Genomic DNA, 57671 nt, shown 5'->3' on the forward strand with positions numbered 1-57671 from the left:
TTTTAATAAAAACCGCAGGTCTTTCAACCTGCGGTTTGCTTTTACGATTTGTTTTCTTCGCTGTCGAGGAAGCTGCGGAGGCGGTCGCTGCGGGTAGGATGGCGCAGCTTGCGCAGGGCTTTGGCTTCGATTTGACGGATACGTTCGCGGGTTACGTCAAATTGTTTGCCGACTTCTTCCAAAGTGTGGTCGGTATTCATATCGATACCGAAACGCATACGCAACACTTTGGCTTCGCGCGGGGTCAGGCTTTCGAGGATTTCTTTGGTTACTTCGTGCAGGCTGGTGTACATCGCAGCTTCTGCCGGCGCAACGTTGTTGGCATCCTCGATGAAGTCGCCCAAGTGCGAATCGTCGTCGTCGCCAATCGGTGTTTCCATGGAAATCGGCTCTTTGGCGATTTTCATGATTTTGCGGATTTTGTCCTCCGGCATTTCCATCAACTCGGCCAGTTTGGCGGAATCAGGTTCTTCACCGGTTTCTTGCAGGTATTGGCGCGAGATACGGTTCATTTTGTTGATGGTTTCAATCATGTGAACCGGAATGCGGATGGTACGCGCTTGGTCGGCGATGGAACGGGTAATCGCTTGACGGATCCACCATGTGGCGTAAGTCGAGAACTTGTAGCCGCGACGGTATTCGAATTTGTCCACCGCTTTCATCAGACCGATATTGCCCTCTTGAATCAAATCAAGGAACTGCAAGCCGCGGTTGGTGTATTTTTTGGCAATGGAAATAACCAAACGCAAGTTGGCCTGAATCATTTCCTGTTTGGCTGCTGAGGTTTCTTTCTCGCTCAGTACCATGTTTTTGTTGATTTCTTTCAACTCTTCGATGGAAATGCGGGTTTCGGTTTCCATATTGGCCAGCTCGGCTTGTTTTTCTAGGATGGCGTGGCGGAAACGATCCAATGCGTTTGCCCATACACGGCCTTTGGCTACTTCTTTTTCAACCCATTCCAAATCGGTAATAGCAGGCAGGAAGTTTTCGATGAAGTAGTCGCGTTCCATACGTACGCGGTCGATACAGATATCGCGGATTTCGCGTTCGAGTTTGCGGATGTTTTCAACGCGACTGCGTAGGTTGCTGCTCAAATTTTCGATTTGACGTGTGGCAAAACGGACTTCTAACAGTTTGTTGGCAATGGCATCGCGGTGTTTCAGGTAGTTGGCGTGCTGACTGCCGTGTTTTTCCAACTGCTTGATCATTTTGCCGTATTCGCTCTCGATAAAGGCGAAGTGTTCCAAAACTTTTTGTTTCAGTTCGGCTAAATGGGCGGCGGATATGGCTTCAGAGTCGTTACCTGAATCGTCTTCATCTTCCTCGTCGCCATCTTCATCATCGCTATCGGTTTCACCTTCTTCATCATCAGGTTTGGCATTTTCCAAATGACCTAAGCCCAATTCGTTCAACAAAACTTCATTAGGGTCGATGATGGCTTCAACGACCTCATCCACACGGATTTCGTCGTTGCGGACTTGCTCGATCAACGCCAGAATTTCGGCAATCGAACCCGGGCAGGCGGAGATTGCCTGCACCATGTTTTTCAGTGCATTTTCGATTTTTTTGGCGATGATGATTTCGTCTTCACGCGTCAACAGATCGACTTGCCCCATTTCACGCATATACATACGCACAGGGTCGGTTGTGCGGCCGAATTCTGAATCTGCGCTGGAGAGTGCTGCTTCGGCTTCTTCAACAGCATCGTCGTCGGTCATGGCGGCGGCGTTGTCGCTCAAGAGGATGTCTTCAGCATCGGGGGCTTGCTCGGTTACTTGGATGCCCAAGCCGGAAATCATGCTGACGATGTTGTCGATTTGTTCGGCATCGGACATATCGTCGGGCAGAGCGTCGTTAATTTCAGAATAAGTGATGTAGCCGCGTTCTTTACCCATGATAATGAGTTGGCGCAGACGCGCGCGCTGCTCTTCGATACTCAAGGGACGGTTGTCATCTTGGTCTTGGTATTCTTCGTAGTTTTGGTTTTTAGACATGGATTGCTCTCTAGGTTGATAGGATGCCGACGGTTTACGGTGATGTGGCCGTACCTGAAGGCGGAGCAGAGCTTTTTGTTGTGAAATCAGATTTCACTTTAATACTCTGAGGCTGTCTGAAAATATTACAGATGGAGTGTTCTGCGTGTCATGTTTCGCAGCGTGTGTTTAGATTGTTCAGACGGCCTGAGGGGTTAGTTTTGCTTTGCCGTCAAAAGCGACAGCAATAGTCTTTTTTCATTTTCAGTCAAACCAGTTTGAATACTTTTTTGCTTTAAAGTTTCGATTTGACTGTATTTTAATTCATTTAACAACTTTTTCATGCCGATTTGGAAACTTTCGCAATCTTCTTCGTTATCCCCTTCCATTTCTTCAGAGTGAAGGGTCGATAAAAAGATTTGATTGACGGTTTCCTCATAGGGCGAACCGCGCATATATTCAAACACTTGTGCAGTTGCAGGAGTCGTGTCGTGATGCTTGATGGTTTCGGCCAAATTGGCAAGGCAGGCAAAATCGCCGCTTAACGCCAGATAATCGGGCAGGTCTATATATGAAGCCCAAGCCGGATTTATCAAGAGGCTTCGTATCTGTCTTTGAACCAGTGTCAGCATGGTTGGCTGTTTGACAGAAATAGGCGGCAGTTTGTAACTTTTTTGTTTGACGTGCCGCTTGGGCGCTTCTTGTCCGAGTAACTGGGCGAGGTTGTCAGGATCAATACCCACCAACTCACTAAGTTTTTGTTTCAGGAGATAGCCCAATGCCGGCGCGGTAATTTGCGCTAAAAGCGGAGAACTGGTTTTGACCAATTCTGCTTTGCCTTCTTGCGTATTGAGGTTGAGGCCGTCTGAAAGATGTTCCCAAAAGTATTCCGATAGGGGCTTGCTTTGGTTTAACAAGGCATCTTCAAATTGAGCCTTGCCATAGGCACGGATGTAGCTGTCTGGGTCGTGTTCTTCGGGTAGGAATAGAAAATGCAGCGATTTATCGTCTTTTAATTGCGGTAACGCATTTTCCAGCGCGCGCCAAGCCGCTTTACGTCCCGCGCTGTCGCCATCAAAACAAAAATAAATACTGTCGGCCTGACGCATCAGGATTTTGACGTGTTCCGCCGTGGTTGCCGTACCCAAAGCCGCTACGCCGTAGCCGACGCCGAACTGCGCCAATGCGACCACGTCCATGTAGCCTTCGACCACCAAAATCCGTCCTGCCTCTTTTACGGCAGCACGCCCTTCATATAGCCCGTAAAGGTTTTTCCCTTTATCGAACAAAGGGGTATCGGGAGAATTCAGGTATTTGGGTTTGGAGTCATCCAATACGCGGCCACCAAAGCCGATGACCTGTCCGCGAGGATTGCGGATGGGGAACATAACCCGATGGCGAAAGCGGTCATAATGTTTGCCTTCGTTATCAATGACCATACCCGTATCCACTAACGCAGTATTCGGATAGGGTTGGAATACTTGCGCCAAAGGTTGCCAACCGTCAGGCGCATAGCCCAAACCATAATGCGCGATGACTTCCGCACTCAAGCCGCGCTTATCCAAATAAGCCTTCGCCACCGGATTGAATTTCAACTGTTGCGCATAAAAATCCGCCGCCGCCGCCGTCGTTTCTTCCAAAGTTTGTTGCTTTTTTTTACGTTCGGCACGGATTTCGGGGTTGTCTTCCTGCCCGCGAACTTTAGGCACTGTCATACCGACGCGATCAGCCAAAAACTGCACCGCCTCCGGAAACGACAGCCCCTGATGTTCCATCACAAAACCAATCGCCGAACCATGAGCCCCGCAACTGAAGCAATGGTAAAACTGCTTGGTCGGGCTGACCGAAAACGATGGCGTCTTTTCCTTATGAAACGGACAGCAGGCCATATAGTTCGCCCCGCCTTTCTTCAGCGGAACCTGTTCGTCGATAATATCGACAATATCGACTTTGGACAAAAGCTCGTCAATGAAATCAGATGGAATCATGGTTCGGCAGAAGAGGATGGACGGAAAATATTTCAGACGGCCTTATAAACAGACAAAGGCCGTCTGAAAATGGAATTTTAGATGAGGGTCGAGATGAGTTTTGTATTATAGCAAATAGTTGTAATACATGTGTCTTATCCTTTTGAGGTAGGGTATTAATAATCGTATTTCATTCGTTATTAAGATAGATATGATGTCGTTAAAGCAAAGGCCGGCTATAAGATATTCAGACGACCTTTGCTGTTGTCTTATTTTGCGATTCAGTTGCGCTTTCATGGTATGAATATGATAATGAACGTATATCCTCGGTTTTAGAAAGGTCGTTTCTCATGAAAGATTTTGCACGTTTGCTCAATCATCCCGATATTTCCTTTTCTCCGATTCCAGATGCCATTAAAGTTGATAACCCTGCAACAGGTGAGGCTTTGGCGTTTGTCCGTAAGACTGATTCAGACGGCCTGAAGCTTTTGATTCAAAAGGCAGAGGCGGCACAAAAATTATGGGCGGCAAAAACTGCGTTGGAGCGGGCCGATGTGTTGTGGCGCTGGTATTTTTTGATTAAAGAAAACAAAGAAGAACTCGCGCGTATCATGACGATGGAGCAGGGCAAAAGCCTGACTGAGGCGCGTGGTGAAATTGATTATGCGGCTTCGTTTGTGCGCTGGTTTGCGGAAGAGGCGCGGCGGATTGACGGCGATGTGCTGACAAGTGTGAAAGCGTCGCAAAAACTGGTTGTACTGAAACAGCCTGTCGGCGTTACCGCTGCGATTACGCCGTGGAACTTCCCGTCTGCGATGATTGCGCGCAAGGCTGCGCCTGCTTTGGCGGTGGGCTGTGCGATGATAGTTAAACCTGCATCGCTCACGCCTTTGAGTGCGTATGCATTGGTCGTTTTGGCTTATGAAGCCGGCGTGCCGCAGGATTTGTTGCCTGTTGTCAGCGGTAGTGCTTCGGAAATCAGCCATGAATTTGCCACGAATCCGACTGTGCGCAAAATCAGCTTTACTGGCTCAACCGAAGTCGGCGCGAAGATTTTTGCCGACAGCGCGGCAGACATTAAAAAACTCAGTTTGGAACTGGGCGGCAATGCGCCGTTTATCGTGTTTGACGATGCCAATTTGGACAAAGCCGTTGAAGGCGCTCTGGCCAGCAAGTTCCGCAACAGCGGTCAGACCTGCGTCTGCACCAACCGCGTTTACGCTCAATCCGGCATTTACGACGAATTTTGCAGCAAATTAAGTGAAAAAGTGGCTGCGCTCAAATTGGGCAACGGCTTGGATGAAGGCGTCAACCAAGGGCCATTGATTGAGGAAAAAGCGGTGGAGAAAGTCGAGCAGCACATCGCCGACGCGCTCTCCAAAGGCGCGGTTTGCCTGACTGGCGGCAAACGCAGCGCGTTGGGCGGAACATTTTTTGAGCCGACTGTTTTAAGCGGCGTTACGGCGCAAATGGCGGTAGCTCGCGAGGAAACCTTCGGACCTTTGTGTCCGGTGTTCCGTTTTGAAACCGAAGCCGAAGTTATCGAGGCTGCGAACAATACGGAATACGGTTTGGCAGCTTACCTTTTTACCTCTGACACCGCCCGTCAATGGCGCGTCGGCGAAGCCTTGGAATACGGCATGGTCGGCATCAATACGGGCTTAATCAGTAATGAAGTAGCACCGTTTGGCGGCGTAAAACGCAGCGGTTTGGGACGTGAAGGCAGTAAATATGGTGTGGACGAATATTTGGAATTGAAATATTTGTGTATTGATATGGCGGAATAAGGCTGTACAGTAAAGGCCGTCTGAAATTTGGTTTTCAGACGGCCTTTGTTTTAGAGTAGATCCTGGATGGCTGAACGCTCTTCTTCCAATTCGGCCAGCGTAGCGGCGATACGTTTTTGGCTGAATTCATCCGACAAGTCCAAGCCTTGGACGATGCGGTAGCTGCCTTCGTCACAAATGACGGGGAAGCCAAAAATCAAACCTTCGGGAATGCCGTAAGAGCCGTCGGATGGAACGCCCATGGTTATCCATTTACCACTGCTGCCGAGCAACCAGTCGCGCAGGTGGTAGATGGCGGCATTGGCGGCAGAGGCAGCGGATGATGAACCGCGTGCGGCAATAATGGCGGCACCGCGTCCGGCAATTTTCGGCATGAAGACTTCGGTGTTCCAGTCGGGTTCGGTAATCATGTCTTGGACGGACTCGCCGTTGCTGGTGGCGTAGCGGTAGTCGGCGTACATAGTCGGGCTGTGGTTGCCCCAGACACACATTTGCTCGATGGAAGTAATCGGGCGGTTGATTTTTTCGGCAATTTGGCTGACGGCGCGGTGATGGTCGAGACGCATCAGGGCGGTAAAATTTTCCGGAGGGATGTCGGGTGCAGATTTCATGGCGATGTAGGCGTTGGTATTGGCCGGGTTGCCGACAACGAGGACTTTAACGTTGCGATTGGCAACTTTGTTCAACGCCGCGCCTTGTACTTTGAAAATTTCGCCATTGGCGTGCAGCAAGTCGGCGCGCTCCATGCCTTGCGTACGCGGGCGCGCTCCAATCAAGAGGGCGATGTCGGCATCTTTGAAGGCGACTTCGGGGTCGTCTGTGGCGAAGATGTCGGCAAGGAGCGGGAAGGCGCAATCCTGCATTTCCATAATCACGCCGCGCAATGCCTGTTGTGCCTGCGGCAGGTCGAGCAGCTGTAGGATAACGGGTTGGTCGCGTCCGAGCATGATGCCGCCGGCGATACGGAAGAGGGTGGCGTAGGCGATTTGGCCTGCCGCGCCGGTAACGGCAATTCGGACGGGTGGCTTGAGGGTCATATTTTTCCTTTTGAAGTCGTTGTTTTACTTGATTTTCGGATTATAGCAGTATTATGGGGAGAATGATGTAGTAAGGCCGTCTGAAATTTGATTTTCAGACGGCCTTAAGTGTTTGAAAAGATTATTCGCCGTTTTTCTTTTCGGCTTGTTCTTCGGCAGCTTCATAGGCTTCGACGATTTTTTGCACCAAAGGATGGCGGACGACGTCTTCGCTGGTGAAGGTGTGGAAATACAGGCCTTCTACATCGCGCAGTTTTTCGCGTGCATCTTTCAAGCCGGATTTGATGTTGCGCGGCAGGTCGATTTGGCTGATGTCGCCGGTAATGACTGCTTTGGCACCGAAGCCGATACGGGTCAGGAACATTTTCATTTGTTCGGGCGTAGTGTTTTGCGCTTCGTCCAAAATGACATACGCGCCATTTAAGGTGCGGCCGCGCATATAGGCCAGCGGCGCAATTTCAATCAAACCTTTTTCCATCAGTTTGGTTACACGGTCGAAACCCATCAAATCGTAAAGCGCATCGTAAAGCGGTCGCAGGTAGGGATCGACTTTTTGCGCCAAATCGCCCGGCAGGAAGCCTAATTTTTCGCCTGCTTCGACTGCTGGGCGCACCAAAACGATGCGTTCGATTTGATGTTTTTCCATGGCATCGACGGCGGCGGCAACGGCAAGATAGGTCTTACCCGTACCGGCAGGGCCTAAGCCGAACACGACATCGTGGTTGAGCAAGGCGCGGATATAGCCGTTTTGGCGCGGGGTGCGGCCGCCGATGCTGCCGCGTTTGGTGCGGAAATAGTATTGTTGGTCGTGGTGTTTCTCTTCGTGTTTTTCATCTGCGGTTTTGGCTTCAACGGCCGCTAGGCTGATGGCGTTGTCGTCTAAGTCGCCTTTTTCTGCGGCTTCGGCAAGCGACAGCAAGGCACGGCGGCCGGCGTGTGCCAGTTCGCCCATGAAGGTGAAATGTTCGAAGCGGCGGCTGATTTGGATATCAAGGGCTTTACCTAAGGCTTCGAGATTGCTGTCGAGCGCGCCGCACAGGCGTTGCAACACGGTATTGTCAATTTCTTCAAACTGCAGATGGACGGTGTGGGTCATATTGGTTTCCGTAAATAAATCTAATTTTTCCGTATTATACCCTTGTTCAGACGGCCTGCTTTATAATACGTCGCTTCTTTTTAATAAACCGTTTCAATCAAAATGAATCACACTGCTTCTCCTCAATCGGAATTTCTGCGCGGTATCAAAGAATGTTCCCCCATGCTGATCGGCTTGTTGCCGTGGGCGCTGATTTTGGGCATGCAGGGCGGGCAAAAGGGCATGAGCTGGCTGGAAATGCTGTTGATGACGGGCATGAACTTTGCCGGAGGTTCGGAATTTGCCGCAGTCAATTTGTGGGCAAATCCTTTGCCAATTATGCTGATTGCAACAGTTACGTTTATGATTAATTCGCGCCATATCCTGATGGGTGCGGCGATTGCGCCGTATATGAGGGATATGCCGCTGAAAAAGGCGATGCCCGCGCTGTTTTTTATGTGTGATGAAAGCTGGGCAATGGCATTTGCTGAAATTCAAAAGCGTAAGGCGGCAGGTTTGCCTGCATTCAATATGCCGTTTTATGCCGGCGTGTGTTTTATTTTGTATGTAACGTGGATTGGTTTTGCGGCGTTTGGCGCGGCAGTCGGCCCGATGTTCGGCGATGTGGCGGCTTGGGGCTTCGGCATGGCGTTTCCTGCGGTGTTTTTAGTGTTGCTGCGCGGTATGTGGAAGAGCTTTGCGGCTTCACGCCCTTGGTTTGTCAGCTTGATTGTGGCGTGCGCAACTTATTTGACCGTGGATGGCGCATGGTATGTTCCGGCCGGGACGTTGTCGGGCTTGTTGGCGGCGTATGTGTGGGGAGAGCAAAAATGAAGGATTTGTTGTCGCTGCAATCGTTTTTGCTGTTTTTAAGCATGTTGGCCGTTACTTATTCAACCCGATTAATCGGCTTTTTTGCATTGCGCAACCGTATGTTGAGCCGTCGCGCGCAAGTGGTGATGGAGGCTGCGCCGGGCTGCGTGTTGATTTCTGTAATTGCGCCTTATTTTGTGTCGGACAAACCGCATGAGTTGATTGCCATTGCTTTGACGGTATTGGTGGCCAGCCGGTTTTCGATGTTGGTGACGGTATTAATCGGCGTTGGCACTTCGGGCATACTCGGTTATTTGATGAAATAAAAAATTTTCAGACGGCCTTACTTGTTATAATGGCCATCTAAATTTTTTGATAAAGCAAAAACATGGCAAACCAACGACTCATCTATGGCTTTCACGCCGTCAATGCCCGTTTGTGGCAAAACCCGAAATCGATTACCGAACTCTATATCCAAGAGGGCAAATCTGATGCGCGCACCCGCGATGTATTGGATAAAGCGGCCTCTGAAAACGTACGCGTGCATTTTGCTGATGCCGACCGCCTGAATGCCATCAGCAAAGGGGCGCGTCATCAGGGCGTGGTCGGATTTATCGATGCTTCCAAAAACCATGTTCATTTGGAAGATGTGTTGGAAAACCTGAGCGAACCGCCGTTTTTGCTGGTATTAGACGGTATTACCGACCCGCACAACCTTGGCGCGTGCCTGCGTACTGCCGATGCGATGGGTGTACATGCCGTGATTGCGCCCAAAGACAAAAGCGCCGGCCTGAATGCGACCGTCAGCAAAGTTGCCTGTGGCGCGGCGGAAACTGTGCCGTATATTACCGTAACCAATCTTGCCCGTACTTTGCGTGAATTGAAAGAATACGGCATTTGGATTGTCGGCACAGACATGGGCGGCGACTCCGACCTTTACCACTGCGACCTGCCTGACAGCGTGGCTTGGGTAATGGGCAATGAAGGCGAAGGCATGCGCCGCCTGACGCGCGAGCATTGCGATATGCTGGTATCGATTCCGATGTTTGGCACGGTAGAAAGCATGAACGTTTCCGTCAGCGCGGGCATGGTATTGAGTGAAACCCGCCGTCAACGGGTGTTGAAATCGGAAAAATAAAAAGTTTAATTAAAAGGCCGTCTGAATATTTTTCAGACGGCCTTTTTCAGGTTTTATTCTTTAACCAAAGGACCTGATTTCTTTTCGCTACCGGCGGCAATGCGTACCAATTGGAGAAATTCCGATTTCAGTTCAAACGGATCGTTGCCTTGGACTTGCTGCGCCATTTTTTCGATGTCGCTCCAGCCCAGTTTGCCGTTGTATTCACCGCCGCGCAGGGCTTGGGCATAGGAAGCTGCGGCAAGGGCAAGTAGGGTGTCTTTATCGGCTTGCTCCAGCAGTTTGCTGCCAACGGGAATTGCTTGTTCCATCAACTTGCTGTCTTTTTCTCCGGGCAGTTTGTAGCGTACTTTGACAAAGGCGTATTCGTTTTTACTGCCTTTGACGGCAGGGGCTTTTTGATAGCGTGATTCGTTCAGCCAGCCGTTTTTGCCTGCCGGAATGATTTCATAGATGGCGGTCACGCTGTGGCCTGAGCCGATATCGCCCGCATCTACTTTGTCATTGTTGAAGTCTTCATTGCGCAAGGTGCGGTTGGTGTAGCCGACCAAGCGGTATTCTTTGACAGTGGCAGGATTAAATTCGACTTGGATTTTGACATCTTGCGCAACGGTGGCAAGCGTGGAAGTCAGTTGCTGCTGCAGAACTTTTTTCGCTTCTTTTTCATTGTCGATATAGCTGTAATTGCCGTCGCCTGCATCGGCAATTTGTTCCATCATGTCTTCGTTGTAATTGTCTGTACCGAAGCCTAGCGTGCTGAGTGAAACGCCGGTTTTACGTTTTTCGGCAACTATGGATTTGAGCGTCTCGGTATCAGATACGCCAACGTTAAAGTCGCCATCGGTTGCCAGCAGGATACGGTTGATGCCGTTGGGTACAAAGGCTTTTTGCGCTTCTTCGTAGGCCATGCGTAAAGCGGATTCGCCCGAAGTCGAGCCTTCGGCTTTCAGTTTGTCGATGGCCTTCAGGATGGTTTCTTTATCTGAACCTGATGTAGGCGGAAGTACCAGCTCTTCGCCTGATGAATAGGTAATCAGGGTAACTTTGTCCTGAGGACGTAATTGTTGGGTCAAGATCTGCAGCGTTTTTTGAACCAACGGAAGTTTATTTTTTTCATCCATGCTGCTGGATACGTCCACGAGGAACACAAGATTGGCAGGCGGAAGATCTTTCTTTGCCGTGTCTTGTGCTTGGATACCGATTTTGATCAGCTTGGCTTCCGGTTGCCATGGAGAATCAATGGTTTCAGTGTGAACGGCAAATGGACGGCCGTCAGTAGGCAGTGGATAGTTATAAGGGAAGTAATTGATGATTTCCTCAATTCGTACAGCATCTGTAGGCGGCTGTTCGCCGCTGTTCAGAAATCGGCGGACGTTGGCGTAGCTGCCGGTATCGACATCGATGCTGAATGTGGAAACAGGTTCTTGAGCAACGGATTTAACCGGTTGGTCAGGTTGTTCTTGGTAGCGTTCAGTGTTTTCTGTAAGAGACAGATTTTCTTCAGCAACGGCAGCAGCAGGCAATGTTGAGTCCGGTGCGCCCTGAAGATTTTCGGTTGACGAGTCTGATCGGTCGAGTGGACCGGAACACGCAGTCAAAGCCGCTAAAGTGAGTATGGAAATGGTTTTCAGGAAGAAACGGGGCATGATTTAAGCTCCTGGGAAATATCACATGCTGATTGTTAAAAGTGTTGATGGCAGTGTATTGGCAGAGTTAACGCTGGCGCTGAGTTACTTTTTTTGAATTTTAATGTGTGAATAGTGGGTTAAGTTTAAATCAGGACAAGGCGGAGTAATGCGGTACTGGTTTAAACTTAACCCACTATGTTTATGACTTGGGCAAGATTTTGTCGGGCTGAGACGATTTTGTAAAGGCCTCAGCCCCGAATTATCTTACATTAACTTTTCTTCCGGCGACGTTCGCCTGGCAGCAGCATATCTGCCCATTTGATGATGTTGGCGACTTCTGCCGGATTGAGTTCGTAGAACTGGCCGCGTTTTAGGCGGTTTGGCAGGCCGATGGGGCCGAAGCCTACGCGGACAAGGCGGCTGACGGTCAGGCCTTGGCTTTCAAAAATGCGACGTACTTCGCGGTTTCGGCCTTCTTTGATGACGACGTTATACCATTTGTTTGCCCCTTCGCCGCCTTGTTCGTAGATGCGTTCGACTTTTGCCAAACCGTCTTCGAGCATCACGCCTTCTTCGGTCAGGACGCGCATTTGTTCGGTGGTCAACTCGCCCAATACGCGTACGGCGTATTCGCGTTCGACTTCAAAGCTGGGGTGGGCAAAGCGTTGAACAAGTTCGCCTGAGGTGGTCAGGATCAAAAGGCCGCTGGTATTGATGTCCAAACGGCCGATGGCTACCCAGCGGCTGCTGGCTGCTTGCGGCAGGCGATCGAAAATGCTGACACGGCCTTGCGGGTCGTCGCGGGAAACAATTTCGCCTTCTTGTTTGTAGTAGAGGATGATGCGTGGCAGGCGGTCTGCCCATTTGAGTTTGATGATGCTGCCTTTGACGGTAACATGATCGTCGGGCGTGACTTTTTCACCCAGTTGGGCTACGCGGCCGTTGACCGTTACCCAGCCGTTGCTAATCCATTCTTCCATTTCACGACGTGAGCCGACGCCGGAAGCGGCCAGGACTTTTTGCAGGCGCTCGGGTTCGAAGCGGGAAAGGTCGCTGCGGCGTTCTTTCAAATCGCGGGCGTGCTCCATGATTTTTTGGTTTGGGTTGCGGACCACCAGTTTTTTGGCTTTGGCAGCACGTTGTTTAGGTGCGGTATTTTGAGCTTTGGGGCCGTCTGAAACTTTTTGGCCGTAAGGTTTGCCTGATGTTTTGCGCTCGTCGTCTGGACGTTTTTTATTGGCAAAGGATTTGACCGGTTTGGAAGGTTTTTTGGCGGTAGATGATACGCCGTCGCGCCATTGGCGTTTGCTGGAAGGCTGTTTGGACATGATTTTTCCTAACTCGCTTGAAAAAGCGGTTCTTCTGCGGCAGTTGCGGCAGGGGTTGGATTGGGGGAAAAGGCCGTCTGAAAATCAGATTCAGACGGCCTGCCGATGAAAGGCTGTATTGTAACTCAACCAGTAAATTTTTGTTTGAAAATCCGAAAATTATGGCGAAAGGCGTTCGCGTATCCAGTTGCCGTCAACCAGGCGGTATTGGATGCGGTCGTGCAGGCGGCTGGGGCGGCCTTGCCAGAATTCGATACGGTCGGGAATAACGAGGTATCCGCCCCAATGCGGCGGGCGGGGAACATGCAGGGGATGTTTGACACCGACGGCCGCGGCCTTGGCCACCAATACGGTTTTGCTGGAAATCACTTCGCTTTGCGCGCTTGCCCATGCGCCGATACGGCTGGTATACGGGCGGCTTTCAAAATATTCGTCCGAAGCGGCGGCATCGAGTTTTTCAATGCGTCCTTCAATGCGCACTTGGCGTTCGAGTTCCGGCCAGAAAAAAGTCATGGCGGCAAAAGGGTGTGCCGTATAGGAGCGTCCTTTACGGCTGTGGTAATTGGTAAAGAAAACAAAGCCTTTGGGGTTGACTTCTTTCAGCAGTACCATACGGCTGTTGGGCCTGCCGTCTTCGCCTACGGCGGCAACATTGACCGCTGTCGGCTCGTTGACTTCGGCGTGAATCGCTTCGTTCAGCCATTGCTCGAATTGGACAATCGGGTCGGCGTGGCATTCGGCTTCCGACAGCTCGCGTTTGCTGTAATCTTCGCGGATATTGTGCAGTTCCATGATTTTTCTCCTTAGGTTTGACTGAATCATACCCCGTTTTTTCAGACGGCCTCAAGGGCATTTGTGTATAATCGTAGCCCTTTCCAATATAGAACAATACGGAGTCCTGTCATGCAAACCGAAGTCGAACTGAAAATCTTAAATCCGAAAATGGCCGATTCCCTGCCTGCTTATGCAACGCCCGGTTCTGCCGGTTTGGACTTGCGTGCCTGCCTGGATGAAGCTGTTGTATTGCAGCCGGGCGATGTGTATCTCGTGCCGACCGGTTTGGCGGTGCATTTGGCCAACCCTGCGTATGCAGCCGTTTTGTTGCCGCGTTCCGGCTTGGGTCATAAGCACGGTATTGTTTTGGGCAATTTGGTCGGTTTGATTGACTCGGATTATCAAGGCGAATTGAAGGTTTCTCTGTGGAACCGTGGTAAAGAAGCGTTTACCATCGAGCCGATGGAGCGCATCGCGCAAATGGTGATTGTGCCAGTTGTCCAAGCCGCGTTTAAAGTCGTGGACGAGTTTGCCGCCAGCGAGCGCGGTGAAGGCGGATTCGGCAGCACCGGCAAAGCCTGATGATTTGAAAGGCCATCTGGAACGGGATAAATTGAAATATTTGATTTCGGTTTGCCGCTGTTCAGACGGCCTTTTGGTTGAGCCAACCTTTGCATAATTACACACAAGATTGCATTTTTATATCTTGCCTGCATGGCCGACGCACCCAATAATACAGGCCGTCTGAAACCTTTACGGAGCGTTATTATGTCCCGCCCCTCACTTTTTCTGCCTCTGTTTTTGATTATCTTTGGCGCGATTTGGTTTTTACGCGCTACGGATATTTTGCCTGCGACATCGACAATGATTGCCGGCGCATTAATTATTTTAGGCCTTGCCGTGTTGATTATGGACGGCATCAACAAACAGTCCATCGTTTCCGGCCCGATGCTGGTTTATATCGGTACAGCCATTTATCTGCACATGAGCTACTGGATTTACCTCTCGCCGTTGCTGGCCATCGGCATGGTCGTGTTGGGTTGCCTGCTGTTGCTCTCGCGCAGCGACATGATTCCTGAGAAACACACAAAATAGAAAGATGAGAGATTTGGGTTTTGCCCTATAAAGGCCGTCTGAACAATGGTATAATCTCGCCGTTTCAGACGGCCTTTTTTATTGTGGTTTAAATTTGAAATTTATCCTCCCGGCCGCACCGTTTTCTTACATTTTGCAAAGTTTCCGCCATGACTCAAGACAAAATCCTTATTCTCGACTTCGGCTCGCAAGTTACCCAGCTGATCGCCCGCCGCGTGCGCGAAGCCCACGTTTACTGCGAACTGCATTCTTTTGACATGCCTTTGGAAGAAATCAAAGCTTTCAATCCGAAAGGCATCATCCTCTCCGGCGGCCCTAATTCCGTTTACGAATCCGATTATCAAGCCGATACCGGCATTTTTGATTTGGGCATTCCGGTCTTGGGCATTTGCTATGGCATGCAATTTATGGCGCACCACTTGGGCGGCGAAGTTACCCCGGGCAACCAACGCGAATTCGGTTATGCACAAGTTAAAACCATCGACAGCGAGCTGACACGCGGCATTCAAGACGATGCGCCAAACACGCTCGACGTATGGATGAGCCATGGCGATAAAGTTTCCAAACTGCCTACCGGCTTCTCTGTTATCGGCGATACCCCGTCTTGCCCGATTGCCATGATGGAAAACGCTGAGAAACAATTCTACGGCATCCAATTCCACCCTGAAGTGACCCACACTAAGCAAGGTCGCGCGTTGTTGAACCGCTTTGTCTTGGATATTTGCGGCGCACAACCAAGCTGGACCATGCCGAACTACATCGAGGAAGCCGTTGCCAAAATCCGCGAACAAGTTGGCAGTGACGAAGTGATTTTGGGTTTGTCCGGCGGCGTGGACTCTTCCGTAGCGGCCGCACTGATTCACCGCGCTATCGGCGACCAACTGACCTGCGTGTTTGTTGACCACGGTCTGTTGCGTTTGAACGAAGGCAAAATGGTGATGGATATGTTTGCCCGCAACTTGGGCGTACGCGTGATTCACGTTGATGCAGAAGAGCAGTTTTTGGCGAAACTTGCCGGCGTGACCGATCCGGAGAAAAAACGCAAAATCATCGGTGCGGAATTTATCGAAGTATTCGATGCTGAAGAGAAAAAACTCACTAACGCCAAATGGTTGGCGCAAGGTACGATTTACCCTGACGTAATCGAATCCGCAGGCGCAAAAACCAAAAAAGCCCACGCCATCAAATCCCACCACAACGTCGGCGGCCTGCCTGAAAACATGAAGCTCAAGCTGCTTGAGCCTTTGCGTGATTTGTTCAAAGACGAAGTGCGCGAATTGGGCGTCGCTTTGGGTCTGCCGCGTGAAATGGTGTACCGTCATCCGTTCCCGGGCCCCGGTTTGGGCGTGCGTATCTTGGGCGAAGTGAAAAAAGAATACGCCGACTTGCTCCGTCAAGCAGACGATATTTTCATTCAAGAATTGCGCAATACTACCGATGAAAACGGCACATCTTGGTATGACCTGACCAGCCAAGCCTTTGCCGTATTCCTGCCTGTGAAATCCGTCGGCGTGATGGGTGATGGCCGTACTTACGATTACGTCGTTGCCTTGCGTGCCGTGATTACCAGCGACTTTATGACTGCGCACTGGGCAGAGCTGCCTTACTCGCTGCTCGGCCGCGTTTCCAACCGCATCATTAACGAAGTCAAAGGCATCAACCGCGTGGTTTATGATGTCAGCGGTAAACCGCCTGCCACAATTGAGTGGGAATAATCCCTAAATAATAAAGGCCGTCTGAACAGATATTGTTCAGACGGCCTTATTTATTAGGGACTAAGCCCAATTAAAATTGATTTTTCAATTCACGCAAAGCGGCGAAGACTTCGAGTTCGCTGTTTAATTTTCGTCCGCTCAATTCTTCGGCACGTGCTTGAACTTGTGGCAGGTATATGCGGAAAAATGGGTTGACTTTGCGCTCGTGCGCCAGGCTGACAGGCAGTGTCGGCGTGTGTTCGGCTGCGGTCAAGGCCGTCTGAATGTCGGCATTGTCCGGTTCGATATGCTGGGCAAAACGCAGGTTGGAGGCGGTGTATTCGTGCGCCGGATAAAACAGCGTTTCTTCGGGCAGCTGGTTGAATCGGTGGAAACTGTCGTAAAGCTGCTCGATTGTGCCGGTAAATACGCGGCCGCAACCGGCGGAGAACAAGGTATCGCCGCAGAAAACGTGCAGGCCGTCTGAATTTTCCAGTAGATAGCTGATGTGGCGGTCGGTATGGCCGGGGGTCGCCCAAACGGTAACCAAGCCTTCGCCAAACGGGAACTGCGTACCTGCGGTGACGGTATGCGTCGCCACGTCGATGTCGCTTTCGCCATAGATTGGGGATTCTAAGAAGCCGTTGTGCAGCGCTTTTGCGCCACCGGTATGGTCTGGGTGCGGGTGGGTAATCCATGTTTGCGCCAGCATCAAGTGGTTGTGCACAAGGAATTTTAAGACCGGCGTGGCATCGGACGGATCGACGCAGACGGCATGGTTGCCTTCTTGAATCATCCAGATGTAGTTGTCGTTTAGGGCTTGGATTGGTGTGATTTTCATATGCTTTCTTCTGGTTTGGGGTTTCAGACGGCCTCTAAATAATCTTTGATATTCGGGCTTTGGCCGAACACGGCTTCATGGGCTTGCTGGATGCACAGTCGGTTGAACAGCAATCTTTGGGTTTGGTCGCCGTCGACAATCCGCACTTGGCCTTGCAGTTTGGGCGCGTCGTGATGAAAGGTGTTTTTAAACGCGTGCCAACGGTCAGCTTGCAGATGAACGATGGCAAACATATCGTGCGAGATATTAACGCCGATGCTGAATAGCTTGGATGAGGCTTGCAGGCAGAAACTGCTGTCGCCAAACAGGCACAGCCCCGTGTTTTCCAGATAGCGGAACAATTCGATTTTCACGGCTTCGGGTTCGGCAAAGATATTGCAAAACAGCCGTTCAAACAACGACGGCTGCGCCACGCCTTCGCTCAACATACCGTAAAGACCGCCCAGCCAATCGACATAGCCGAGAAAGGAAAAACGGTAGTCCTGCATAATGGCTTCGATGCGCTTGGGGTCGCGTTTGCTGATCAAGCGGACAAATTCAAAACCGACTTCCGGCAGCCGCGCCCGAAGCGTTTGGTGCAGGCGGTGGGCAAACAGGTTTTTATGGTTGTGCGGATTGCGCAGAATGCCGAGGAATTTCAGCCGCAATATCCGCCACAAGGCATCCGGTACTTTGACGGTATCGGCATTTGCCGTAGGTATTTTCAGACGGCCTGCAGGCAGGGTGCGCAGATGGTTGCAGGCATCTTCGTAGCCGCTTTCATGACGGTTGAACCAGCTTTCCAGATTGTATTGGTTGGCGGAGTCTTCGACAAAGGTCAGCGTATAGAGGTTTTTCGCCGCCAAGTTGCCGATGATGTTGACGCTTATCGCTTCGCTGCGGTTTTGTTCTTTGCTGCGGGCTTTTTCGCCAGGATGGAACATGGATAAGGGTAGCTTGTAAACATTCTGATTCTGCGGGCTGACCTGCGGATTATGCGCGTGCTGTCGCTGCTCGGTCTGGGCGACGAAGTGGTGCTCCTTAGTCGGATTCGCGGTCAATAGGGCGTAAGGCTTTTCGCCGCATTCGGAAAATTCGCAATCGCTGAGGATAAAGGCTTGTCGAGTCATAATGTCGGGAAAGGCCGTCTGAATATGTTGATTATAGTTTAAAAGAGGGAAATACAGAATGACGGCAGCCGGTTTCTATAAATAAAGTAAACTTAAAGGCCGTCTGAAAACAGGAGGCGGAAAATTTTGCCTTTCCTGTTTCAGACGGCCTTGCTTAAAGCCTGATCAAATCAAGCTTTTCATTAGCCCAAAGCTTTTCTTGCGCCGGCAAAGAGGCGATACCAGCCAGACAGTTCCGTCCAGTCTTCCGGTTTCCAGCTCATTTGCGCGGCACGGTACACGCGTTCCGGATGCGGCATCATGATGGTAACGCGGCCGTCGGTGTTGGTCACGCCGGCAATGCCTTGTGGCGAGCCGTTGGGGTTGAGCGGATAAGTTTGGGTCACTTGGTTTTGACCGTCCACATATTGCAGCGCAATGCCCAAATCGGTGGAAATATTGCCGCCGTGAAGCGCGAAGTCAGCGCGGCCTTCGCCGTGGCTGACCACGACAGGCAGGCTGGAGCCTTGCATTTCGTTCAGAATCAGCGACGCGGATTTCGGAACATGAACCATGCTCAGGCGCGCTTCAAACTGTTCGCTCAGGTTGCGCTTGAACTTCGGCCATGTTTCTGCGCCCGGGATAATCTCGGCAAGGTTGCTGACCATTTGACAACCGTTGCACACGCCCAATGTAAGCGTGTTCGGATCGGCAAAGAAGGCGGCAAATTGGTCGCGCAGAGCAGGGTGGAACAGAATCGATTTCGCCCAGCCTTCGCCCGCACCGAGTACGTCGCCGTAGCTGAAGCCGCCGCACGCCGCCAGCATTTTGAAGTCGGCAAGGTTAACGCGGCCTGCCATCAGGTCGGACATATGCACGTCGTAGGCATCGAAACCGGCGCGGGTGAAGGCGGCGGCCATTTCGATTTGCCCGTTCACGCCCTGTTCGCGCAGGATGGCGATTTTGGGTTTCGCGCCGCTGTTGACGAAAGGCGCGGCGATGTCTTCGTTCACGTCGAACTTCACGTCGGCAAACAATGCGCTGCATTCATTGTCGCCAATCAGGGCGAACTCGCTGTCTGCGCAGGCGGGGTTATCGCGCAGGCGTTGGATGGCGTGGCTGGTTTCCTGCCATGCGCGTTGCAGGTCGGTAAGGGATTGATTGAAAATTTCTTCTCCTGCATTGATGACCATATGGCCGCTGTCGGCAAACTCTCCCAAATGGTGAAGCGTGAGATTCAGTTTCTCGCACAAATTGAAAATATATTCGTGGTCGGCAGCGTGAACAGCAATAACGGCTCCTAATTCTTCGTTAAACAGGGTAGTTAGGACAAATTTTTGCCATTCTTGAGGCGAGTAATACTCGTTTTGAACGTTAATATTTTTACTTACCATTGTCAGCAGGTCGAGATTCATGCCACGGCGAGAAGCAAATGCCATTTCTGCCAGAGTCACAAACAAACCGCCGTCGCTGCGGTCGTGGTAGGCCAGCAACTTATCTTCTTGAACGAGTTGCTGAATTAACTGATAAAACGCTTTCAGATGGCCTGCATTAATATCAGGTGCTTCGCCGCCGCTTCGGTTATACACTTGAGCCAGTGCAGAACCACCCATACGGCACTTGTTGTTGCCTAAGTCAATCATCAGCAGAATAACGGACGAATTGGCATTGTCTTTTAATACGGGCGTAACAGTCTTGCGCACGTCTTGAACTGGCGCGAACGCGGAGATAATCAGGCTCAACGGCGAGACGACGGATTTTTTCTCTTCGCCGTCCTGCCAAACGGTTTTCATCGACAGGCTGTCTTTACCTACCGGAATGCTCAAATCCAATGCCTGACAGGCTTGGGAGACGGCTTCGACGGTGCGGTAGAGTTTTTCGTCTTCGCCCTCGTTGCCGCACGCCGCCATCCAGTTGGCGGAAAGTTTGATGTTGCCGATGTCGCCGATGTTGACCGCCGCGATGTTGGTGATGGCTTCGCCGACGCACATTCTGCCCGAAGCAGGCGCGTCAAACAGGGCGACGGTCGGTTTTTCGCCCATAGACATTGCTTCGCCGCGATAGGTGTTGAAGCCCATCATGGTAACGGCGCAATCGGCTACGGGGGTTTGGTATTTGCCGACCATTTGGTCGCGGTGGGTCATGCCGCCGACGCTGCGGTCGCCGATGGTAATCAGGAAGTTTTTGGCGGCTACGGTAGGCAGGCGCAAAACGCGGTAGGCGGCTTCGGTAATGTCGATATCGCCGGCGTTAAACGGTTTTTCAGACGGCGTAACTGTTTTGTCGCTGCGCGTGGTTTTGGGCGGTTTGCCGAGCAAAACGTTTAACGGCAAATCGACAGGGTTGTTGGAGAACAAGTCGTCGCGCACTTTCAAATGGCCGTCGTCAGTCGCTGTACCGACTACCGCAAACGGGCAGCGTTCGCGTTCGCAGATGGCGCGGAAGGTGTCCAAATCTTTTTCCAAAATGGACAACACATAACGCTCTTGCGATTCGTTGCACCAGATTTGCAGCGGGTTGAGGCCGTGTTCTTCCAGCGGCACTTCGCGCAACTTGAATACCGCGCCGCGTCCGGCATCGTTGACGAGTTCGGGGAAGGCGTTGGACAGACCGCCCGCACCGACGTCGTGGATGGAGATAATCGGGTTTTTGTCGCCAAGCTGCCAGCAGCGGTCGATCACTTCTTGCGCACGGCGTTCGATTTCAGGGTTGCCGCGTTGTACGGAGTTGAAGTCCAAAGACGCGTCGTTTGTTCCGGTATTCATCGAAGAAGCCGCGCCGCCGCCCAAGCCGATGAGCATGCCCGGGCCGCCCAGTTGGATCAGCAAGGCGCCTTCGGGGATTTCGTCTTTGTGTGTTTGTTGTGCCTGAATGCTGCCCAAACCGCCGGCAATCATAATCGGTTTGTGATAGCCGCGAACCTGACCGTCAAATTTTTCTTCAAAAGTGCGGAAGTAGCCCAAGAGGTTCGGGCGGCCGAATTCGTTGTTGAACGCTGCGCCACCGATCGGGCCTTCGATCATGATGTCTAAAGGGGAAGCAATATGGCCGGGTTTGCCGTAGGCTTGTTCCCAAGGCTGCTCCAGGCCCGGGATATTCAGGTTGGAGACGGTAAATCCGGTCAAGCCCGCTTTCGGACGCGAACCTTTGCCTGTTGCGCCTTCATCACGGATTTCGCCGCCCGCACCCGTTGCCGCGCCCGCAAACGGAGCGATGGCGGTCGGGTGGTTGTGCGTTTCCACTTTCATGATGATATGGGTATCTTCTTCGTGGAAACGATAGCCTTGATTTTCCGCCGCATTCGGATAGAAACGCTCGATTTTTGCGCCTTCGATCACGGACGAATTGTCTTTATAGGCAACGACTGTGCCTTCGGGATGCGCGTTGTGCGTGTCGCGAATCATGCCGAAAAGGGATTTCGGTTGTTTTTCGCCGTTGAGGATGAAATCGGCGTTGAAGATTTTGTGGCGGCAGTGTTCGCTGTTTGCCTGAGCGAACATCATCAATTCAACATCGGACGGATTGCGGTTTAAAGCCTGATAGTTTTCAACCAGATAATCGATTTCGTCGGCTGAAAGCGCCAAGCCCATTTCGGTATTGGCTTTGACCAAAGCCTCTTTACCGCCGCCCAAAACATCTACGCTGGAGAAGGTTTCCGATTGGATGTGGTGGAACAGTTGCGCCGCTGCATCGATGTCGGTCAACACGCTTTCGGTCATGCGGTCGTGCAACAGGGCTGCCCATTGTTGTTTTTGCCCGTCGGTAAGCGCACCTTCCAACCATACGGCCATGCCGCGTTCAATACGCTCAATGCCTTCCAGACCGCAGTTTTCGGCGATATTGGTTGCTTTGGAAGCCCAAGGCGAAATGGTGCCCAAACGGGGCGTTACCAAAAATAAATGCAAGCCCTCGCGCGCTTTGGGCGTTTGTTCAACGCTTTGCGCCGCCAGTAAGGCTTGCAGTTTTTCGACTGTCGCGGCATCAAGTGCTTTTTCGCTACCGACAAAATACCAAAATTCGCTGCTTAATTTGACTTCGGGCAGGCCGAGTGCGGCTGCTTTTTGAAAGAGTTTTTCAACACGGAAATCGGAAAGGGCGGTTACACCGCGCAAGGGCAGAACAACAGACATGGATTCAGCTCACAAAATGCAGTTGGGGAATCCATTATTATACCTGAAAAATGCAATTTTGCTTGTGAATTTATACTTGAAATGTTGACAATTTTTACTTGTGAACAGAAGACGGAAGAAGCCGTCTTTCCGTCCTTTTGTTTATTTTATATCTGATTATTCAGCTATTTTTATTTATTTTTGAAGGATTGGGCGAAATGGCGTTGGATAGGTGCGTCGACGTAAAGTGAGGATTATTGGATGGTTGTTTGTGATTTTTTGCTGACAATAAGGCCGTCTGAAACCTTGTTTTCAGACGGCCTTGCGTTATCCTTTCTTTTTATTCCCCAGCATATCCAGCAAGCCTGCTAAATGACTTTTGCCTTCTTCCTTGCTCACAATCGGATCGCCGCCTTTGCGTCCTAAAATCTTGATGTCTTCCTGCGGCATTTCGTCTATGAAGCGGCTGGGCTCGGGGAATTGCCATGTGCCTTGTTTTTTGCGTTTGAGGCAGTGGGTCAGTGTAAGCTGGCGTTTGGCGCGGGTGATGCCGACGTACATCAGACGACGTTCTTCTTCGACATTGTCTTCTTCGATGCTGTCGTTGTGTGGCAAGATGCCTTCTTCGCAACCGACAAGGAAAACGTAGGGGTATTCCAAACCTTTGGAAGCGTGCAGTGTCGAGAGTTTGACGGCATCGACTTCTTCTTCGCCTTTACCTTCTAAAAGCGTCATTAAGGCGATGGTTTGGGCAAGTTCGATGATGTTTTTGCCGTCCTGCTCGCCTTTGCGTTCCAGCCAGCCGGTCAGGTCGGTAACGTTGCGCCATTTGATTTCGCCTGCTTTGCCTTCTTCACTGGCAAGCAGGTGGTTTTCGTAGTCGATTTCTTTCAGTAGGTTATGAATAAGCTCGCCTGCTTCGCTGGTTTCGGCTTTGGCGCGGTAACTTTCCATCATATCCATGAAGGCTTGCAGGTGTTGGCGGTTGGTGTTGTTCAGCAAAGCAAGGGCTTCTACAGTTTGCGCGGCTTCATACAGGCTGCATTCGTGTTCGTGCGCGTAGGTGTTGAGCTTGCCCAGCGTTACATCGCCGATGCCGCGTTTGGGCGTGGTCACGGCGCGCAAGAAGGCAGGATCGTCGTTGGGGTTGGCAAGCAGGCGCAAATAGGACAAAACGTCTTTGATTTCGGCTTTGTCGAAAAAACTTTGTCCGCCGGAGAGCTGGTAGGGAACGCGTGCGCTGCGCAGGGCTTCTTCAAAAATCCGCGCCTGATGGTTGCCGCGGTATAACACGGCGAAATCGGCGTATTGGGTTTTGTCGCCGCCGACCAGCTTCTGCTTGACGATTTGGCTGACAACCCAGTCGGCTTCGTGCTGCTCACTTTGACAGGCAACGACTTTGACGATTTCGCCTTCGCCGAACTGCGACCAAAGTTTTTTGGTAAAGAGTTTGGGATTGTTTTCAATGACTTTGTTGGCGATTTTGAGAATCCGCGCGGTGGAGCGGTAGTTTTGCTCCAGCTTGATAACCTTCATCTGCGGATAGTCTTCCTGCATTTTACGCAGGTTTTCCATGTTCGCGCCGCGCCAAGCGTAGATGGACTGGTCGTCATCGCCGACGGCAGTAAACATGCCTTCCGCGCCGGTCAAGAGCTTCATCAGGGTGAATTGGCAGGTGTTGGTGTCTTGGCATTCATCAACCAGTAGATACCGCAGCCGTCGCTGCCATTTGTTGCGCACTTCACTGTTTTGCTGCAACAGCACGGCGGGCAGACGGATTAAGTCGTCGAAGTCCACCGCCTGATAGCTTTGCAGGGTTTCCTGATAGCTCGCATACACGCGCGCTGTTTGCTGTTCCCACACATTGGAGGCCGTCTGAAGCAAGTCTTTGGGCGTTTTTAAATCGTTTTTCCACAGGGAAATCTGGTGCTGCGCTTTGAATACAGCTTCTTTGCCCGTGCCGCCTAAAAGTTCGCTGATGATTTTCGCGCTGTCGGTAGAGTCGAGGATGGAGAAGTTTTTTTTGTAACCGATTTGGTTCGCCTCTTCGCGCAGAATCTTCATGCCCAAAGAGTGGAAGGTACAAATTGTCAGCCCGCGCATTTGCGATTTGGGCAGCATTTTGGCAACGCGTTCCTGCATTTCCGTAGCGGCTTTGTTGGTGAAGGTAATCGCGGCGACGGTATGCGGCAGATAGCCGACGTTGACAATCAAATGCTTTATTTTTTGCGTAATCACGCCGGTTTTACCGCTGCCTGCACCGGCAAGGACGAGCAGGGGGCCGCCAAGATATTGGACTGCGGCTTGCTGTTGGGGGTTGAGTTTCATTGAAGGGGGAAGACGGGTAATGTGGGGAACAATTATACAACAAGGCCGTCTGAAATTTTCAGACGGCCTTGGGCGTTTTTTAGCGTAAACCTTATGCTAAATATTTCAATTTGCCTTTGAAGTCTTCCAGTTTTTCGTAGCCTTTTTGCGCCATGATGGCTTTTAATTCAAGGGAAACCCGTTCAAAAATATCTACGCCTTGCTGGTGTAGCGCCGTGCCGATCTGCACCATGCTTGCGCCGCACAAGATGTGTTCAAACGCATCCCGGCCGCTGTAAACGCCGCCTGTTCCAATGACTTGAATAGACGGATCCAGTCTTTGATAGAACGCGTGGACATTGGCAAGCGCAGTCGGTTTGATGTATTGGCCGCCTATGCCGCCGAAGCCGTTTTTCGGGCGGATGACGACGGATTCGTCTTCGATATATATGCCGTTGCCGATGGAGTTGACACAGTTGACGAATTTTAGGGGATGATGGTTGAACACTTCTGCCGCTTGATCGAAATGGACGATATCGAAATATGGTGGTAATTTGATGCCTAAAGGTTTATCGAAGTAGCTGAAGGCTTCGCTCAAAATCTGCTCGGTGGTTTCAAAATCATAGGCGATTTGCGGCTTACCGGGGACGTTTGGGCAGGAAAGATTGAGTTCGGTAATGCCGTTGAATCCACTGTTTTGCACTTTTTTTAACAACATATGCGTTTCATCGGGCGACATACCGACCAGTGAGAGGAAAAATGTCCGTTCTGGCTGAGTCTCTTGGAGTGAAAGCAGGTAATCCAGATAGTAATCAATGCCTTGGTTTGGCAAGCCCATCGAATTGATGCTGCCGAGAGGAACATCGTGATAACGTGGCTCAGGGTTACCTTGACGCGGGGTAAGCGTTGCAGTCTTGGTAACGAAAGTGCCTGCTGAAGACTGTCTGACCGCTTCCAATTCCTCAACAGTCATACATGACACCCCAGCGGCATTCATCAGGCAGTTGTCAAAGGAAAAACCGGCGATTTGGGTTTTCAACGATACCATCTCCTGCTCCTTTTCTCTGTAAAATCAAAATGTTTGACAAGCGTAACATGAAGAGGCGGTACGATTTTTAACAAACATCAAATGACAGGGAATATAGGCGGATGTTGTTTTCAATATTGAAAAAAGGCCGTCTGAAAAACTTAAACGGTCTTTCAGACGGCCTTCACTAAGCTGTCGGCTGATTTAGCTATTGGGCTTTGAAAATCAGGCCAACCATTCGTTCAAAGCCGCTTCAAAACGTTTCAAGCCTTCGGCCATGTCCTCATCGTTCAGCAACAGGCTGGGGGCGAAACGCACCACATTGGCTCCGGCAACCAGTACCATCAGGCCGTGTTTCAAAGCAGCGGCGGTAATTTCCGATGCCTTGCCTGCGTATTCGTCTGCCAACACGCAGCCGAGCAGCAAGCCCATGCCGCGGACTTCTTTAAATACGCCGGTTTTCACGCCTAATTCACGCAAGGCCGTCTGAAGTTTTTGGCCTTGTTGCTCAACGTGTGCCAATGTTTCGGGCGCATTGATGATGTCAAACGCACGGCTGCCGACCGCGCATGCCATCGGATTGCCGCCGAAGGTTGAACCATGTGTTCCGGGGCCGAAGGTTGGGGCGATTTTATCGGTGGTCAGTATCGCGCCAATCGGGAAACCGCAACCCAAGGCTTTGGCGGAGCTGATGATGTCGGGTGTTACGCCGTAATGCTCGTAGGCAAACAGTTTGCCCGTATGACCCATGCCGGTTTGCACTTCGTCCAAAATCAGCAAAGTGCCGTGTTTGTCGCATAAACGGCGTGCGGCTTGCAGATATTCTTGGGTGGCAGGCAGAATGCCGCTTTCGCCTTGAATCGGCTCGATAATTACGGCGCAGGTTTTGTCGCCGACGGCGGCTTCCAATGCGGCAATATCATTAAATGGAACATGGGTAATATCTGACGGCAGCGGCGCGTAGTCTTTGCTGTATTTGGGCTGGCCGCCGACGGATACGGTAAACAGGGTGCGGCCGTGGAAGCTGTTGAGGCAGGAGATGATTTCGGTTTTGTGTTCGCCAAAATGATCGCGGCCGTATTTGCGCGCCAGTTTCAACGCGGCTTCATTGGCTTCTGCGCCGGAATTGCAGAAAAACACTTTGTCGGCAAAGGTGTTTTCGACCAGTTTTTTGGCTAATTCTTGCGCCGGTTGGGTAGTGTAAATATTAGAAATGTGCCAGAGTTTTTGAGACTGCTCGGCCAAGGCTGCGACCAAATCGGGATGGCAATGGCCCAGCGCGTTCACAGCAATACCGCCTGACAGGTCAATGTATTCTCGTCCTTCAGTATCCCAAACCCGGCTGCCGAGTGCGCGTTCCGGAATCATGGGGGCGAATGAGAAATTGGGCGTCAGGTAGTTTTGCATGTTATTTTCCTTTTAATATTGTCAACAATTTCTTCAATTATGCGCCTATTGATTCAGAGATTCAATATGGCAATCAGGCCGTCTGAAAACTGGCTTTCAGACGGCCTGATGCTTATTTATGCTTGATTTCCCAGCATTGATGGATTTTTTTGTTGCGGAAATCGTCGGGAACGGATTGTTTGGAAATGTCTTTGACTGCGTATTGTTCTGCGACCGAATCGTCCAACACAAAGCTGCGCAGGTTGTTGGAGAAATACAGAATGCCGTCTGAAGCGAGCAGGCTCATTGCGCCGTCAATCAGCTTTTTATGGTCGCGCTGGATGTCGAGGATGTCGAGCATCTTTTTGCTGTTGGAAAAGCTGGGCGGGTCCATGACGATCAGGTCGAACTTTTTGCCTTCGTCTGCGGCGTTTTGCAGATATTGGAACACGTCGGCGCGGACGATTTTGTGTTGTTTGGTATCGATGCCGTTGAGTTCGAAATTGCGTTTCGCCCAATCGAGATAAGTGTTGGACAAATCGACGGTTTCGCTGGATGCCGCGCCGCCGGTGGCGGCATAGACGGTGAAGCTGCCGGTGTAGGAAAACAGGTTGAGGAAGCGTTTGCCCGCCGTGGTGTCGCCGACTTTTTTGCGCGTGTTGCGGTGGTCGAGAAAGAGGCCAGTGTCGAGGTATTTGTCGAGGTTGACCCAAAACTTGCAGCCGTTTTCCGTGATGATGAAATCGTCGCCGGTTTTGCCGGTTTTCTCGTATTGTTGCAAACCTTTTTGGCGTTCGCGACGTTTGAGGTGGATTTGTTCGGGCGCAAAACCGGTCACAAAACCGATGGCTTCCAATACATCGGCAAGCCATGCTTCGTATTCTTCAGGCTGCATCAGCCAGCCGGTATCGTATTCCTGAAGGTGGATTTGGTTGCCGTAAACATCGACGGCAAAGGGAAATTGGGGAATATCGCGGTCGTAAATGCGCCAGGCTTCGATATTGTTGCGTTTGGCCCATTTCATAAGATGTTTGATGTTTTTGCCCAAGCGGTTGGCAAAGGGGGTAATGTCGGTCATGGTTTTCAGACGGCCTGAATAAGTATTGGGAAGGGGTTGGATTTTAACGCACTTGATGCCTTTTTGCTTGACTGTTATCCATAAAATCTATATTATCCGCCGTTCGCCTTTTGATACGAAGCCATCGTCATCCAACCTAAACCGCCGTTTCGGGCGCGTTTCTTTTATTGCTTGCTTATTGGCAAAGCCTTTTCTGTGCAGGTTGTCGTCGATGTTAACCACAAGCAAGATGCTTGCGACAACCCTGTAACTTCACATTTCCCGTATCGTTACTTTCCTTTGCTTCAGGTCGTCTGAAATTGTTCAGGCGTGCGCGTTGTTGTCTCTTAGGATAGATATGTCTATTAAATTTGCCGATTTGAACCTTGATAAAAACATTTTGTCCGCCGTGCGCAGCGAGGGTTACGAAAACCCGACGCCGATTCAGGCGCAAGCGATTCCGTTTGCTTTGGACGGCCGCGACATTATGGCTTCGGCACAAACCGGCTCCGGTAAAACCGCAGCCTTCCTGCTGCCGACTTTGCAAAAACTGACCAAGCGCAGCGAAAAACCGGGGAAAGGCCCGCGCGCGTTGGTGTTGACGCCGACCCGTGAATTGGCGGCTCAAGTGGAAAAAAATGCGCTGGTGTATGCTAAAAATATGCGCTGGTTCCGTACTGTCAGCATTGTCGGCGGCGCATCTTTCGGCTACCAAACCCGTGCTCTGAGCAAACCGGTTGACCTGATTGTCGCCACTCCGGGCCGTCTGATGGACTTGATGCAAAGCGGCAAAGTTGATTTCGCCCGTTTGGAAGTGCTGATTTTGGACGAAGCCGACCGTATGCTGGACATGGGCTTTATCGATGACATCGAAACCATCGTCGAAGCCACTCCGACCGACCGTCAGACTTTGTTGTTCTCCGCCACTTGGGACGGCGCAGTGGGCAAACTGGCGCGCAAACTAACCAAAGACCCTGAAATCATCGAAGTCGAGCGCGTGGACGACCAAGGCAAAATCGAAGAGCAGTTGTTGTACTGTGATGATATGCGCCACAAAAACCGCCTGCTCGACCACATCCTGCGCGACGCCAACATCGACCAATGCGTGATTTTCACGTCCACCAAAGCCATGACCGAAGTCATCGCGGATGAATTGTACGAAAAAGGTTTTGCCGCCAATTGCCTGCACGGCGATATGCCGCAAGGCTGGCGTAACCGTACGCTGATGGACTTGCGAAAAGGCCGCTGCAAAATTTTGGTTGCCACCGACGTTGCCGCTCGCGGTATCGACGTGCCAACCATTACCCACGTTATCAACTACGACTTACCAAAACAGGCTGAAGACTACGTTCACCGTATCGGCCGTACCGGTCGCGCTGGCCGTACCGGTATTGCGATTACTTTTGCCGAAGTGAATGAATACGTCAAAGTACACAAAATTGAAAAATACATCGGCCGCAAATTGCCTGAGCTGACCATCGAAGGCATGGAGCCGACACGCAAACGTAAATCTGCCGGCGGCAAACCGAAAGGCAAAGGCGGCTGGGGCGATCGTAAATCCGGCGGCTGGCGTGGCGATAAGAAACCGGGCAAAGAAGGCTTCGGTGGCAAATCACGCAGCGAAGGCCATAAAAAAGACGGTTTCAAAAAAGATGGCTTTAAGAAAGACGGTTTCAAGAAGTCTGACGGTTTCAAAAAAGGCGGCGAAGGCTTTAAAGGCAAACGTAAGTCTAACGACGGCTTTGCCGGTAAACATAAAAAAGGTTGATTGCTTCAATCTTAAGGCCGTCTGAAATAAGACGAAAGGGCGTGTGAAGATACGCCCTTTTTTATGCTTTCGAGTTTTTACATATAAAAAAGCGTGGAATTGGCCCCACGCTTTTTCAGACGGCCTCTTACAAAGCGGCCAATACGGCATCGCCCATTTCGGAGCAGGAAACCAGTTTGGTACCTTCTTCGTAAATGTCGCCGGTACGCAAGCCTTGTTGCAATACTTTTTGTACGGCGTTTTCAACTTGTTGAGCGCGTGCTTCGTCGTTTAGGCTGTAACGCAGCAACATGGCAAGAGACAATACGGTCGCCAGCGGATTGGCTTTGTTTTGACCGGCAATGTCGGGAGCGGAGCCGTGAGACGGTTCGTACAGGCCTTTGCCGTTTTCGTCCAAAGAAGCGGAAGGCAGCATACCGATGGAGCCGGTCAGCATGGAGGCTTCATCAGAGAGAATGTCGCCGAAGATGTTACCGGTGGCAATCACGTCAAACTGTTTGGGCGCGCGTACCAACTGCATGGCGGCATTGTCGACGTACATATGGGAAAGCTCAACATCAGGATATTGTTTGCCGATTTCTTCAAAGATTTCGCGCCACAGTTCGGTGGTTTCCAAAACGTTGGCTTTGCCTACGGAGCAGACTTTTTTGCTGCGTTTTTGGGCGGATTGGAAGGCAACGTGGGCAATACGGCGGATTTCGCTTTCGCTGTATTTCATGGTGTTGTAGCCTTCGCGTTCGCCGTTTTCCAAAACACGGATGCCGCGCGGTTCGCCAAAGTAAATATCGCCGGTCAGTTCGCGTACGATAAGGATGTCAAGGCCGACTACAATTTCCGGTTTCAGAGTGGAAGCATTGGCCAGCTCTTTATACAAAATGGCAGGGCGCAAATTAGCAAACAGATTCAAGTCTTTACGGATGGCCAACAAGCCGCGTTCAGGGCGTAGCGGACGGTCGAGATTGTCGTATTGAGGAGAACCGACGGCACCAAGCAGAACCGCATCGGCTTTACGGCAAAGGTTTTGCGTGAATTCTGGATAAGGATGGCCGTATTCGTCATAGGCTTCGCCGCCCAAAGGCGCATATTCGTAGCTGACATCCAAACCTTGTTCGATAAGTTTGTCGAGTACGCGGACGGTTTCTGCAACGATTTCAGGGCCGATGCCGTCGCCGCGCAAGATAGCGATATGTTTGGTCATTTCGGGTTTCCTTATGGGAAGGTTTTAGGTAAAGGGCAGGTCGCCTGTTTTTCAGACGGCCTTAAATCAATTTGCTCTGAAAACGCTGATTGTACCATTATGGTACTGGTAAAGCTGGGTAGAAATCGCATAGGCAGAGTCTTCAAATGCCTGCAGGGCAATATTCGCCATCGCCTGCAAAGCTTCTTCATCGGATGGGCTGCAAACGAGCAGGGCGTTGCGTGCCGGGACTGCAAAAACAGGGTTGACCGGCAGCATAGGATCGTCTTTAAGCACTTCGTTCAAAAGCAAAATCAGGGAAGCATCATAGTCGTTGTCCAAATGGATTTGGGTCAATGACCAACCTTCGGCATGATGAATTTGAACACGTCCATTCATCCGTTGGCGCAAATTATCCATGGCGGTACGATATAAGGCGTCTTCATCTTCAATACCGGCCTCTTTCATATGCTCACGATTGAGCGTATGCATGGATTCTTCCGTATCCACCATATAAAGCAACATGATATCGCCTGCAATCAGTTTGTATACCAGGTAATCGGCAGGCTCGTCTTCGTCCGTATTTGTAATCAGTCTGACGTTTTCCAGATAAATCGTATTTTTAATTGTCGGAAGAATTTGTTGTGCTGAAACACTGGCATCAGTGTCTTGAATCTTATCGATAACCGCTAAATTGGCAGCAACAATAGCTTCCAAGGCCTCGGGATTCTGCAGATAACTTGTGTAATGGTTGCTCAAATATGTGCTGAACGATGCTTCATCGTCTTCGGAAAACTGGACGATGATAGGCGAAGAAGCAATGTTTTCGCCCCAGTCGATTTTCGCCTCAAGATCCAATTCTTCTTGGATACGACGGGCAAAGTATTCGACAAATTCCTGCCAAGTCATTAATTTAGGTTTGGAGCGGAACAACCTGCTGAAAAAAGACATATTGTGTCCTGAATAAGGGGATAAGGCCGTCTGAAAGATTATAGGCGTTCGGTTTCAACACGGATTTTAAAAACAACTTTGCGTATGTTTGCCCTGTCGCCGACCAATGGGGCATGCGCATCATTCGGGAAAAATAGCGCAAATTCGCCGGGCTCCAAGGTCAGCCAGGTTTCCGGCTCACAGTCGAAAAATTCGATATCGCGCTTTTCATTGTAGCCCAAACCGTTTTTCAGACGGCCTCTGTCTATCCAGCCATATGTTTCGCTGCCATCAATCGGCGTTTGAATATCAATGTGTTTTAAGTGCGCTTCAGGCTGAGCTTCGCCTTGAGTCCTCATCGGCTCGCTGCCGATAAAAATACGGATATTGGGATTCTCGCATGGCACTTGGCCGTCTGGCAGCTTGGCAAAATCCAAGGTCTGCAACAGATGGAAGGCCTCTGCAAAGTCGGGATGCAGGGCAGCATAGCGGGTGGCATTGCTTATGGTGTCGGTAATCATGGTGTGGTTAGGTAGAATTAAACTTCAGACCAATACGTTTTTAAGGATGCTTTATTTGAATTGTAACAACAAGGCCGTCTGAAAATGCTTTTTATGGAGTTGTGTTTTGCAAATCCAAAGTGGAAGCATAATGTTCCTCTATGGGAACACGCTTACGGCTGACTTGGTTTATATCGCTGCCTTCTTCAGTCCATAAAAACGGAAAGAACGTATAAACGCTGTCGCCATTCAAATCACGGATTTCTTCGCGCCAATTTTCCCAACGCAGGTTTTCGTAAAACAACTGCAAATCGCCGGTCAATGCCCAATTTAAGAAGTCGCCGTAACCTTTACCGCAATCTTCCCATTCCAAGGTATCCAGCGGCAGGTAGAAAACATTACCTACTTTGCCATTCAATCCCCCGCCATTAATTGCAAAATAGCCTCCAGCAACATCATCGGCAAACAGATAATAGGGAGCAGGGCCTGCTGGCTCGGATTGTGTGCGGCCCAGATTCCAACTTCCCAAACCACGGGGTAGCTTCGTACTGCCGGAACCCAGTATCCGCAACCAGCCGTCGTCAATCAGGATGCCGCCGGTTTCATAAACGACAGCGCCCATAAACGAACGTGTTGTTGACAAGTTCTTCCTTTGCCTTTTCAAGCGTGCGGGGCAGGACTTCAACGCTGTTTGTCGTTTCCGCAAGCCACTCTTGAATCAATGGCCATGCAGGGTCTTGGGTTTGGATTAATTCGTCGAATGATCTCATGGACTATTTCAAAACATTCAGTAAAGGCCGTCTGAAACACTTAAATTTTTCAGACGGCCTTTTGTATGTCAACCGTTAAACAGCCAAGGCTGGCTTTGGCGGCGTTTTTCTTCGAAGGCGTGAATTTCGTCAGCGTGTTGCAGGGTCAGGCCGATTTCGTCCAAGCCGTTTAAGAGGCAGTGTTTGCGGTGTTCGGTAACGTCGAATGTGAATGTTTCGCCGCTAGGGGTGGTCAGGGTTTGCTCGGCAAGGTCGATGGAGAGCTGATAGCCTTCGTTGGCTTCAACTTCTTTGAAAAGCTGGTCAACCTGTTCTTCTGTCAAAACTATAGGCAAAAGGCCGTTTTTGTAGCAGTTGTTGAAGAAGATGTCGGCGAAGCTGGGGGCGATGACGGCGCGGAAGCCGTAGTCGTCCAATGCCCAAGGGGCGTGTTCGCGTGAAGAGCCGCAACCGAAGTTTTTACGCGTCAACAGGATTTGTGCGCCTTGATAGCGTGGCTGGTTCAGGGAGAAATCAGGATTCAACGGGCGTTTGCTGTTGTCCATGCCAGGTTCGCCGTGGTCGAGGTAACGCCATTCATCAAAGGCATTGGGGCCGAAGCCGCTGCGTTTGATGGATTTCAGAAATTGTTTGGGGATGATGGCATCGGTGTCGACGTTGCTGCGGTCGAGCGGGGCAACGATGGCGGTAATTTTGGTAAAGGCTTTCATGTCAGATTCTTATAGTAATAATGGGAAATTATTTTATGGCTATTCGGGTTAGCGTGTGCTGTGCAAACCGATTCGGTTGCCTTCTGTGTCTTCGATAAATGCTGCAAAGCCGTTGGCAATGCGGAATTTCTCTTGTAACAGTTTGCCGCCTGCTTCAACGGCTTTTTCTGCTGTTTCGGCGCAATTCGGGCAATTAAAGAAAATGGTTGTACCGCCGTGGCCGGGCTGGGCATTGCTGTCGTGCCAAATCATGCCGGCCGTACCGTGTTGGGTGTAATCGGCTGGGAAAATGATGAAACGGAATCCGTTGCCGCCAACGTCTTGCAGGGGCTTACCGAATACGGATTCGTAAAAGGCTTTGGCGCGATCCAAATCATGAGCATGAATACCAAACCAGCTTGACGGATTACTCATTGTTTCTTCCTTTGCTTTGAATCGTGAAAATGTCTGAAAAATTAATAATGTATCAGGCCGTCTGAAACGGAGTCAGGAGCTTCAGACGGCCTGATTTACCGAATTATTCGGTAGCGGCTTCGATTTTTTCTCCAACATGGCTCATGCCGCGGCCTACTGCATTGCCGCCTTTTTTAACGGCTTCGCCGGTTTTGTCGGCAACGTGTTCTGCCGTTTCTTTGGTTTTATCGGCTACACGCTCGGCAGTCTCTTTGGTTTTGTCCCAATTGCGGTTGGTATCGTCTTTTGCACCGGACCAAGTGCTGGAACAAGCTGACAGGATGAGGGCTGCGGCAGCTAATGCAAACAGTTTTTTCATACTAGATTCCTTTCAAGTTATCAATGATTAAGAAGGTTTTCGGACGTTTTTCGCAATACAATAGGAAAACTTACTTGAGCAAGGTATTGTTTCAGACGGCCTGATCAATAAAGGCCGTCTGAAAATACTTTAAGCCATAGTGCGGATATCGGTAAAGTAGCCGGTCACTGCGGCTGCGGCTGCCATGGCAGGGCTGACGAGGTGGGTGCGTCCGCCGTTGCCTTGACGGCCTTCAAAGTTACGGTTGGAAGTAGAGGCACAACGTTGTCCCGGGGTCAGGCGGTCGGCATTCATGGCGAGGCACATAGAGCAACCCGGCTCGCGCCATTCAAAACCGGCTTCTATAAACACTTCGTGCAAGCCTTCTTTTTCTGCCTGCTCTTTAACCAAACCGGAGCCGGGGACAATCAATACGCGTTGTACATTGTCCGCTTTTTTGCGGCCTTTGGCGATAGCGGCGGCTTCGCGCAAGTCTTCGATACGGCTGTTGGTGCAAGAACCGATAAAGACGATATCGACAGGGATTTCGTTTAATGGCGTACCGGCTTCCAAACCCATGTATTCAAGGGCGCGTTCCATGCCGCTGCGTTTGACCGGATCGGCTTCTTCGGCAGGATTAGGCACTTTGCCGCTGATGTCTAAAACCATTTCAGGCGAGGTGCCCCAAGTTACTTGAGGCTCGATGTCTTCGGCTTTGAAGTGGTATTCTTTATCAAATACGGCACCTTCGTCAGACACCAGCGTACGCCAGTACTCGACGGCTTTGTCCCACGCTTCGCCTTTAGGTGCGAAAGGTTTGCCTTTTACATAGTCGATGGTGGTTTGGTCGACGGCAACCATGCCTGAGCGCGCACCGGCTTCGATCGCCATATTGCACAAGGTCATGCGGCCTTCCATAGAAAGGCTGCGGATGGCTTCGCCGCCAAACTCGATGGCGTAGCCCGTACCGCCTGCCGTACCGATTTGGCCGATGATGTAAAGTGCCACGTCTTTGGCAGTAACACCGGGTTTCAGACGGCCTTCAACGGAAATCAGCATAGATTTGGATTTTTTTGCGGTAATGCACTGGGTCGCCATGGTGTGTTCGACTTCGGAAGTGCCGATACCGTGCGCCAATGCGCCGAATGCGCCGTGGGTAGAAGTGTGCGAGTCGCCACAAACGACGGTCATGCCGGGCAGGGTAGCGCCTTGCTCCGGGCCCATAACGTGCACGATGCCTTGGCCTTTATCCATAAACGGGAAGTAGGCGAGTGCGCCAAACTCTTTAATGTTTTTGTCCAAAGTATCGACTTGCAGTTTGGAAATCGGATCTTGGATACCTTTGTCCCAGTCGCCGGTCGGGGTGTTGTGGTCGGCTGTGGAGACCACGCTGTCGATACGCCAGAGTTTGCGGCCGGCCATTTTCAAGCCTTCAAATGCTTGCGGGCTGGTTACTTCGTGAACCAGGTGGCGGTCGATGTAAAGCAGGACAGTGCCGTCTTCTTCTTCGCGGACAACGTGGCTGTTCCAAAGTTTATCGTAAAGGGTTTGTGCGCTCATGATGAGTATTCTTTGCTATTGGTAGGTATGAATGATGGTTTGCGTTTATGGGCGGATTTTAGGCTTTTTATAGGGGCTGCGCAATAGAAATTTGTCCAATTTTTAAAATTTGTCGCAAAGTTTCAAAAACGCTTATCAAAAATTGGACAAATTGTAGAATTGTTAACAAAAAGATGCATCTTATCTGAAAGAATGCTTGTCGAAATGCACTAAAAAGTTCTATCATTCTCACTCAACATCCACACTTACCAAGAGGTATAGAGAATGAAATTACCGGTAATGGCTCCTGAGCATCTGACTCAATTACGGGAATTTGAGAAAAAAGTCCTTGCCAATCATGCCAAAATCGAAGCATGGTTCCGTTCGCATTGGAACGAACACCGTCCGCCGTTTTATGGCTCGGTTGACATCCGTAATGCCGGTTACAAAATTTCATCTATCGATATGAACCTGTTTCCGGGCGGCTTCAATAATTTGAATCCCAACTTTATCCCGCTGGCGGCGGTTGCCGCGCAAGATGCGGTACAGCGCGCATGTGAAACGGCAAAATCCGTATTGATTATTCCTGAAAACCACACGCGCAACACATTCTATCTGCAAAACGTTTACGCCCTCAGCGAGATTTTGCGTTCGGCAGGATACGAAGTGCGCTTGGGCAGCTTGAATCCTGAAGTGACTGAGCCAACCGAGTTTGAAACCGCATTAGGCAACAAAATTTTGCTTGAACCTTTATTGCGTACCCGTGAGCGTGTACATCTTGCCGACGGTTTCTCGCCTTGCGTTGTTTTGTTGAACAATGACTTGTCTGCGGGTGTTCCTGAAATCCTTAAAGGTATCAACCAAACCGTTTTGCCTCCATTGCACGGCGGCTGGACGACTCGCCGTAAAACCGAACATTTCGGCGCGTACAACCAAGTTGCTGCCGACTTTGCCAAGTTGATTGATATCGACGAATGGCAAATCAATCCTTATTTTGAAAAAATCAGCGGTTTGGATTTCCAAGAGCGTGAAGGCGAGGATGCGTTGGCAGACGCGGTAGAACGCGTATTGGCGAAAATTCAAGCCAAATACGATGAATTGGGCATTACCGACCAGCCTTTCGTTATTGTGAAAGCCGATGCAGGTACTTATGGCATGGGCGTGATGAGCGTTAAATCTGCGGATGAAGTGCGCGGCTTGAACCGTAAAAACCGCAACAAAATGGCGAAAGTCAAAGAGGGTTTAGAAGTTAGCGAAGTCATTGTCCAAGAAGGTATTTATACCTACGAAACCATGAACGGCGCCGTGTGTGAACCTGTCGTTTATATGATGGACCGTTTCGTTATCGGCGGTTTCTTCCGTGTACACGAAGGCCGTGGTGCAGACGAAAACCTCAACGCCGGCGGCATGGTATTCGTCCCGCTGTCCAACAGCATCCCCACCGGCAGCGGCGACAATTCCCAAGAAGCGCCCGAAGCCTGCAAGCGCGTATTTGAACAATGGGACTCGCTCGGCATGCCACGTTCTGAAAAAGACTGCGACGTCGACAATGAACACAACCGCCTCTACGTTTACGGCGTAATGGCGCGCCTGTCCTTGCTTGCTGCCGCATTGGAATTGGAGAAAACCGCGCCTCAAGCCTAATAAAGCATAAAGCGTTGATCGATATTGTCAGGCCGTCTGAAAATTTGTTTTCAGACGGCCTTTTCTGTCTGTACAATTCATTCTAACTAAAAAACATGATTTATTTTTATGAGCAAACCAGCCAATCCAGTTGAGACAACCGACAATCTGCAAGACCAAACCATGCAGCGCAGCAATACCGACAATGCGCCGCGTTCTGCTATCCATCAAACCTTGTATTCCGCCGATACCTTTGTTCAGCATGATTATCTTGCCGGAAAAAATTTGCCCGATATTGCCCATCCGCAAGAAGGTCAAATCAACTGGCTGCATTTTGTCGGTATTAATGATGTCGTCTTGCTCAAACACGCGCTTGAACCTTATGGTATTCATGAGCTAGTTATTGAAGATATTCTCAGCCGCAAGCAGCGTCCGAAAATCGAAGACTACGGCAACTATGTATTTACTGCCGCACAGGTATACCACTATACCTCTACGGGCAAACTCCATTCTGACCAAGTGTATGTGATTATCGGCAAAGATTTTGTGTTGTCTTTCCAACAAAAACCGTTGGGCTTGTTCAGCCATCTCCGTCGGCAGATGCACGAAAATCCGCACAATATTTTGAACAAAAATACGGCGTTTCTTGCTTATTGCCTGCTTGACCGTATTGTGGACGACTATTTCATTGTTTTGGAGTCATACAACAACCGCGTCGAAGTCATAGACAAGTCCCTGTTTAAAAATGAAAACAGCGATATTCTCAGTAAGATTCACCGCCTCAAGCGAGATGCCGTCCGTCTGCGACGCACGCTTTTACCATTGCGCGATGTGTTCTATCAACTGGCCGTGCGCGGCGATTTTGCCATTTTCAAAGGCGAGTCGACCGTCTATCTGCGCGACGTGTACGACCACAATATGCAACTTATCGAATCGCTTGATGCCTCGCGTGATATGGTGTTGAGCATGATGGACATTTACCTTTCCTTCCAATCCAACCGCATGAACCAGCAAATGCGCGTGTTGACGGTTATTACCATCATCTTTATGCCGCTGACCGTCATCACCGGCATCTACGGCATGAACTTCGACAATATGCCCGAGCTGCATTGGCATTACGGCTACTTCATGGTTTTGGGTATGATGCTGTGCATTATTATCGGACTGCTGATTTTCTTCTCACGTAGAAAATGGCTGTAAACAGGAAGGCAATGGGTTGAAATTCAACGATTAAAAACGGTAGAATGATTTTGCACACGTGCAGTCTGAAGTTTTCAGACAATTTTAAAATAAATATCAAAAGGAGAATAAACGATGAAACCGGAACGCCAACTACCTTCCCATGAACTGATTATGTCCGAACTGATGATGCCTTATACGGCAAACTTCAGCGGAAATGTTCACGGCGGCGATCTTCTGCGCCTGCTCGACCAAGTAGCATATTCCTGCGCCTGCCGTTACAGCGGTACCTATTGCGTTACTCTGTCTGTTGATAAAGTATTGTTTAAAGAGCCTATTCATGTCGGTGAGTTGGTAACCTTTTACGCCAGTATCAACTATACCGGCCGTACTTCTATGGAAGTCGGTATCCGTGTGGAGGCGCAAAACATCCACACAGGCGAAGTGCGTCATACCAACAGCTGCTACTTCACCATGGTTGCCGTTGAAGACGGTAAGCCGGTTCCTGTACCACCTTTGGAAATCAATACACAGCGCCAACGCTGCCGTTATGAAAGGGCTAAAAAGCGTAAAGAGTTGAGTTTGCAGGCTGCGAACGAAGATTCTGGCTGCAACTAAATTAAATTTATTAAATAACGAAGGCCGTCTGAAATCCTGTTTCAGACGGCCTTCACGCAAAAGCCATAAACCGCTTGTTTTGTGGTAGAATCAACAAGATTTTTGCCATACGAAATTACAGATAATCATGACCGACGCAACCATCCGCAACGACCATAAATTTGCACTTGAAACCCTGCCTGTCAGCCTTGAAGACGAAATGCGCAAGAGCTACCTCGATTACGCCATGAGCGTGATTGTGGGACGAGCCCTGCCGGATGTCCGCGACGGTCTCAAGCCGGTACACCGCCGCGTGTTGTACGCGATGCACGAGTTGAAAAACAACTGGAATTCCGCCTATAAAAAATCGGCGCGTATCGTCGGCGACGTTATCGGTAAATATCACCCCCACGGTGATACAGCCGTTTACGACACCATCGTCCGCATGGCGCAAGACTTCTCCATGCGTTATGTACTGATTGACGGTCAGGGCAACTTCGGTTCTGTCGACGGATTGGCCGCAGCAGCCATGCGTTATACCGAAATCCGCATGGAAAAAATTTCCCATGAAATGCTGGCGGATATCGAAGAAGAAACCGTCAATTTCGGTCCCAACTATGACGGCAGCGAACATGAGCCGCTGGTATTGCCGACCCGTTTCCCGGCGTTGTTAGTCAATGGTTCGTCCGGTATTGCCGTCGGTATGGCAACCAATATCCCGCCGCACAATTTGGGCGATACCATCAATGCTTGCCTGCGTTTGTTGGATGAGCCTGAAACTGAAATCGACGAGCTGATCAACATTATCCAAGCACCCGATTTCCCAACCGGCGCAACTATTTATGGCTTGAGCGGCGTGCGCGAAGGCTATAAAACCGGCCGCGGCCGTGTAGTGATGCGCGGTAAAACCCATATTGAGCCTATCGGTAAAAACGGCGAGCGCGAAGCCATCGTTATCGATGAAATCCCATATCAAGTAAACAAAGCCAAGCTGGTTGAGAAAATCGGCGAGTTGGTACGCGAAAAAACGTTGGAAGGCGTATCCGACCTGCGCGACGAGTCCGATAAATCCGGTATGCGTGTCGTGATCGAATTGAAACGCAATGAAAATGCCGAAGTCGTTTTGAACCAACTCTACAAACTGACCCAGCTGCAAGACAGCTTCGGTATCAACATGGTGGCCTTGGTTGACGGCCAGCCGCGCTTGCTGAACCTGAAACAAATCCTGTCCGAATTCCTGCGCCACCGTCGCGAAGTCGTTACCCGTCGTACTTTATTCCGCCTGAAAAAAGCGCGTCATGAAGGCCATATTGCCGAAGGTAAAGCAGTTGCCTTGTCTAATATCGACGAAATTATCCGCCTGATTAAGGAATCTGCCAATGCGCCGGAAGCCAAAGAAAAACTGCTGTCCCGCCCATGGCGCAGCAGCTTGGTTGAAGACATGCTCAGCCGTACGGATTTAGACCTGCACATGATGCGCCCTGAAGGCTTGCCAGAGAATTTGGGCCTGCATAGCCAAGGCTATTACCTGAGCGAATTGCAAGCCGATGCCATTTTGCGCATGAGCTTGCGTAACCTGACCGGTCTCGATCAGGAAGAAATTGTCGGCGAATATAAAAACCTGATGAGCAAAATCATTGATTTCGTGGATATTCTTTCCAAACCTGAGCGCGTTACCCAAATCATCCGCGAAGAATTGGCAGACATCAAAGCCAACTTTGGCGATGAGCGTCGCAGCGAAATCAATCCGTTTGGCGGCGATATCGCCGATGAAGACCTGATTCCGCAACGTGAAATGGTCGTTACCCTGACTCATGGCGGCTACATCAAAACCCAGCCGACTACCGATTATCAGGCGCAGCGTCGCGGCGGCCGCGGCAAACAGGCAGCGGCAACCAAAGACGAAGACTTTATCGAAACCCTGTTTGTTGCCAATACGCATGATTATTTGATGTGCTTTACCAATTTGGGCAAGTGCCATTGGATTAAAGTGTACAAACTGCCGGAAGGTGGCCGCAACAGCCGTGGTCGTCCGATTAACAACGTTATCCAATTGGAAGAGGGCGAAAAAGTCAGCGCGATTTTGGCCGTCCGCGAGTTCCCGGAAGACCAATACGTTTTCTTCGCCACTGCACAAGGCATGGTGAAAAAAGTCCAGTTGTCTGCGTTTAAAAACGTCCGCAGCCAAGGCATTAAAGCCATCGCGCTTAAAGAAGGCGATTACTTGGTCGGCGCAGCGCAAACCGGCGGTGCGGATGACATTATGTTGTTCTCCAACTTGGGCAAAGCCATCCGCTTTAACGAATATTGGGAAAAATCCGGTAACGATGAAGCAGAAGATGCCGATATCGAAACCGAAAACGAAGATTCAGACGGCCTGGATGATGAAAATGCCGAAAACGCATTGCCAAGCGGCAAACACGGTGTCCGTCCGTCCGGTCGCGGCAGTGGCGGTTTGCGCGGTATGCGCCTGCCGGCCGATGGCAAGATTGTCAGCCTGATTACCTTTGCCCCTGAAGCCGAACAAAGCGATTTGCAAGTATTGACCGCTACCGCCAACGGCTATGGCAAACGTACCCCGATTGCCGATTACAGCCGTAAAAACAAAGGCGGCCAAGGCAATATCGCTATCAATACCGGCGAGCGCAACGGCGATTTGGTTGCCGCAACTTTGGTCAGTGAAACCGACGACCTGATGCTGATTACCAGCGGCGGTGTCCTGATTCGTACCAAAGTTGAGCAAATCCGCGAGACCGGCCGCGCTGCCGCAGGCGTGCGTCTGATTAATTTGGATGAAGGCGAAACCTTGGTCAGCTTGGAGCGCGTGGCCGAAGAGGCTGAAGATGAAGCCGCTTTGGAAAGCGATGCAGCTGAAAACCAAGTGGTAGAAGCTGAAGATACTCCGTCTCAAGAATCTTAAACGTCAATGAAAAAGGCCGTCTGAAAAGTTTTCAGACGGCCTGCTTATTCCAAAAGAAAATCCCGTGAGCGCAACCGAACCGTTCGATTTACCTCTTTTTCTGAAAAATCTGCCCAATCTACCGGGCGTGTACCGTTTTTTTGACGAAGACAACAATGTTTTGTATGTCGGCAAAGCGGTCAATCTCAAGCGGCGCGTTTCCAGCTATTTCCAAAAAAACGACCATTCGCCGCGCATCGCATTGATGGTAAAACAGGTTCACCATATCGAAACCACCATCACGCGTTCTGAAGCCGAAGCGCTGATTCTCGAAAACAACTTCATCAAAGCCTTGTCGCCGAAATACAATATTCTTTTCCGCGATGACAAAAGCTATCCTTATTTGATGCTCAGCGGCCATCAATATCCGCAAATGGCGTATTACCGCGGCACGCTGAAGAAACCAAATCAATATTTCGGCCCATATCCTAACAGCAACGCCGTGCGCGACAGCATTCAAGTGTTGCAAAAAGTCTTTATGCTGCGTACCTGCGAAGACAGCGTATTCGAGCATCGCGACCGTCCTTGTCTGCTGTACCAAATCAAACGCTGCACCGCGCCTTGTGTCGGCCACATCAGCGAAGAAGATTACCGCGACAGCGTGCGCGAGGCCGCAACTTTCCTCAATGGCAAAACCGACGAATTGACGCGCACCTTGCAACACAAGATGCAAACTGCCGCCGCGAATCTGCAATTTGAAGAAGCTGCCCGTTACCGCGATCAAATCCAAGCACTCGGCATCATGCAGAGTAATCAGTTTATCGACAGCAAAAATCCGAACAATCCCAACGATATTGATTTGCTCGCGCTGGCGGTTTCAGACGGCCTGGTTTGCGTACACTGGGTCAGCATACGCGGCGGACGGCATGTCGGCGATAAAAGCTTTTTCCCTGACACCAAAAACGATCCCGAGCCAAACGGGCAAGATTACGCCGAAGCCTTCGTCGCTCAACACTATCTGGGCAAAAGCAAACCCGACATCATCATCAGCAACTTTCCCGTTCCCGATGTGCTGAAAGAGGCTTTGGAAGGCGAACACGGCAAGCAGATGCAATTTGTCACCAAAACCATAGGCGAACGAAAAGTCTGGTTGAAAATGGCGGAACAAAACGCACAAATGGCGATTGCACAACGCCGCCTGCAACAAAGCAGTCAGCAACACCGTATTGATGAACTGGCCAAAATCCTCGGCATGGATTCAGACGGCCTCAACCGCCTTGAATGTTTCGATATCAGCCACACGCAAGGCGAGGCCACTATTGCGTCCTGCGTTGTGTACGATGAGCAAAACATCCAGCCTTCACAATACCGCCGCTATAATATCACGACCGCCAAGCCTGGCGATGACTACGCCGCCATGCGCGAAGTGTTGACGCGCCGTTACGGCAAAATGCAGGAGGCCGAAGCCAACGGCGAAAGCGCCAAATGGCCAGATGTCGTGTTGATTGACGGCGGCAAAGGGCAAATCGGCGTAGCCGTATCAGTATGGGAAGAACTTGGGTTGCACATTCCTTTGGTCGGTATCGCCAAAGGCCCTGAGCGCAAAGCCGGTATGGAAGAACTCATACTGCCTTTTACCGGCGAAGTCTTCCGCCTGCCACCCAACAGCCCGGCCTTGCATTTATTGCAAACCGTACGCGATGAATCGCACCGCTTTGCAATTACAGGCCACCGAAAAAAACGCGACAAAGCACGCGTTACTTCATCACTCAGCGAAATCCCCGGTATCGGCAGCAAACGCCGCCAAGCATTGCTTACCCGATTCGGCGGTCTGCGCGGTGTGATTGCAGCCAGCCGCGAGGACTTGGAAAAAGTGGAAGGCATCAGCAAAGCCTTGGCGGAAACCATTTACGAGCATCTGCACTGATTGGCTTGAACAGCAAAAAGGAACAATATGAAACCTGTCATCATCAAAAATATCGAGATCGGCAAAGGCCTGCCTAAAATTGCCGTGCCGCTGGTGGCCGCCAATACGCAGGAATTGGAGCAGGCTTTGCGCGTATTGAAAGAGACGGCTTTTGACATTATTGAATTTCGTGCAGATTTTTTTCAAGAAGCGCTTGATGCCGATTTTATTACCGAACAATTAGGCATTGTCCGACAGGCTTTTCCTGACAAGCCTTTACTGTTTACGTTTAGAAGGGCGCAAGAGGGCGGCAATACACCTTGTTCGGATGACTATTATTTTGAATTATTGGAAAAAATCATCCGTTCCAAACAAGCTGATATGATCGACATTGAGCTTTTTGCCGAGGAAAATGGCGTAAAACAAACCATAGCTTTGGCACATGAACATCAAACTGCCGCCTTGCTTTGCAATCACGATTTTCAAGCCACGCCGTCTTTGGTAGATATTACAGGCCGTCTGAAAACAATGGCCGAGTGGGGCGCGAATATCTGCAAAATTGCCGTGATGCCGCAATCGTCGCAAGATGTATTGACCTTATTACAGGCAACATATGATGTTTCACAAATTATCGACCGCCCGATTATTACTATGTCTATGGGTAAAATCGGAGCTGTCAGTCGCTTGGCCGGCTCGACTTTCGGCTCGGCCGTTACCTTTGGTGCGGCACAAAAAACGTCGGCCCCCGGCCAAATTGATGCCAACGAATTAAGGAAAATCTTGGCAATTTTGGGATAGTTTAATTATTAATATTCAAGGCCGTCTGAAAAATATTTTTCAGATGGCCTGATTTTTTTAAATTTATTTCTTTTAATTTTAAATAAAATAGGTAACAATGGGTTTCCTATTTTAATAACCAGAGGAGAAATAAAATGACTACTACTAAAGAAAACCTGGCGAATCCAGGTCCAGTAGGCCTGTGTGGCTTTGCATTGACAACTTGGTTGCTCAGCCTGATTAACGGCGGCTTTTTTACTGCTCAAGAGGGTGTCGGCTTAGTTTTGGGCATGGCTCTCGCCTTTGGTGGTATCGCCCAAGTTATTGCCGGCATGTTTGAGTTCAAGAAAGGTAATACGTTTGGCTTTACCGCTTTTATCAGCTATGGCGCCTTCTGGTGGACATGGGCTTTGTTTACCATCTTTTTTAAAGGTGAAACAGCCCCGGCATTTATCGGTTGGTATCTCTGCGCATGGGGTATGTTTTCGCTAATGATGTTTGTGGCCACCTTGACCAAGCCTAAAGTATTGAGCGGTATTTTCTTTTGCTTGACACTGACTTTCTTTGCATTGGGTATTGGCGATGGCATGGAAAATCATAGCATCGTCCATATCGGCGGTTGCTTAGGCTTGGTAACTGCACTTGGTGCGTTCTACTTGGCAGCGGCAGAAGTCATCAACGAATCTTTCGGCAAGACGGTTTTGCCGGTTGGCGAACGTAAGTAAGCTTGACCATACAAAATGCCGTCTGAACGGTGGAAATGAAATCAAAGATTTCGGCCACAATGTTCAGACGGCATTTTTTATTTATCTTCAAATAAATCGACATCAAATAAGTCCGGCTCTTTGATGCGCTCCCGACAATCGAGCTTGATGTCTTCAGTAACCCGACAGCAACACGGCAAAATTTCTCCGGGCGCGACAAAAGCGAGCGGAAAATTATCATAAGAGACTTTTCCATCCAAGATTTTGACCCGGCATGAACCGCAATAACCGCTGCGACATTGGTATTCAACCTCGTGACCGGTGCGCTCCAAGCCCTCCAATAAGGTTTCGCCTTGTTGGAGTTGGAAGGTTTTGTCGTGTGTGCTGATGAGTGCCATATGATTTGTTTGGATTGGAAAGGCCGTCTGAAACGGTGTAAAGACGAAATCAAAGATTTCTGCCACACCGTTCAGACGGCCTTGATCATAAAACCGAATGTTCGATTACAGCTCGAAATCGCCCAAATCGTCGGCATTGACTTCCGAATCAATCTGACCAATCAGGTAAGAGGAAATTTCTACTTCCTGCGGCGCAACCTGTACATTGTCAGAAGACAGCCATGCGTTAATCCAAGGAATCGGATTTTGAGTCGCACCTTCAAATCCAGCAGGAAGGCCAACCGCCTGCATGCGCAGATTGGTAATATATTCAACGTATTGAGCCAAAATTTCTTTATTCAGGCCAATCATGGAACCGTCTTTAAACAGATATGCCGCCCATTCTTTTTCCTGCTCGGCTGCTTTTTTGAAGAGATTGAAACACTCGTCCTGTAATTCATTTGCAATTTCAGCCATTTCAGGATCATCGGCACCGGCACGCATCAGGTTCAGCATATGCTGGGTGCTGGTTAAATGCAGTGCTTCATCGCGGGCAATCAGCTTGATGATTTTGGCGTTGCCTTCCATCAATTCGCGCTCGGCAAAGGCGAACGAGCAGGCAAATGAAACGTAGAAGCGGATGGCTTCCAATACATTAACGCACATCAGGCAGAGATAGAGTTTTTTCTTCAGCTCACGTAAAGACACGGTAACAAGCTTGCCGCCGACATTGTGTGAACCTTCGCCCAACAGATTGTAATATTGGGTGTATTCAATCAAATCATCGTAATAGCAGGCAATGTCTTCAGCACGGGCGATGATGTATTTGTTTTGCACAATATCATCGAACACGACTGACGGATCATTTACGATATTGCGGATGATATGAGTGTAGCTGCGCGAGTGGATGGTTTCGCTGAAGCTCCACGTTTCAATCCAAGTTTCCAGCTCGGGAATAGACACCAAAGGCAAGAACGCGACATTCGGGCTGCGGCCTTGGATCGAATCGAGCAGGGTTTGGTATTTCAGATTGCTGATGAAAATATGTTTTTCATGTTCGGGCAGATTGGCGTAGTCAATACGGTCGCGCGACACGTCGATTTCTTCCGGACGCCAGAAGAAAGACAATTGTTTTTCGATCAGTTTTTCAAATACTTCGTATTTCTGCTGGTCATAACGGGCGACATTTACCGGTTGACCAAAAAACATCGGCTCTTTCAGCGCGTCGTTTTTGGTTTTGGAAAAGGTGCTGTATGACATGGTTAGGTGTTCGCAGGACATAATGTCTCTCTTTTTAAAAATTAGTCGACTTTTCTATTAATTGTTAATTCACCATATGAAACATGTTGAATTTTATCAATAAAGTGCCATCCTAAAATAGCGAAGACTAAAAGAACACTAATAAATACATAAAATTTATATTCAGCTAAGAATGACCAAATGGCATCCATATTTTTCCTTTTCTGGAAAATAACAACTTAGCTTCATATAGTAGTAGGTTTTAATTTAAGAAAATCCTTAAAGCCTTCTACTATCTAGAAGCCTTGGATATATTTCAAAAATCAGCCTATTTTAAATCTTACAAGCCCCGCCCGAACAGCCGTCATCTTGAATATCGGTCTGCGTATCGTCTGCGCCATCACGGGTGTTGTGGTAGTACAGGGTTTTGACGCCGTATTTATAGGCGGTCAGCAGGTCTTTGAGCATTTGTTTCATGGAAACTTTGCTGCCTTCAAATTTGTTCGGGTCGTAGGCGGTATTGGCGGAAATCGATTGATCGACAAATTTTTGCATTACACCGACGAGTTTCAGGTAGCCTTCGTTACCCGGAAGCTGCCACAGGGTTTCGTAGGCATCTTTCAGGGTTTCAAATTCCGGTACGACTTGTTTCAAAATACCGTCTTTTGATGCTTTAACGCTGACCAGGCCACGTGGAGGCTCGATGCCGTTGGTGGCGTTGGCAATTTGCGAGCTGGTTTCAGACGGCATGAGTGCGGTCAGGGTAGAGTTGCGCAGGCCGTATTTGACGATGCCAGCGCGCAGGCTTTCCCAGTCGTAATGCAAAGGCTCGCTGCACACGGCGTCCAAGTCTTTTTTGTAGGTGTCGATAGGCAGTTTGCCTTGCGAATAAACGGTTTGGTTGAAGAGCGGGCATGCGCCGTATTCTTTGGCAAGGTTTACCGATGCTTTGAGCAGGTAATACTGCATGGCTTCAAAGGTACGGTGGGTCAGGCCGAGCGCGGAATCGTCGCTGTAACGTACGCCGTTTTTCGCCAGATAGTAGGCGTAGTTGATGACGCCGATACCAAGCGTGCGGCGGTTCATGGTTGCGGTGCGTGCTGCTGCAACCGGATAGTCTTGATAATCCAACAGGGCATCAAGTGCGCGTACGGTCAAATCGGCAAGCTCTTCCAGTTCGTCCAAGTTGTTCAATGCGCCCAAGTTGAAGGCAGACAAGGTACACAAGGCAATTTCGCCGTTCGGATCGTTGATGTTATCCAAAGGCTTGGTCGGCAGGGCGATTTCCATACACAAGTTGGACTGATGAACAGGCGCAACGTGTGGATCAAACGGGCTGTGCGTGTTGCAGTGGTCAACGTTTTGGATGTAGATTCGACCGGTACCGGCGCGCTCCTGCATCAGGGTAGAGAACAATTCTGTTGCCGGCAAAGTACGTTTGCGGATGTTTGGATCTTGCTCGTATTGAGTGTAGAGGCGCTCGAATTCGTCTTGATCGGCGAAGAAGGCATCATACAAACCCGGAACTTCATTCGGCGAGAACAGGGTAATATTGCCGCCTTTGATCAAGCGGGTGTACAGCAGACGGTTGATTTGCACGCCGTAGTCCAGTTGGCGGATACGGTTGTCTTCTACGCCGCGGTTGTTTTTCAATACCAACAGGCTTTCGGCTTCGATGTGCCACAATGGGTAGAACAAGGTTGCCGCGCCACCGCGTACGCCGCCTTGCGAGCAGGATTTAACCGCCGCTTGGAACATTTTGAAGAATGGGATACAACCGGTGTGTTGTGCTTCGCCGCCACGGATTTCACTACCCAAGCCACGGATACGGCCGGCGTTGATGCCGATGCCTGCTCGTTGGGAAACGTATTTCACAATCGCGCTGGTGGTGGCGTTGATGGAGTCAAGGCTGTCGTCGCATTCAATCAACACGCAGCTTGAGAATTGACGGGTAGGCGTACGCACGCCGCTCATGATAGGTGTAGGCAGCGATACTTTGAATGTGGAAACGGCATCGTAAAAGCGTTTGACGTAATCCAAACGGGTCTCTTTCGGATATTTGCTGAAGAGACACATGGCGACCAAAATATATAAGAACTGCGGCGTTTCATAAATTTGGCGGGTAACGCGGTTTTGAACCAGATATTTGCCTTCCAGCTGTTTTACGGCTGCATAAGAGAAGGTCATATCGCGGCTGTGGTCGATATAGGCATTCAGCTCGTCGAATTCTTCGCGGCTGTAATCTGCGATGATGTGGCGGTCGTATTTACCTGCTTCGGTCAGTTTTTTAACGTGATCGTAGAGGTGGGGCGGTTCGAATTCGCCATAAGCGATTTTACGCAGATGGAAAATGGCGAGGCGGGCGGCCAGATATTGATAATCAGGCGTATCTTGTGAGATCAGGTCGGCCGCGGCCTTGATGATGGTTTCATGGATGTCGTCGGTACGGATACCGTTGTAAAACTGAATATGTGATTTGAGCTCGACTTGCGATACGGAGACGTTTTGTAAGCCTTCCGCCGCCCAAGTAACAACACGGTGGATTTTGTCTAAATTGATATCTTCCAAGCGTCCGTCGCGTTTGGTTACTTTAATATTCGTTGCTGCATTCATTGTTCAGTCTTCCCATTAAAAAACACAAGATACGGTATGTGATTGCTTTGAACGGCACAATATAATGTATTTTTCTTTGTTTAACTAGACTTGACAATGCGCTTTTTTCGGGGTGTGGATTAGGGGATGGGAGGCTTAAACTAGATTTTATGTGGCTTTGTGGCGATTTGGCATTATTTTGCGTTTGCATCACATTTTGCCAGACATTGGCTAGAGGCTTATGAAATAAAGAAATTTATATTCAGGTTTCGTCTAAATGGAAGGAGTGTTAAATTTTGCAAAGCAAGTAGTATGATGTAGTAATTAACCACATTTTTGTCATGTAAAAAATGGGCGTTTTGCCGGTGCCCTGGCGAAACATATAATGGAAAAACTATTTAGGAGGCGAATCATGTTAATGTTGAAAAATTTAGGTTCCGCACTGACGGCGGTTGCCGTATTGAGCTTGGGTACTTATTCTGCCGAAGTTGCGGCCAAACCGCATGGCCATCATGTGAGCAAACACCAGCAGGCAAAGAAAAACAAATTGCATCCTGCTTGTAAGAGATACCTTGAGCGCCGTGCCGCTTGGTATCGCTACAAAGGCAATAAGGCCGAGTTGAGGGAAAACCGTAAAGCGGCAAAAGCGTTCCGCGGTTTGTCTTATGCCGAGCAAAAAATTCAATGCCAAGCTGCTTATCAGGCATTTGATGATTTTGATCACGGCAAATTCCGCCGCCGTTAATCGTCTGATTTAAACAAAGGCCGTCTGAATGTTTCAGACGGCCTTTGATATTTATTTCTCAACAATGATTTTGTTTTCGGCTTGAGGCTCGTATTGGGTGGATTCATCACCGTAATACAACACGCCCAGCTTGATGGGGATGCGGCCTTGCGATTTGCGGTGGGCATTGGAGTCACGCAGGGAGTAGGCGCAACCGCAATATTCTTGTTGGTAGAAATGCTCGCGCTTGCTGATTTCAATCATGCGTGCGCTGCCGCCGCCTTTGCGCCAGTTGAAATCCCAATAAACCAAGTCATCGTACGGCTCGGCAGCGCGATGGCCGCAGCCGTTAATTTGTTTCATGTCTTTCCAGCGTGAAATGCCCAGTGAGCTGGTGAAGACATGAAAGCCGTTTTCATGGGCGTATTGCGCCGCTTTTTCAAAACGCATGTCGAAACACATGGTGCAGCGGATACCGCGTTCGGGTTCGAATTCCATGCCTTTGGCTTTGGCGAACCATTCTTTACGGTCGTTTTCGTAGTCATCGTCTTTATCGACAAAAGGGATGCCAAATTTGTCCGCAAAGCGCATATTTTCTTCTTTGCGCAACATATATTCTTTGTGTGGATGGATATTGGGGTTGTAAAAATAAATGGTGTATTCGATGCCGCTGGCAAGCATGGCTTCCATCACTTCGCCGGAACATGGGGCGCAGCAGGAATGCAGCAGGACTTTTTTATGGCCGCCGGGCGGAACGAGAATAGGGCGGTCAATATCGGTAACGATAGGCGTGGTTTTTTCGGTCATGGTTGTATTCTGTTTTTGATATTTTTTCAGACGGCCTTTATCTCTGAGGCCGTCTGAAGGGGTTGAAATCTATTTGTCTATTTTAACAGAGCAATACTTTATGGAACAGTTTGTTACTGCTTTTTCTTTTCGTTCAATGGCTTGAACTCTTGTTCATCCAGAGGCGGGGCTGCGAAGATGGTGTCTGGATTGGGGTGTGCCGCAAATTCTGCCAGCAGGTTGCGATAGTCCAGCGACTGCTTCATCAGTTCGGCCGCGGCGGTGCGCAGGTTGTCCACATCTTCTGGTGGCAGATAAAAACTGGTCGGAATGTTCAATACTTTTTCCCTCAACTCGGAAGGAGGGAGGTCTTTGAGGTTGAGGCTGACGAAGGAGAAGCTGATGCCGTCGGTTTGTTTGTCTTTATTCCACTGATCGACGAAGGCACGGAAACGGCGCAGGGATTCTTGCGAGTTTTGGTCAATGGGGATATTGACGATGGAGGAGACGACGTCGCGGAAACCGGGAACGGCCGCAGTTTTGTCCAAATTGCTGCTGACTTGGTTTTGCGCATTGACGTTGATGACGACGATATGGCGGATGTTGTTTTGCAGGATTTTGTTTGTCAGGATTTTTTCCGGGTACATTTCCGTCATATCCAAAAGGCTACGCATACCCAGATTGTCGGTCAGGCCGCCGTCTATCAGGTGGATGTAGGGTCGGTTTTTCCCGTCTGCGTATTTTTGGAAGCGCTCGTAAAATTCTTTTATGGTGCGGCTTTGTTGTCTGCCTGTTTCGCTGTCGTCTGCATCTTCGATTTTGATCGGCGGCGTGTAGTTGCAGCGTCCGCCGTTGTTGTTTAGGGTGATCGGTGCAAAGACCATGGGGACGGAACTGGATGCGGCGACGGCGCGGGCAAGTCGCAAGTCGCCCAAGTCGATACACATCGGGTCGAAATATTCCTGCGTGAAATTGAAACGCTCGCCTATGCCCATATCGGTGGCGGAAATGATGGCAAACGGGCCCTTGGCATTTTTTTCCAAATCGCGGAAAGTGGTTTTGCCGAAAAGGTAGTTTTCAAACTGCTCCTGCAACAGATCGCCGCGTCCGTATTCAGGCGAGGCCAGTCGGGGCAGGTTGGACATGGAAAACGCTTGTTTGACGACTTGGCGTTGGAAGTTTTGGTGTAGGAAACGTTTATAAAACAAGGGAATGGTTTCTTCGCCCTTGAGTGCAAAATAAGCTGCCAAAACCGAGCCGCCGGATACGCCGACCACTACATCGACATTCGACATCAAAGACTGTTTTTTGCCTCCGATAGTAATCTGCTGCTTATGAAGCTGCTCCAACACGCCATAACCCAAGGCCGCCGCGTGCGTACCACCGCCGGAGAACATCAACACAATAAGCGTATCGTCTTCATCGTTGTGCTGAAGCCGGCTGGTTTCAAAGCGGTAGCCGCGTTGCAGGTCGACCGTATCAATACTGGCAACAGGCTGATATTTCACCAGCGAACAGGCGGATAATAGGGCTGCGGAGAGCAGGGAAAGGGCAGATTTAAAAGGGAATTTCGGCATAAACACAGGAAAGTCGGTTGTTCATTCAAAACGGATTATAAAGGTTTTTAGACGGCCTTTATAGAAGGCGGACTTTTAGACGGCCTTTTTGCATCGATTTTCCGTTATAATCGACACAATCTTTATCTTTCCAAACCCTTATGGCGCAACCAAACCGCATCAACCACGAACCTGTCTTTCTGCTTGCTTCCGCCCCTTGGCGCGAGAGCAGCTTGTGGGTGGAGGCTTTCAGCCGCCGTTATGGACGGGTGGCTTTGTTGGCCAGAAGCGCGCGTAAACGACAGAGTGAATTGCGCGGCGTATTGGTGCCGTTTGTGCCGGTGAGCGCGTCTTGGTATGGCTCGCAAGAGTTGAAGACTCTGCATCGCGCCGAATGGATAGGCGGTTGGCCGCAGCCGCAGGGCAGGGCTTTGTTCAGCGGATTGTATGTGAACGAGTTGATGCTGAAGTTGACCGTCCGCGAAGACCCGTTGCCCGAGCTTTACGATGTTTTGGCGGAAACCATGAAAACCATTTGTTGCGAGGCCAACCACATAGCCGCTTTGCGCCGTTTTGAATGGACGCTGCTGACACGATTGGGCTTTGCCCCCGATTTGTTCCATGACGGCAACGGCAATGAAATCAATGGAGAAGAAACATATTGGCTCACGCCTGAAGAAGCTGTGGTTCCCCTGGCCGAGGCTGACCGTTTCCATGCGCTTAATAAGGGCGTTGCCGTATTGGGTGCGACCTTAATCGATTTGAGGGAAGGCAGTTTCGTTCATCAGGAAAGTCTGGGGCAGGCTTTGAAAGTAACGCGGCTTTTGATTGACAACCTTCTGCCTGAAGGCATCAAATCAAGACAGGTTTTGCAGCAGTTGCAACAGTTTGGCTTGGGCAGTTGAATTTTTTCAGACGGCCTTTGATAGGTAATGACTCAGGCCGTCTGAAACCTTAATGAAAGGACATTATTATGTTGTTAGGCGTAAATATCGACCATATTGCCACCGTCCGCAATGCGCGCGGTACGATTTATCCCAGCCCTGTCGAAGCGGCGCTGATTGCAGAAACCCACGGCGCAGATTTGATTACCATGCACTTGCGTGAAGACCGCCGCCATATTAAAGATGCGGACGTGTTCGCCGTTAAAAACGTCATCCGCACGCGTCTGAATTTGGAAATGGCGCTGACGGAAGAAATGCTGGAAAACGCGCTCAACGTCATGCCGGAAGATGTGTGCCTCGTGCCTGAAAAACGTCAAGAAGTAACTACCGAAGGCGGTTTGGACGTATTGGCGCAACAGGATAAAGTGGCTGAGTTCACCAAAATTTTGACCGACGCAGGTATCCGCGTGTCCTTGTTTATCGATGCCGACAACGCGCAAATCCAGGCCGCTTATGATGTCGGCGCGCCCGTTATCGAATTGCACACCGGTGCATATGCCGATGCGCACAGCTACGCCGAGCAGATGAAACAATTCGAGCGCATTCAAAACGGTGCGCATTACGCCAGCGATTTGGGTTTGGTCGTCAACGCCGGACACGGCCTGACCATTCACAATGTTACGCCGATCGCTCAAATTCTCGCCATCCGCGAGTTGAACATCGGCCATTCGCTGATTTCCCAAGCACTCTTCCTCGGCCTGCCTGAAGCTGTCCGTCAGATGAAGGAAGTCATGTTCAGAGCAAGAATGCTGCCTTAACGGCATCAGCCATACAGGCTAAAGCGGTTTGCTTTGGCCGGTATCCACACTTTCAGACGGCCTGACTATTTTTAAACAAGGAGCAGACCCATGATTTACGGAATAGGTACAGACATTGTTTCCCTCAAACGCATTATCCGCCTGAACAAAAAATTCGGACTGGCATTTGCGCAACGCATTCTCAGCCCGGAAGAGCTGTTGGAGTTTCCGCAGGCAGGCAAACCGGTCAACTATCTTGCCAAACGCTTTGCCGCCAAAGAGGCTTTTGCCAAAGCCGTCGGTACGGGCATACGCGGAGTGGTGTCTTTCCGCAATATCGGTGTCGGACATGACGCATTGGGCAAACCTGAATTGTTTTTTGCGCCGGTTTTGACCAAATGGCTGGAAGAACAGGGCATCCGAAGCTGCCATCTCAGTATGAGCGATGAAGAGGATACCGTTATGGCTTTTGTCATTGCGGAAAAATAAGGCCGGATTTAAGTATTCTGAAAGATAAAATCCTTTTCAGACGGCCTGAAGGATTAGATATTTGTTAAAAGTCGGGCGTATGGGCCCGACATCGTTTTTTTACGCATAAATTGGCAGGTGTCGCCGCCTGCCGCATATAAGAATAATCTCATGATGACTGAAGACACACGTCCATTGGTGCAAGTGGTTGCCGGAATTTTGCTCGACAAAAACGGCCGCTACCTGCTCAGTTCCCGCCCCGAGGGTAAACCGTATGCCGGTTATTGGGAATTTGCCGGCGGCAAGGTTGAGGCAGGCGAAAGCGATTTTCAAGCCTTGCAACGCGAGTTTGAAGAAGAACTCGGTATCCGTATCCTTGCCGCTGCTCCGTGGTTGACCAAAATCCATTCCTACGAACACGCACATGTACGCCTGCATTTTTTATGGGTAGAAGCCGACCAATGGACAGGCGAAATCCAATCGAGGGAAGGGCAGAAATGGGCATGGCAAAAGGCAGGGGATTTTACCGTTGCGCCGATGTTGCCTGCCAATAGCGCATTATTACGCTCCCTATCTATTCCGCGCCAGCTTCAAGGCCGTCTGAAAAGCGGCTTGAGCGGTCAAAACAGCATGGGCGAATATCATGTTGTGCCGTATATGTCGGCTCAGCATCAAACCGCATCTGCCGTATTGCTGGATTTTTCCGATTGGCAACAAGGCAAGCCGATAGAAGCGCCTAGCGTGTGGCCAATCATTGAAAACGCCGAACAATGGCAGCAGGCGCAAAATGCCGATGCTGTCGTATGGAAAGTGGAGAATGAAGCGGCAGCCAAGCAAGTTGTCGATATTTTGGCGCAAGGTGTGGCTATGCCGCTAATTGTAGCTGCTCCGGAAAGTATGGTTTCCATTTATCGCGAACAGTGGCAGAGCATGGGTGCGCACGCCGTTGTGACCGATAATGACATTGAGGCCGTCTGAAATGAGTAAAAATCAAAAGCTACTGATTGCCGCTGTTTTACTGATTGTATTTGCGGCGACCAAACTGCTGCTCTTGGATTGGTGGCAGCGGCAACAGATAAAAGTGAATGTAGTCGAATGTAGTCTGACACAAGGCTGCGTCCTGCCTGACGGTTCAAAAGTGCGTGCGACCTCCATCAATACACACGAGCCTTTCGATATTGTGGTTGAGAATGTGCCGAAGAATACGGGCGCGGTCAGTATCAGTTTCAGTATGAAAAACATGGACATGGGCTTCAACCGCTACAACCTGACGCAACAATCGCCGCAAAGTTGGCAGGCTGCGCAAATCCGTTTGCCGTTTTGCGTCGAAGGCCGCCATGATTACACTGCCGACATTACCATTGGCAAACAGACTTTTCAGACGGTATTTAGTGCAGAGTAGTCATCATGCAAAGGCCGTCTGAAAATTTAAAGGCAAAAATTTTAATTTTTTTCAGACGACATATTTAAAAATTCTTTATAAATGAATCAATTATAAATTATTTTTAGACGGATTGTTTACAATTATTCTGACTATCAGCCAAAAGCACAAAACGGGCAGAAGCTAGTCCACATAAGGGTTTGATGTGGTACAGCCTGTCCGTTTTTTACATTTGTTGCAAAAAAATCGTTTATTAATAACTGAATTTTTTATAATTTTTTTGAAAAAAGTGTTTGACAAGACCTGTTTTATTTTTTAAATTTGTTTCCATAAATAAAAACTACATCGCACTACAAAGGAACATCATCATGAATCTGTATCAAATCACTCTCTCTTGTTATAGATTTTCTCCCATCTCTGCTGCTCCCGTCGCCGCCAGTTTATTGGCAGTCCCGACGGTCTGAAGGCTCTCAACCCGAATCCAGTTTCCGCATTCCTACAAACGCTTCGGGTTTTAAAATATCTGTATCTCCAATCGAATTCATATTTTGATTAATAAAAATTAAAAAACGTACACCTCCGCTTCAGCCTTATTGTATTTATTGTTTTTGATAACTATTTGTATTTATTGATTTTAAATTTTCAGATGGTTGATGATTGAAATTTTACAGACCGTCTGAAAACAGTTTTTAGAACGATTGTTTCTTTTTAAACGATTCGTTTCAAGTTGTGAAAAAACCGAGCCGTCCGATTAATACTGATGAAAAAAGTCTATAAAGGAGAAATATGATGAGTCAACACTCTGCCGGAGCGCGTTTCCGTCAAGCCGTGAAAGAATCGAATCCTCTTGCCGTAGTCGGTTGCGTCAATGCTTACTTTGCACGATTGGCCACCCAAAGCGGTTTCAAGGCGA

At 49.8% G+C, this 57671-nt stretch carries 48 protein-coding genes and 1 pseudogene (1 of these 49 cut by a window edge); 22 read left to right on the forward strand and 27 right to left on the reverse strand.

Annotation, left to right across the window (positions count from 1 at the left end; translation table 11 throughout):
* Nucleotides 1-41: 41 nt before the first annotated feature.
* Both rpoD and dnaG read right to left on the reverse strand, forming a co-directional pair.
* Nucleotides 42-1994: an RNA polymerase sigma factor RpoD gene (rpoD, locus tag ACTHUM_RS00310; RefSeq protein ID WP_004520313.1), complete on the reverse strand. Its 1953-nt coding sequence runs from the start codon at nucleotides 1992-1994 to the stop codon at nucleotides 42-44.
* 194 nt (nucleotides 1995-2188) lie between these two features.
* Entirely contained in the window at nucleotides 2189-3961 is a 1773-nt protein-coding gene (gene dnaG / locus ACTHUM_RS00315; RefSeq protein ID WP_049335257.1) for a DNA primase, read from the reverse strand.
* A 329-nt stretch (nucleotides 3962-4290) separates the two neighbouring features.
* Between dnaG and ACTHUM_RS00320 the strand changes: the two genes are divergently transcribed.
* Nucleotides 4291-5727 (forward strand): NAD-dependent succinate-semialdehyde dehydrogenase, encoded by a 1437-nt coding sequence (locus tag ACTHUM_RS00320; RefSeq protein WP_004520316.1) that lies wholly within the window; start codon nucleotides 4291-4293, stop codon nucleotides 5725-5727.
* Nucleotides 5728-5777: 50 nt separating this feature from the next.
* On the opposite strand, the gene ACTHUM_RS00325 is transcribed toward ACTHUM_RS00320, so the two are convergent.
* Both ACTHUM_RS00325 and ACTHUM_RS00330 read right to left on the reverse strand, forming a co-directional pair.
* Nucleotides 5778-6764: a malate dehydrogenase gene (locus tag ACTHUM_RS00325; RefSeq protein WP_003680720.1), complete on the reverse strand. Its 987-nt coding sequence runs from the start codon at nucleotides 6762-6764 to the stop codon at nucleotides 5778-5780.
* Nucleotides 6765-6885: 121 nt separating this feature from the next.
* Nucleotides 6886-7860 carry a PhoH family protein gene (locus ACTHUM_RS00330; RefSeq protein ID WP_004520317.1) on the reverse strand — a complete coding sequence of 325 codons (975 nt, stop codon included), beginning with the start codon at nucleotides 7858-7860 and terminating at the stop codon, nucleotides 6886-6888.
* 102 nt (nucleotides 7861-7962) lie between these two features.
* Between ACTHUM_RS00330 and ACTHUM_RS00335 the strand changes: the two genes are divergently transcribed.
* From ACTHUM_RS00335 to rlmB, 3 genes are all read left to right on the forward strand, one after another.
* On the forward strand, nucleotides 7963-8673 hold the full coding sequence (locus ACTHUM_RS00335) for an AzlC family ABC transporter permease (RefSeq protein WP_049335254.1): 711 nt from the start codon (nucleotides 7963-7965) through the stop codon (nucleotides 8671-8673).
* Nucleotides 8670-8978, forward strand: coding sequence for an AzlD family protein (locus ACTHUM_RS00340; RefSeq protein ID WP_049335252.1), 309 nt, complete (start codon nucleotides 8670-8672; stop codon nucleotides 8976-8978). The genes ACTHUM_RS00335 and ACTHUM_RS00340 overlap by 4 nt, the downstream gene beginning before the upstream one ends.
* Nucleotides 8979-9040: 62 nt before the next feature.
* Entirely contained in the window at nucleotides 9041-9790 is a 750-nt protein-coding gene (gene rlmB / locus ACTHUM_RS00345) for a 23S rRNA (guanosine(2251)-2'-O)-methyltransferase RlmB (protein ID WP_004520319.1), read from the forward strand.
* Nucleotides 9791-9843: 53 nt separating this feature from the next.
* On the opposite strand, the gene ACTHUM_RS00350 is transcribed toward rlmB, so the two are convergent.
* The 3 genes from ACTHUM_RS00350 to pdxH form a co-directional block, all read right to left on the reverse strand.
* Nucleotides 9844-11436: a vWA domain-containing protein gene (locus ACTHUM_RS00350; protein WP_440361115.1), complete on the reverse strand. Its 1593-nt coding sequence runs from the start codon at nucleotides 11434-11436 to the stop codon at nucleotides 9844-9846.
* A 251-nt stretch (nucleotides 11437-11687) separates the two neighbouring features.
* Nucleotides 11688-12746, reverse strand: a complete 1059-nt coding sequence (locus ACTHUM_RS00355) for a pseudouridine synthase (protein WP_440361114.1) — start codon at nucleotides 12744-12746, stop codon at nucleotides 11688-11690.
* A 159-nt stretch (nucleotides 12747-12905) separates the two neighbouring features.
* On the reverse strand, nucleotides 12906-13538 hold the full coding sequence (pdxH, locus tag ACTHUM_RS00360) for a pyridoxamine 5'-phosphate oxidase (protein ID WP_440361113.1): 633 nt from the start codon (nucleotides 13536-13538) through the stop codon (nucleotides 12906-12908).
* A gap of 111 nt (nucleotides 13539-13649) precedes the next feature.
* Here pdxH and dut point away from each other — a divergent pair, with 111 nt between their 5' ends.
* The 3 genes from dut to guaA all read left to right on the forward strand — a co-directional run bounded on the left by dut (nucleotide 13650) and on the right by guaA (nucleotide 16330).
* Nucleotides 13650-14102: a dUTP diphosphatase gene (dut, locus tag ACTHUM_RS00365; RefSeq protein ID WP_003680707.1), complete on the forward strand. Its 453-nt coding sequence runs from the start codon at nucleotides 13650-13652 to the stop codon at nucleotides 14100-14102.
* A 186-nt stretch (nucleotides 14103-14288) separates the two neighbouring features.
* Complete coding sequence (locus ACTHUM_RS00370; RefSeq protein ID WP_004464437.1) at nucleotides 14289-14615, forward strand: hypothetical protein; 327 nt, start codon at nucleotides 14289-14291, stop codon at nucleotides 14613-14615.
* Nucleotides 14616-14764: 149 nt separating this feature from the next.
* Nucleotides 14765-16330, forward strand: a complete 1566-nt coding sequence (guaA, locus tag ACTHUM_RS00375) for a glutamine-hydrolyzing GMP synthase (RefSeq protein WP_070461856.1) — start codon at nucleotides 14765-14767, stop codon at nucleotides 16328-16330.
* A gap of 70 nt (nucleotides 16331-16400) precedes the next feature.
* On the opposite strand, the gene gloB is transcribed toward guaA, so the two are convergent.
* The 7 genes from gloB to ACTHUM_RS00410 form a co-directional block, all read right to left on the reverse strand.
* Nucleotides 16401-17150, reverse strand: coding sequence for a hydroxyacylglutathione hydrolase (gene gloB / locus ACTHUM_RS00380; protein ID WP_440361112.1), 750 nt, complete (start codon nucleotides 17148-17150; stop codon nucleotides 16401-16403).
* A gap of 23 nt (nucleotides 17151-17173) precedes the next feature.
* Nucleotides 17174-18259, reverse strand: coding sequence for a hypothetical protein (locus ACTHUM_RS00385; RefSeq protein WP_049322084.1), 1086 nt, complete (start codon nucleotides 18257-18259; stop codon nucleotides 17174-17176).
* 182 nt (nucleotides 18260-18441) lie between these two features.
* Nucleotides 18442-22368: a phosphoribosylformylglycinamidine synthase gene (gene purL, locus ACTHUM_RS00390; RefSeq protein ID WP_049322085.1), complete on the reverse strand. Its 3927-nt coding sequence runs from the start codon at nucleotides 22366-22368 to the stop codon at nucleotides 18442-18444.
* 306 nt (nucleotides 22369-22674) lie between these two features.
* The gene (gene rep / locus ACTHUM_RS00395; RefSeq protein WP_049359451.1) at nucleotides 22675-24675 is read right to left on the reverse strand and encodes a DNA helicase Rep; all 2001 of its coding nucleotides are present in this window, start codon (nucleotides 24673-24675) and stop codon (nucleotides 22675-22677) included.
* A gap of 91 nt (nucleotides 24676-24766) precedes the next feature.
* Nucleotides 24767-25702 (reverse strand): dihydroorotate oxidase, encoded by a 936-nt coding sequence (locus tag ACTHUM_RS00400; protein WP_049322087.1) that lies wholly within the window; start codon nucleotides 25700-25702, stop codon nucleotides 24767-24769.
* 204 nt (nucleotides 25703-25906) lie between these two features.
* A complete protein-coding gene (locus ACTHUM_RS00405; protein WP_049359457.1) occupies nucleotides 25907-27088 on the reverse strand; it encodes an aspartate aminotransferase family protein in 1182 nt (393 codons plus the stop codon).
* A gap of 112 nt (nucleotides 27089-27200) precedes the next feature.
* Complete coding sequence (locus ACTHUM_RS00410) at nucleotides 27201-28145, reverse strand: class I SAM-dependent methyltransferase (RefSeq protein ID WP_049322089.1); 945 nt, start codon at nucleotides 28143-28145, stop codon at nucleotides 27201-27203.
* A 337-nt stretch (nucleotides 28146-28482) separates the two neighbouring features.
* Here ACTHUM_RS00410 and ACTHUM_RS00415 point away from each other — a divergent pair, with 337 nt between their 5' ends.
* Nucleotides 28483-29892 (forward strand): DEAD/DEAH box helicase, encoded by a 1410-nt coding sequence (locus ACTHUM_RS00415; RefSeq protein WP_049322090.1) that lies wholly within the window; start codon nucleotides 28483-28485, stop codon nucleotides 29890-29892.
* Nucleotides 29893-30019: 127 nt separating this feature from the next.
* On the opposite strand, the gene leuB is transcribed toward ACTHUM_RS00415, so the two are convergent.
* From leuB to leuC, 8 genes and pseudogenes are all read right to left on the reverse strand, one after another.
* A complete protein-coding gene (gene leuB / locus ACTHUM_RS00420; protein ID WP_049322091.1) occupies nucleotides 30020-31090 on the reverse strand; it encodes a 3-isopropylmalate dehydrogenase in 1071 nt (356 codons plus the stop codon).
* A 66-nt stretch (nucleotides 31091-31156) separates the two neighbouring features.
* Entirely contained in the window at nucleotides 31157-32020 is an 864-nt protein-coding gene (locus ACTHUM_RS00425; protein WP_049322092.1) for a DUF1444 family protein, read from the reverse strand.
* Between the two features lie 38 nt (nucleotides 32021-32058).
* Nucleotides 32059-32520 carry a YhcH/YjgK/YiaL family protein gene (locus ACTHUM_RS00430; protein ID WP_049322093.1) on the reverse strand — a complete coding sequence of 154 codons (462 nt, stop codon included), beginning with the start codon at nucleotides 32518-32520 and terminating at the stop codon, nucleotides 32059-32061.
* 91 nt (nucleotides 32521-32611) lie between these two features.
* Nucleotides 32612-33269: pseudogene (locus ACTHUM_RS00435) on the reverse strand (DUF2625 domain-containing protein).
* Nucleotides 33270-33337: 68 nt separating this feature from the next.
* Entirely contained in the window at nucleotides 33338-33979 is a 642-nt protein-coding gene (leuD, locus tag ACTHUM_RS00440; RefSeq protein ID WP_063067850.1) for a 3-isopropylmalate dehydratase small subunit, read from the reverse strand.
* Nucleotides 33980-34027: 48 nt separating this feature from the next.
* Nucleotides 34028-34393: a VOC family protein gene (locus tag ACTHUM_RS00445; RefSeq protein WP_049335221.1), complete on the reverse strand. Its 366-nt coding sequence runs from the start codon at nucleotides 34391-34393 to the stop codon at nucleotides 34028-34030.
* Between the two features lie 103 nt (nucleotides 34394-34496).
* The gene (locus ACTHUM_RS00450; RefSeq protein ID WP_049335219.1) at nucleotides 34497-34751 is read right to left on the reverse strand and encodes a hypothetical protein; all 255 of its coding nucleotides are present in this window, start codon (nucleotides 34749-34751) and stop codon (nucleotides 34497-34499) included.
* A gap of 129 nt (nucleotides 34752-34880) precedes the next feature.
* Entirely contained in the window at nucleotides 34881-36290 is a 1410-nt protein-coding gene (gene leuC, locus ACTHUM_RS00455) for a 3-isopropylmalate dehydratase large subunit (protein ID WP_049335217.1), read from the reverse strand.
* Nucleotides 36291-36554: 264 nt separating this feature from the next.
* Here leuC and gshA point away from each other — a divergent pair, with 264 nt between their 5' ends.
* The 7 genes from gshA to ACTHUM_RS00490 all read left to right on the forward strand — a co-directional run bounded on the left by gshA (nucleotide 36555) and on the right by ACTHUM_RS00490 (nucleotide 45975).
* Complete coding sequence (gshA, locus tag ACTHUM_RS00460; protein WP_004520351.1) at nucleotides 36555-37913, forward strand: glutamate--cysteine ligase; 1359 nt, start codon at nucleotides 36555-36557, stop codon at nucleotides 37911-37913.
* Nucleotides 37914-38021: 108 nt separating this feature from the next.
* Nucleotides 38022-39092, forward strand: coding sequence for a magnesium/cobalt transporter CorA (gene corA, locus ACTHUM_RS00465; RefSeq protein ID WP_004520352.1), 1071 nt, complete (start codon nucleotides 38022-38024; stop codon nucleotides 39090-39092).
* A gap of 114 nt (nucleotides 39093-39206) precedes the next feature.
* Complete coding sequence (locus ACTHUM_RS00470) at nucleotides 39207-39689, forward strand: acyl-CoA thioesterase (RefSeq protein ID WP_003686444.1); 483 nt, start codon at nucleotides 39207-39209, stop codon at nucleotides 39687-39689.
* Between the two features lie 127 nt (nucleotides 39690-39816).
* Complete coding sequence (gyrA, locus tag ACTHUM_RS00475; RefSeq protein ID WP_049335215.1) at nucleotides 39817-42588, forward strand: DNA gyrase subunit A; 2772 nt, start codon at nucleotides 39817-39819, stop codon at nucleotides 42586-42588.
* A 64-nt stretch (nucleotides 42589-42652) separates the two neighbouring features.
* Nucleotides 42653-44494, forward strand: a complete 1842-nt coding sequence (gene uvrC / locus ACTHUM_RS00480; RefSeq protein WP_049335213.1) for an excinuclease ABC subunit UvrC — start codon at nucleotides 42653-42655, stop codon at nucleotides 44492-44494.
* Nucleotides 44495-44521: 27 nt separating this feature from the next.
* Nucleotides 44522-45271, forward strand: coding sequence for a type I 3-dehydroquinate dehydratase (gene aroD / locus ACTHUM_RS00485; protein ID WP_004520356.1), 750 nt, complete (start codon nucleotides 44522-44524; stop codon nucleotides 45269-45271).
* A 134-nt stretch (nucleotides 45272-45405) separates the two neighbouring features.
* The gene (locus ACTHUM_RS00490) at nucleotides 45406-45975 is read left to right on the forward strand and encodes an acetate uptake transporter (RefSeq protein ID WP_004520357.1); all 570 of its coding nucleotides are present in this window, start codon (nucleotides 45406-45408) and stop codon (nucleotides 45973-45975) included.
* Nucleotides 45976-46052: 77 nt separating this feature from the next.
* Here the strand turns inward: ACTHUM_RS00490 and yfaE are convergent, their stop codons facing one another.
* From yfaE to nrdA, 3 genes are all read right to left on the reverse strand, one after another.
* Nucleotides 46053-46352: a class I ribonucleotide reductase maintenance protein YfaE gene (gene yfaE / locus ACTHUM_RS00495; protein WP_003686421.1), complete on the reverse strand. Its 300-nt coding sequence runs from the start codon at nucleotides 46350-46352 to the stop codon at nucleotides 46053-46055.
* A gap of 105 nt (nucleotides 46353-46457) precedes the next feature.
* A complete protein-coding gene (gene nrdB / locus ACTHUM_RS00500) occupies nucleotides 46458-47591 on the reverse strand; it encodes a class Ia ribonucleoside-diphosphate reductase subunit beta (RefSeq protein WP_004520359.1) in 1134 nt (377 codons plus the stop codon).
* A gap of 312 nt (nucleotides 47592-47903) precedes the next feature.
* Entirely contained in the window at nucleotides 47904-50183 is a 2280-nt protein-coding gene (gene nrdA / locus ACTHUM_RS00505; protein ID WP_004520361.1) for a class 1a ribonucleoside-diphosphate reductase subunit alpha, read from the reverse strand.
* A gap of 391 nt (nucleotides 50184-50574) precedes the next feature.
* On the opposite strand from nrdA, the gene ACTHUM_RS00510 reads away from it, so the two are divergent.
* Nucleotides 50575-50907, forward strand: a complete 333-nt coding sequence (locus ACTHUM_RS00510; protein ID WP_039862332.1) for a hypothetical protein — start codon at nucleotides 50575-50577, stop codon at nucleotides 50905-50907.
* A gap of 51 nt (nucleotides 50908-50958) precedes the next feature.
* Here ACTHUM_RS00510 and ACTHUM_RS00515 read toward each other — a convergent pair whose 3' ends face one another.
* Nucleotides 50959-51693, reverse strand: a complete 735-nt coding sequence (locus ACTHUM_RS00515) for an epoxyqueuosine reductase QueH (protein WP_004520363.1) — start codon at nucleotides 51691-51693, stop codon at nucleotides 50959-50961.
* Between the two features lie 113 nt (nucleotides 51694-51806).
* Nucleotides 51807-53249 (reverse strand): patatin-like phospholipase family protein, encoded by a 1443-nt coding sequence (locus tag ACTHUM_RS00520; RefSeq protein WP_440361111.1) that lies wholly within the window; start codon nucleotides 53247-53249, stop codon nucleotides 51807-51809.
* Between the two features lie 140 nt (nucleotides 53250-53389).
* On the opposite strand from ACTHUM_RS00520, the gene recO reads away from it, so the two are divergent.
* The 6 genes from recO to prpB form a co-directional block, all read left to right on the forward strand.
* Nucleotides 53390-54133 (forward strand): DNA repair protein RecO, encoded by a 744-nt coding sequence (gene recO / locus ACTHUM_RS00525; protein ID WP_107769050.1) that lies wholly within the window; start codon nucleotides 53390-53392, stop codon nucleotides 54131-54133.
* Between the two features lie 68 nt (nucleotides 54134-54201).
* Complete coding sequence (gene pdxJ, locus ACTHUM_RS00530; protein WP_107769051.1) at nucleotides 54202-54930, forward strand: pyridoxine 5'-phosphate synthase; 729 nt, start codon at nucleotides 54202-54204, stop codon at nucleotides 54928-54930.
* Nucleotides 54931-55020: 90 nt separating this feature from the next.
* The gene (gene acpS / locus ACTHUM_RS00535) at nucleotides 55021-55398 is read left to right on the forward strand and encodes a holo-ACP synthase (protein ID WP_107769052.1); all 378 of its coding nucleotides are present in this window, start codon (nucleotides 55021-55023) and stop codon (nucleotides 55396-55398) included.
* A 153-nt stretch (nucleotides 55399-55551) separates the two neighbouring features.
* Entirely contained in the window at nucleotides 55552-56355 is an 804-nt protein-coding gene (locus ACTHUM_RS00540; RefSeq protein ID WP_199904675.1) for an NUDIX domain-containing protein, read from the forward strand.
* A gap of 1 nt (nucleotide 56356) precedes the next feature.
* Nucleotides 56357-56779, forward strand: coding sequence for a hypothetical protein (locus ACTHUM_RS00545; RefSeq protein ID WP_107769054.1), 423 nt, complete (start codon nucleotides 56357-56359; stop codon nucleotides 56777-56779).
* Nucleotides 56780-57547: 768 nt separating this feature from the next.
* Nucleotides 57548-57671, forward strand: the 5' portion of a protein-coding gene (prpB, locus tag ACTHUM_RS00550; RefSeq protein ID WP_039862334.1) for a methylisocitrate lyase. It continues 752 nt past the right edge of the window; only the first 124 of its 876 coding nucleotides appear in the window; it begins with the start codon at nucleotides 57548-57550; the stop codon falls past the right edge of the window.

Source organism: Neisseria sp. P0021.S006 (genome assembly GCF_051956895.1).

What these genes read in the sequence shown, in the direction of transcription:
- ACTHUM_RS00510 (WP_039862332.1), top strand. Translation starts at nt 50,575, where the DNA reads ATGTTAATGTTGAAAAATTTAGGTTCCGCACTGACGGCGGTTGCCGTA.
- ACTHUM_RS00330 (WP_004520317.1), bottom strand. Translation starts at nt 7,860, where the DNA reads ATGACCCACACCGTCCATCTGCAGTTTGAAGAAATTGACAATACCGTG.
- corA (WP_004520352.1), top strand. Translation starts at nt 38,022, where the DNA reads ATGAGCAAACCAGCCAATCCAGTTGAGACAACCGACAATCTGCAAGAC.
- leuD (WP_063067850.1), bottom strand. Translation starts at nt 33,979, where the DNA reads ATGAAAGCCTTTACCAAAATTACCGCCATCGTTGCCCCGCTCGACCGC.
- ACTHUM_RS00470 (WP_003686444.1), top strand. Translation starts at nt 39,207, where the DNA reads ATGAAACCGGAACGCCAACTACCTTCCCATGAACTGATTATGTCCGAA.
- ACTHUM_RS00340 (WP_049335252.1), top strand. Translation starts at nt 8,670, where the DNA reads ATGAAGGATTTGTTGTCGCTGCAATCGTTTTTGCTGTTTTTAAGCATG.
- ACTHUM_RS00325 (WP_003680720.1), bottom strand. Translation starts at nt 6,764, where the DNA reads ATGACCCTCAAGCCACCCGTCCGAATTGCCGTTACCGGCGCGGCAGGC.
- acpS (WP_107769052.1), top strand. Translation starts at nt 55,021, where the DNA reads ATGATTTACGGAATAGGTACAGACATTGTTTCCCTCAAACGCATTATC.
- ACTHUM_RS00430 (WP_049322093.1), bottom strand. Translation starts at nt 32,520, where the DNA reads ATGATTACCGACACCATAAGCAATGCCACCCGCTATGCTGCCCTGCAT.
- ACTHUM_RS00515 (WP_004520363.1), bottom strand. Translation starts at nt 51,693, where the DNA reads ATGACCGAAAAAACCACGCCTATCGTTACCGATATTGACCGCCCTATT.
- ACTHUM_RS00545 (WP_107769054.1), top strand. Translation starts at nt 56,357, where the DNA reads ATGAGTAAAAATCAAAAGCTACTGATTGCCGCTGTTTTACTGATTGTA.
- rpoD (WP_004520313.1), bottom strand. Translation starts at nt 1,994, where the DNA reads ATGTCTAAAAACCAAAACTACGAAGAATACCAAGACCAAGATGACAAC.
- pdxJ (WP_107769051.1), top strand. Translation starts at nt 54,202, where the DNA reads ATGTTGTTAGGCGTAAATATCGACCATATTGCCACCGTCCGCAATGCG.
- ACTHUM_RS00445 (WP_049335221.1), bottom strand. Translation starts at nt 34,393, where the DNA reads ATGAGTAATCCGTCAAGCTGGTTTGGTATTCATGCTCATGATTTGGAT.
- ACTHUM_RS00405 (WP_049359457.1), bottom strand. Translation starts at nt 27,088, where the DNA reads ATGCAAAACTACCTGACGCCCAATTTCTCATTCGCCCCCATGATTCCG.
- rlmB (WP_004520319.1), top strand. Translation starts at nt 9,041, where the DNA reads ATGGCAAACCAACGACTCATCTATGGCTTTCACGCCGTCAATGCCCGT.
- dut (WP_003680707.1), top strand. Translation starts at nt 13,650, where the DNA reads ATGCAAACCGAAGTCGAACTGAAAATCTTAAATCCGAAAATGGCCGAT.
- nrdA (WP_004520361.1), bottom strand. Translation starts at nt 50,183, where the DNA reads ATGAATGCAGCAACGAATATTAAAGTAACCAAACGCGACGGACGCTTG.
- ACTHUM_RS00450 (WP_049335219.1), bottom strand. Translation starts at nt 34,751, where the DNA reads ATGAAAAAACTGTTTGCATTAGCTGCCGCAGCCCTCATCCTGTCAGCT.
- nrdB (WP_004520359.1), bottom strand. Translation starts at nt 47,591, where the DNA reads ATGTCATACAGCACCTTTTCCAAAACCAAAAACGACGCGCTGAAAGAG.
- ACTHUM_RS00540 (WP_199904675.1), top strand. Translation starts at nt 55,552, where the DNA reads ATGACTGAAGACACACGTCCATTGGTGCAAGTGGTTGCCGGAATTTTG.
- gshA (WP_004520351.1), top strand. Translation starts at nt 36,555, where the DNA reads ATGAAATTACCGGTAATGGCTCCTGAGCATCTGACTCAATTACGGGAA.
- dnaG (WP_049335257.1), bottom strand. Translation starts at nt 3,961, where the DNA reads ATGATTCCATCTGATTTCATTGACGAGCTTTTGTCCAAAGTCGATATT.
- ACTHUM_RS00425 (WP_049322092.1), bottom strand. Translation starts at nt 32,020, where the DNA reads ATGTCTTTTTTCAGCAGGTTGTTCCGCTCCAAACCTAAATTAATGACT.
- leuB (WP_049322091.1), bottom strand. Translation starts at nt 31,090, where the DNA reads ATGACCAAACATATCGCTATCTTGCGCGGCGACGGCATCGGCCCTGAA.
- leuC (WP_049335217.1), bottom strand. Translation starts at nt 36,290, where the DNA reads ATGAGCGCACAAACCCTTTACGATAAACTTTGGAACAGCCACGTTGTC.
- ACTHUM_RS00490 (WP_004520357.1), top strand. Translation starts at nt 45,406, where the DNA reads ATGACTACTACTAAAGAAAACCTGGCGAATCCAGGTCCAGTAGGCCTG.
- ACTHUM_RS00415 (WP_049322090.1), top strand. Translation starts at nt 28,483, where the DNA reads ATGTCTATTAAATTTGCCGATTTGAACCTTGATAAAAACATTTTGTCC.
- gyrA (WP_049335215.1), top strand. Translation starts at nt 39,817, where the DNA reads ATGACCGACGCAACCATCCGCAACGACCATAAATTTGCACTTGAAACC.
- ACTHUM_RS00400 (WP_049322087.1), bottom strand. Translation starts at nt 25,702, where the DNA reads ATGGTATCGTTGAAAACCCAAATCGCCGGTTTTTCCTTTGACAACTGC.
- pdxH (WP_440361113.1), bottom strand. Translation starts at nt 13,538, where the DNA reads ATGGAACTGCACAATATCCGCGAAGATTACAGCAAACGCGAGCTGTCG.
- ACTHUM_RS00350 (WP_440361115.1), bottom strand. Translation starts at nt 11,436, where the DNA reads ATGCCCCGTTTCTTCCTGAAAACCATTTCCATACTCACTTTAGCGGCT.
- ACTHUM_RS00370 (WP_004464437.1), top strand. Translation starts at nt 14,289, where the DNA reads ATGTCCCGCCCCTCACTTTTTCTGCCTCTGTTTTTGATTATCTTTGGC.
- ACTHUM_RS00385 (WP_049322084.1), bottom strand. Translation starts at nt 18,259, where the DNA reads ATGACTCGACAAGCCTTTATCCTCAGCGATTGCGAATTTTCCGAATGC.
- guaA (WP_070461856.1), top strand. Translation starts at nt 14,765, where the DNA reads ATGACTCAAGACAAAATCCTTATTCTCGACTTCGGCTCGCAAGTTACC.
- yfaE (WP_003686421.1), bottom strand. Translation starts at nt 46,352, where the DNA reads ATGGCACTCATCAGCACACACGACAAAACCTTCCAACTCCAACAAGGC.
- gloB (WP_440361112.1), bottom strand. Translation starts at nt 17,150, where the DNA reads ATGAAAATCACACCAATCCAAGCCCTAAACGACAACTACATCTGGATG.
- ACTHUM_RS00520 (WP_440361111.1), bottom strand. Translation starts at nt 53,249, where the DNA reads ATGCCGAAATTCCCTTTTAAATCTGCCCTTTCCCTGCTCTCCGCAGCC.
- ACTHUM_RS00355 (WP_440361114.1), bottom strand. Translation starts at nt 12,746, where the DNA reads ATGTCCAAACAGCCTTCCAGCAAACGCCAATGGCGCGACGGCGTATCA.
- purL (WP_049322085.1), bottom strand. Translation starts at nt 22,368, where the DNA reads ATGTCTGTTGTTCTGCCCTTGCGCGGTGTAACCGCCCTTTCCGATTTC.
- rep (WP_049359451.1), bottom strand. Translation starts at nt 24,675, where the DNA reads ATGAAACTCAACCCCCAACAGCAAGCCGCAGTCCAATATCTTGGCGGC.
- aroD (WP_004520356.1), top strand. Translation starts at nt 44,522, where the DNA reads ATGAAACCTGTCATCATCAAAAATATCGAGATCGGCAAAGGCCTGCCT.
- recO (WP_107769050.1), top strand. Translation starts at nt 53,390, where the DNA reads ATGGCGCAACCAAACCGCATCAACCACGAACCTGTCTTTCTGCTTGCT.
- ACTHUM_RS00335 (WP_049335254.1), top strand. Translation starts at nt 7,963, where the DNA reads ATGAATCACACTGCTTCTCCTCAATCGGAATTTCTGCGCGGTATCAAA.
- ACTHUM_RS00410 (WP_049322089.1), bottom strand. Translation starts at nt 28,145, where the DNA reads ATGACCGACATTACCCCCTTTGCCAACCGCTTGGGCAAAAACATCAAA.
- ACTHUM_RS00320 (WP_004520316.1), top strand. Translation starts at nt 4,291, where the DNA reads ATGAAAGATTTTGCACGTTTGCTCAATCATCCCGATATTTCCTTTTCT.